The organism is Comamonas sp. GB3 AK4-5 (assembly GCF_041320665.1).
Taxonomy (GTDB): Bacteria; Pseudomonadota; Gammaproteobacteria; order Burkholderiales; family Burkholderiaceae_C; genus Comamonas.
In genome coordinates, this window is the sequence record NZ_CP166730.1 from 4,977,118 (window position 1) to 5,034,524 (window position 57,407).

General features: G+C 64.4%; 44 protein-coding genes and 2 pseudogenes. 26 read left to right on the forward strand and 20 right to left on the reverse strand.

The annotated features are described in order from the left end of the window. Positions 1-306 precede the first annotated feature (306 nt). Together ACA027_RS22005 and ACA027_RS22010 are read left to right on the forward strand one after the other, a co-directional pair. On the forward strand, positions 307-1,230 hold the full coding sequence (locus ACA027_RS22005; RefSeq protein WP_370680306.1) for a phosphoribosylaminoimidazolesuccinocarboxamide synthase: 924 nt from the start codon (positions 307-309) through the stop codon (positions 1,228-1,230). A gap of 382 nt (positions 1,231-1,612) precedes the next feature. Further along, a complete protein-coding gene (locus tag ACA027_RS22010; RefSeq protein WP_370680307.1) occupies positions 1,613-2,200 on the forward strand; it encodes a DJ-1/PfpI family protein in 588 nt (195 codons plus the stop codon). Positions 2,201-2,310: 110 nt separating this feature from the next. On the opposite strand, the gene ACA027_RS22015 is transcribed toward ACA027_RS22010, so the two are convergent. Together ACA027_RS22015 and uvrA are read right to left on the reverse strand one after the other, a co-directional pair. After that, positions 2,311-3,456 (reverse strand): NAD(P)/FAD-dependent oxidoreductase, encoded by a 1,146-nt coding sequence (locus ACA027_RS22015; RefSeq protein WP_370680308.1) that lies wholly within the window; start codon positions 3,454-3,456, stop codon positions 2,311-2,313. Between the two features lie 5 nt (positions 3,457-3,461). Beyond that, on the reverse strand, positions 3,462-6,482 hold the full coding sequence (gene uvrA / locus ACA027_RS22020; protein WP_370682657.1) for an excinuclease ABC subunit UvrA: 3,021 nt from the start codon (positions 6,480-6,482) through the stop codon (positions 3,462-3,464). A gap of 305 nt (positions 6,483-6,787) precedes the next feature. Here uvrA and ACA027_RS22025 point away from each other — a divergent pair, with 305 nt between their 5' ends. The 3 genes from ACA027_RS22025 (at position 6,788) to ACA027_RS22035 (ending at position 10,196) form a co-directional block, all read left to right on the forward strand. After that, a complete protein-coding gene (locus ACA027_RS22025) occupies positions 6,788-7,966 on the forward strand; it encodes an MFS transporter (protein WP_370682658.1) in 1,179 nt (392 codons plus the stop codon). 293 nt (positions 7,967-8,259) lie between these two features. After that, positions 8,260-8,826, forward strand: coding sequence for a single-stranded DNA-binding protein (ssb, locus tag ACA027_RS22030; RefSeq protein WP_370680309.1), 567 nt, complete (start codon positions 8,260-8,262; stop codon positions 8,824-8,826). 566 nt (positions 8,827-9,392) lie between these two features. After that, on the forward strand, positions 9,393-10,196 hold the full coding sequence (locus ACA027_RS22035) for a hypothetical protein (RefSeq protein WP_370680310.1): 804 nt from the start codon (positions 9,393-9,395) through the stop codon (positions 10,194-10,196). Here ACA027_RS22035 and ACA027_RS22040 read toward each other — a convergent pair. Together ACA027_RS22040 and ACA027_RS22045 are read right to left on the reverse strand one after the other, a co-directional pair. Continuing rightward, the gene (locus ACA027_RS22040; RefSeq protein WP_370680311.1) at positions 10,193-11,533 is read right to left on the reverse strand and encodes a type II toxin-antitoxin system HipA family toxin; all 1,341 of its coding nucleotides are present in this window, start codon (positions 11,531-11,533) and stop codon (positions 10,193-10,195) included. The genes ACA027_RS22035 and ACA027_RS22040 overlap by 4 nt on opposite strands. 8 nt (positions 11,534-11,541) lie before the next feature. Further along, positions 11,542-11,835 carry a helix-turn-helix domain-containing protein gene (locus ACA027_RS22045; RefSeq protein ID WP_370680312.1) on the reverse strand — a complete coding sequence of 98 codons (294 nt, stop codon included), beginning with the start codon at positions 11,833-11,835 and terminating at the stop codon, positions 11,542-11,544. A gap of 361 nt (positions 11,836-12,196) precedes the next feature. Between ACA027_RS22045 and ACA027_RS22050 the strand changes: the two genes are divergently transcribed. The 3 genes from ACA027_RS22050 (at position 12,197) to ACA027_RS22060 (ending at position 16,363) form a co-directional block, all read left to right on the forward strand. Further along, complete coding sequence (locus ACA027_RS22050; protein ID WP_370680313.1) at positions 12,197-13,558, forward strand: diguanylate cyclase; 1,362 nt, start codon at positions 12,197-12,199, stop codon at positions 13,556-13,558. A 178-nt stretch (positions 13,559-13,736) separates the two neighbouring features. Continuing rightward, positions 13,737-14,423 carry a LuxR C-terminal-related transcriptional regulator gene (locus ACA027_RS22055; protein ID WP_370680314.1) on the forward strand — a complete coding sequence of 229 codons (687 nt, stop codon included), beginning with the start codon at positions 13,737-13,739 and terminating at the stop codon, positions 14,421-14,423. Positions 14,424-14,425: 2 nt separating this feature from the next. After that, positions 14,426-16,363, forward strand: coding sequence for an ATP-binding protein (locus tag ACA027_RS22060; RefSeq protein ID WP_370680315.1), 1,938 nt, complete (start codon positions 14,426-14,428; stop codon positions 16,361-16,363). Here ACA027_RS22060 and mnmA read toward each other — a convergent pair. The 5 genes from mnmA to ACA027_RS22085 all read right to left on the reverse strand — a co-directional run bounded on the left by mnmA (position 16,338) and on the right by ACA027_RS22085 (position 23,564). After that, positions 16,338-17,456 carry a tRNA 2-thiouridine(34) synthase MnmA gene (gene mnmA / locus ACA027_RS22065; RefSeq protein WP_370680316.1) on the reverse strand — a complete coding sequence of 373 codons (1,119 nt, stop codon included), beginning with the start codon at positions 17,454-17,456 and terminating at the stop codon, positions 16,338-16,340. The genes ACA027_RS22060 and mnmA overlap by 26 nt on opposite strands. A gap of 67 nt (positions 17,457-17,523) precedes the next feature. Beyond that, positions 17,524-18,036, reverse strand: a complete 513-nt coding sequence (locus ACA027_RS22070; RefSeq protein WP_370680317.1) for an NUDIX hydrolase — start codon at positions 18,034-18,036, stop codon at positions 17,524-17,526. A gap of 100 nt (positions 18,037-18,136) precedes the next feature. Then, the gene (locus tag ACA027_RS22075) at positions 18,137-18,670 is read right to left on the reverse strand and encodes a GNAT family N-acetyltransferase (protein ID WP_370680318.1); all 534 of its coding nucleotides are present in this window, start codon (positions 18,668-18,670) and stop codon (positions 18,137-18,139) included. A 176-nt stretch (positions 18,671-18,846) separates the two neighbouring features. Further along, entirely contained in the window at positions 18,847-19,875 is a 1,029-nt protein-coding gene (locus tag ACA027_RS22080; RefSeq protein ID WP_370680319.1) for a two-component system response regulator, read from the reverse strand. Beyond that, the gene (locus ACA027_RS22085; RefSeq protein ID WP_370680320.1) at positions 19,860-23,564 is read right to left on the reverse strand and encodes a PAS domain S-box protein; all 3,705 of its coding nucleotides are present in this window, start codon (positions 23,562-23,564) and stop codon (positions 19,860-19,862) included. Before ACA027_RS22085 ends, ACA027_RS22080 begins: the two co-directional genes overlap by 16 nt. Before the next feature lie 331 nt (positions 23,565-23,895). On the opposite strand from ACA027_RS22085, the pseudogene ACA027_RS22090 reads away from it, so the two are divergent. Both ACA027_RS22090 and ACA027_RS22095 read left to right on the forward strand, forming a co-directional pair. After that, positions 23,896-24,111 (forward strand): annotated as a pseudogene (locus tag ACA027_RS22090) (DUF2061 domain-containing protein); the annotation flags it as partial. A 69-nt stretch (positions 24,112-24,180) separates the two neighbouring features. Beyond that, positions 24,181-24,309 (forward strand): annotated as a pseudogene (locus ACA027_RS22095) (DUF2061 domain-containing protein); the annotation flags it as partial. Between the two features lie 357 nt (positions 24,310-24,666). Here the strand turns inward: ACA027_RS22095 and ACA027_RS22100 are convergent. Together ACA027_RS22100 and ACA027_RS22105 are read right to left on the reverse strand one after the other, a co-directional pair. Then, complete coding sequence (locus ACA027_RS22100; protein ID WP_370680321.1) at positions 24,667-24,966, reverse strand: flagellar basal body rod protein; 300 nt, start codon at positions 24,964-24,966, stop codon at positions 24,667-24,669. A gap of 537 nt (positions 24,967-25,503) precedes the next feature. Then, positions 25,504-26,436 carry a LysR family transcriptional regulator gene (locus tag ACA027_RS22105; protein WP_370682659.1) on the reverse strand — a complete coding sequence of 311 codons (933 nt, stop codon included), beginning with the start codon at positions 26,434-26,436 and terminating at the stop codon, positions 25,504-25,506. 149 nt (positions 26,437-26,585) lie between these two features. Between ACA027_RS22105 and ACA027_RS22110 the strand changes: the two genes are divergently transcribed. From ACA027_RS22110 to ACA027_RS22120, 3 genes are all read left to right on the forward strand, one after another. Next, positions 26,586-27,221: a LysE family translocator gene (locus ACA027_RS22110; protein ID WP_370680322.1), complete on the forward strand. Its 636-nt coding sequence runs from the start codon at positions 26,586-26,588 to the stop codon at positions 27,219-27,221. A 115-nt stretch (positions 27,222-27,336) separates the two neighbouring features. Beyond that, positions 27,337-28,695 (forward strand): aspartate aminotransferase family protein, encoded by a 1,359-nt coding sequence (locus ACA027_RS22115; RefSeq protein ID WP_370680323.1) that lies wholly within the window; start codon positions 27,337-27,339, stop codon positions 28,693-28,695. Positions 28,696-28,830: 135 nt separating this feature from the next. Next, entirely contained in the window at positions 28,831-30,348 is a 1,518-nt protein-coding gene (locus ACA027_RS22120) for a CoA-acylating methylmalonate-semialdehyde dehydrogenase (RefSeq protein WP_370680325.1), read from the forward strand. 219 nt (positions 30,349-30,567) lie between these two features. Here the strand turns inward: ACA027_RS22120 and ACA027_RS22125 are convergent, their stop codons facing one another. Beyond that, a complete protein-coding gene (locus ACA027_RS22125; RefSeq protein WP_370680326.1) occupies positions 30,568-31,533 on the reverse strand; it encodes an FCD domain-containing protein in 966 nt (321 codons plus the stop codon). Between the two features lie 230 nt (positions 31,534-31,763). Between ACA027_RS22125 and ACA027_RS22130 the strand changes: the two genes are divergently transcribed. The 7 genes from ACA027_RS22130 to ACA027_RS22160 all read left to right on the forward strand — a co-directional run bounded on the left by ACA027_RS22130 (position 31,764) and on the right by ACA027_RS22160 (position 39,226). Next, positions 31,764-32,963 (forward strand): ABC transporter substrate-binding protein, encoded by a 1,200-nt coding sequence (locus ACA027_RS22130; RefSeq protein ID WP_370680327.1) that lies wholly within the window; start codon positions 31,764-31,766, stop codon positions 32,961-32,963. A gap of 164 nt (positions 32,964-33,127) precedes the next feature. Next, positions 33,128-33,988 (forward strand): branched-chain amino acid ABC transporter permease, encoded by an 861-nt coding sequence (locus tag ACA027_RS22135; protein WP_370680328.1) that lies wholly within the window; start codon positions 33,128-33,130, stop codon positions 33,986-33,988. 5 nt (positions 33,989-33,993) lie between these two features. Beyond that, positions 33,994-34,974, forward strand: coding sequence for a branched-chain amino acid ABC transporter permease (locus ACA027_RS22140; protein WP_370680329.1), 981 nt, complete (start codon positions 33,994-33,996; stop codon positions 34,972-34,974). Further along, complete coding sequence (locus tag ACA027_RS22145; RefSeq protein ID WP_370680330.1) at positions 34,974-35,756, forward strand: ABC transporter ATP-binding protein; 783 nt, start codon at positions 34,974-34,976, stop codon at positions 35,754-35,756. Before ACA027_RS22140 ends, ACA027_RS22145 begins: the two co-directional genes overlap by 1 nt. Further along, on the forward strand, positions 35,753-36,460 hold the full coding sequence (locus ACA027_RS22150; protein ID WP_370680331.1) for an ABC transporter ATP-binding protein: 708 nt from the start codon (positions 35,753-35,755) through the stop codon (positions 36,458-36,460). Before ACA027_RS22145 ends, ACA027_RS22150 begins: the two co-directional genes overlap by 4 nt. 37 nt (positions 36,461-36,497) lie before the next feature. Continuing rightward, positions 36,498-37,757: a Zn-dependent hydrolase gene (locus ACA027_RS22155; RefSeq protein WP_370682660.1), complete on the forward strand. Its 1,260-nt coding sequence runs from the start codon at positions 36,498-36,500 to the stop codon at positions 37,755-37,757. Continuing rightward, positions 37,754-39,226 (forward strand): M81 family metallopeptidase, encoded by a 1,473-nt coding sequence (locus ACA027_RS22160; protein ID WP_370680332.1) that lies wholly within the window; start codon positions 37,754-37,756, stop codon positions 39,224-39,226. Before ACA027_RS22155 ends, ACA027_RS22160 begins: the two co-directional genes overlap by 4 nt. Positions 39,227-39,566: 340 nt before the next feature. Here ACA027_RS22160 and ACA027_RS22165 read toward each other — a convergent pair whose 3' ends face one another. Continuing rightward, positions 39,567-40,568, reverse strand: a complete 1,002-nt coding sequence (locus tag ACA027_RS22165) for a Bug family tripartite tricarboxylate transporter substrate binding protein (RefSeq protein ID WP_370680333.1) — start codon at positions 40,566-40,568, stop codon at positions 39,567-39,569. A 290-nt stretch (positions 40,569-40,858) separates the two neighbouring features. Here ACA027_RS22165 and ACA027_RS22170 point away from each other — a divergent pair, with 290 nt between their 5' ends. The 3 genes from ACA027_RS22170 (at position 40,859) to ACA027_RS22180 (ending at position 44,352) form a co-directional block, all read left to right on the forward strand. Further along, entirely contained in the window at positions 40,859-43,168 is a 2,310-nt protein-coding gene (locus tag ACA027_RS22170) for an NADP-dependent malic enzyme (RefSeq protein WP_370680334.1), read from the forward strand. Positions 43,169-43,360: 192 nt separating this feature from the next. Beyond that, entirely contained in the window at positions 43,361-43,792 is a 432-nt protein-coding gene (locus ACA027_RS22175) for a ribonuclease domain-containing protein (protein ID WP_370682661.1), read from the forward strand. Between the two features lie 131 nt (positions 43,793-43,923). After that, the gene (locus ACA027_RS22180) at positions 43,924-44,352 is read left to right on the forward strand and encodes a barstar family protein (protein ID WP_370682662.1); all 429 of its coding nucleotides are present in this window, start codon (positions 43,924-43,926) and stop codon (positions 44,350-44,352) included. 163 nt (positions 44,353-44,515) lie between these two features. On the opposite strand, the gene rsmA is transcribed toward ACA027_RS22180, so the two are convergent. The 3 genes from rsmA to ACA027_RS22195 form a co-directional block, all read right to left on the reverse strand. Beyond that, a complete protein-coding gene (rsmA, locus tag ACA027_RS22185) occupies positions 44,516-45,289 on the reverse strand; it encodes a 16S rRNA (adenine(1518)-N(6)/adenine(1519)-N(6))-dimethyltransferase RsmA (protein WP_370680335.1) in 774 nt (257 codons plus the stop codon). A gap of 116 nt (positions 45,290-45,405) precedes the next feature. Continuing rightward, the gene (locus ACA027_RS22190) at positions 45,406-46,812 is read right to left on the reverse strand and encodes a peptidylprolyl isomerase (RefSeq protein WP_370680336.1); all 1,407 of its coding nucleotides are present in this window, start codon (positions 46,810-46,812) and stop codon (positions 45,406-45,408) included. A gap of 18 nt (positions 46,813-46,830) precedes the next feature. Then, positions 46,831-49,173 carry an LPS-assembly protein LptD gene (locus ACA027_RS22195; protein ID WP_370680337.1) on the reverse strand — a complete coding sequence of 781 codons (2,343 nt, stop codon included), beginning with the start codon at positions 49,171-49,173 and terminating at the stop codon, positions 46,831-46,833. A gap of 138 nt (positions 49,174-49,311) precedes the next feature. Between ACA027_RS22195 and ACA027_RS22200 the strand changes: the two genes are divergently transcribed. From ACA027_RS22200 to ACA027_RS22210, 3 genes are all read left to right on the forward strand, one after another. After that, a complete protein-coding gene (locus ACA027_RS22200; RefSeq protein ID WP_370680338.1) occupies positions 49,312-50,418 on the forward strand; it encodes an aminoglycoside phosphotransferase family protein in 1,107 nt (368 codons plus the stop codon). Between the two features lie 111 nt (positions 50,419-50,529). Further along, positions 50,530-51,255 carry a 16S rRNA (uracil(1498)-N(3))-methyltransferase gene (locus ACA027_RS22205; protein ID WP_370680339.1) on the forward strand — a complete coding sequence of 242 codons (726 nt, stop codon included), beginning with the start codon at positions 50,530-50,532 and terminating at the stop codon, positions 51,253-51,255. A gap of 49 nt (positions 51,256-51,304) precedes the next feature. Continuing rightward, on the forward strand, positions 51,305-51,682 hold the full coding sequence (locus ACA027_RS22210) for a RidA family protein (protein WP_370680340.1): 378 nt from the start codon (positions 51,305-51,307) through the stop codon (positions 51,680-51,682). Here the strand turns inward: ACA027_RS22210 and ACA027_RS22215 are convergent. The 4 genes from ACA027_RS22215 to ACA027_RS22230 all read right to left on the reverse strand — a co-directional run bounded on the left by ACA027_RS22215 (position 51,679) and on the right by ACA027_RS22230 (position 57,292). Beyond that, complete coding sequence (locus tag ACA027_RS22215) at positions 51,679-52,533, reverse strand: lysophospholipase (protein WP_370680341.1); 855 nt, start codon at positions 52,531-52,533, stop codon at positions 51,679-51,681. The two genes, ACA027_RS22210 and ACA027_RS22215, sit on opposite strands and share 4 nt — an antisense overlap. Positions 52,534-52,651: 118 nt before the next feature. Continuing rightward, positions 52,652-54,151: a M20 family metallopeptidase gene (locus ACA027_RS22220; RefSeq protein ID WP_370680342.1), complete on the reverse strand. Its 1,500-nt coding sequence runs from the start codon at positions 54,149-54,151 to the stop codon at positions 52,652-52,654. Between the two features lie 107 nt (positions 54,152-54,258). Beyond that, positions 54,259-55,500 (reverse strand): diguanylate cyclase, encoded by a 1,242-nt coding sequence (locus tag ACA027_RS22225; RefSeq protein ID WP_370680343.1) that lies wholly within the window; start codon positions 55,498-55,500, stop codon positions 54,259-54,261. A gap of 190 nt (positions 55,501-55,690) precedes the next feature. Beyond that, positions 55,691-57,292, reverse strand: a complete 1,602-nt coding sequence (locus tag ACA027_RS22230) for a methyl-accepting chemotaxis protein (protein ID WP_370680344.1) — start codon at positions 57,290-57,292, stop codon at positions 55,691-55,693. Positions 57,293-57,407 lie beyond the last annotated feature (115 nt).

Genomic DNA, 57,407 nt, shown 5'->3' on the forward strand with positions numbered 1-57,407 from the left:
GCGCATTCGTCTCGCTTGGAGCCCACTGTGCGCGAACTGCGCCGCGAAATCAACGGCATTCCGACATGTCCGGCGGGGATATGGGCGGGGGTCCGAATTCAGCGCACAATGCATAAGTTTGCTGACAATGACACCGGACAAAAACACCGCTTTTTGTAGGCGCCCGCCTCGCGGGGCCAGCGCTTACCAGTCCAGACCACCTCCAGCCTGCGTGCCCTTGCGCTGCCACGTAGAATTCCGCCCTGGCGCGGGCCTGCCGCAGGACGGCGACACGCGCACCCGCCGCCCCATTTCCCTGTGAGCCCCATGACCACCCAGCCCAGCACCTCCTCCCTGCACACTTCCACGATCACTTCCCTGCCGCTGCTGGCGCGCGGCAAGGTGCGCGACAACTACGCCGTGGGCGATGACCGCATTCTGATGGTGGCCTCCGACCGCCTCTCCGCCTTCGACGTGATCATGGGCGAGCCCATTCCCGGCAAGGGCGAGCTGCTGACGCAGATGGCGCTGTTCTGGTTCGACAAGCTGGGCCATATCTGCCCCAACCACCTGACCGGCGCCGCGCCCGAATCCGTGGTCACCCCCGCAGAAGTGCCCCAGGTCAGCGGCCGCTCCATGCTGGTCAAGCGCCTCAAGCCCGTGCTGATCGAAGCCGTGGTGCGCGGCTACCTGGCCGGCAGCGGCTGGCAGGAATACCAGGCCTCGCAATCGGTCTGCGGCGTGAAGCTGCCCGCCGGCCTGACCAATGCCGCCAAGCTGCCCGAGCCCATCTACACCCCGGCCGCCAAGGCCGAAATGGGCGACCACGACGAAAACATCACCTACGAGCGCACCGTGGAAATGGTGGGCGAGAAGCTGGCGGCCCAGATCCGCGACACCGCCATCCGCATCTACAAGGAAGCGGCCGAGATCGCGCTGACCAAGGGCATGATCATTGCTGACACCAAGTTCGAATTCGGCCTGACCGAAGACGGCACCCTGGTGCTGATGGACGAGGTGCTGACCCCCGACAGCTCGCGCTACTGGCCCGTGGAAGGCTATGACGCTGCCCTCCAGGCCGGCGCCAACCCTCCCAGCTACGACAAGCAATTTGTGCGCGACTGGCTGGAGCAAGCCCAGGTCAACGGCAAGCCCTGGGACAAGACCGCCCCCGCGCCCCGCCTGCCCCAGGAAGTGATCACCAAGACCGCGGCCAAGTACCGCGAAGCACTGCAGCGCCTGACGGCCTGATAACCCCCTCTTGCATCGCCCTCCCTCGGGGGCGACTGCAAACAAACATAGCGCCCTTCGCCCATCGGCCCTGCATTTCGCGCAGTTTTTGCGCGCAAATCCAGTGCTGGTGGGCGAAGGGCGCTTTGTTTTGGGGAGCACCTGCCCGCCAGTGCGGCCATAGGGCAGGCACTGGCCGGGAAGCAACGCGTCAACTGCGAGCATTTGCAATGATTCGAAAACATGTGCAACAGCGCCCGCCATGCCCCTTTTCAGCAAGCCCCCACACGGCCCGCGTAGTAAGCGGTTAATACCCGCTGCCCACCCCTCTGCCTACCATGGAAGCGCCCGCACCGAACGGGCGCTTTTTTTCACTCCCTTGTTCATCCACCAGGAGACACCCATGGCCGGCAAGAAGATTTTGATGATTTGTGGCGACTACTGCGAAGACTATGAAACCATGGTGCCCTTCCAGGCCCTGCTGGCCGTGGGCCACCAGGTGCATGCGGTCTGCCCCGGCAAAAAGGCGGGTGAGCAGATCAAGACCGCCATCCACGACTTTGAAGGCGCGCAGACCTATAGCGAAAAGCCCGGCCACAACTTCACGCTCAACGCCACGTTCGCCGAGATCAAGGCCGAGAGCTATGACGCCCTGGTCATCCCCGGCGGCCGTGGCCCCGAATACCTGCGCAACGACGCCGCCGTGCTGACCGCCGTGCGCCACTTCTTCAGCGCCAACAAGCCCGTGGCCGCCGTTTGCCATGGCGCCCAGTTGCTGGCCGGCGCCGGCGTGCTCAAGGGCCGTAGCTGCTCGGCCTATCCCGCCTGCAAGGCCGAGGTGGAGTTGGCTGGCGGCCACTACGCCGACATCGCCGTGGACCAGGCCCACACCGAGGGCAATCTGGTCAGCGCCCCGGCCTGGCCCGCACACCCGGCCTGGATTGCGCAGTTCCTGGCCTTGCTGGGCACCAAAATCACGCACGCCTCCTGAGCGGCTTTGCGGCTGGTCGTAAAAAGTGAGCTGCTTGTGCAGTCACTCCAGCGGTTTCAGGTGTTTTTCTGCCTGAAACCTAGGCCACAAGCGCGACGACTGCTCTTGTTTTAGTTTTGCACGCGGGCAGGCGAGAGCAAGGCGGGGTCCACGCCCTGGGCCGTCAATGCGGCATCCAGGGTCTGACCCAGGATCAGATTGCGCGCCAGCAGGCCGTAGCCGGCCGCGCTCTGTATGCCGTAGCCGCCCTGGGCCGCCAGCCAGAAAAAGCCGGGCAGTGGCTGGGGCGAGGCGTCCCAGCCCACCACCAGCTCACCGTCAGCCACAAAGCTGCGCAGCCCGGCCCAGGTGTGGCTGGGGCGGCGAATTTGCAAGGTGGTGGCCTCCTCGATATGCCAGATGCCGGTGGCCACATCCAGCGCCTCGGACTGCACATCGTGGGGCGTGGTGTCGTCGGCATTGGCGGGCGAGCCCAGCAACTGGCCGGCGTCGGGCTTGAAGTAAAAGCTTTCGTCGGCGCTGATCACCGCCGGCCAGTGCGCGGCGTCCATGCCCTCGGGGGCGCTGAAGGTGAAGGCGCTGCGGCGCTTGGGCGTGAGGCCTATGGGCGCGGCACCGGCCAGTTGGCCCAGCACATCGGCCCAGGCGCCGGCGGCGTTGACCACCACGGCGGCACAGGCGCTGCGGCCATCGGCCAGTGTGAGCGTCCATGTGCTGGCGGAGCGGTCCAGGGCCGTCACCTCGGCATCGCACCACAGCGATCCCCCGGCCTGGCGCAGGCCACGCAGATAGCCCTGGTGCAGGCCGTGCACATCGATGTCACGCGCGCCCTGGTCCAGAAAACCGTCGACCATGTGCTCCCCCAGCACCGGCACCAGCGCCTGCAGGCCCTGGGTATCCAGGCGGCGGGCGTCGGGGGAATGCGGCAGGGCCTGGGCGTAGGCCGCATCCAGCAGTTCGCGCTGTTCGGCCGTGGCGATATAGAGCACGCCGCGCGGGCTGAGGATGGGGGCGTCGGCAAAGCCGGCCGGAGGCGCGTCGTAGAAAGCGCGGCTGGCGCGGGTCAAAGCCTGGACCTGGGCCGGGCCGTAATGCTCTTCAAACAGCGCGGCCGAGCGGCCAGTGGTGTGGTAGCCGGGCTGGGCTTCGCGCTCCAGCACCAGCACCTGCTTGCCGGCCTGCGCCAGCTGCCAGCCCACTGCGGCGCCGGCCATGCCTGCGCCCACGACCACCACATCCCATGTGCCTGTCTGCATACCTGTCATTGCTTTGATTTTTTCCCTGATTTCACGGTTTTTTCTGACTCTGCATGCGTTTGCAGATACGGAGCCAGATAGCGGCCGGTATGGCTTTCCGGGTTTTGCGCCACCTGCTCGGGCGTGCCCACGGCCACCACCTGGCCGCCGCCGGCCCCGCCTTCGGGGCCCATGTCGATGATCCAGTCCGCCGTCTTGATCACATCGAGGTTGTGCTCGATGACGACGATGGTGTTGCCCGCGTCACGCAGCTGGTGCAGCACCTTGAGCAGCAGGTCCACATCGGCAAAGTGCAGGCCGGTGGTGGGCTCGTCCAATATGTACAGCGTGCGGCCGGTGTCGCGCTTGGACAGCTCCTGCGCCAGCTTGACGCGCTGGGCCTCGCCGCCCGACAGCGTGGTCGCGCTCTGGCCCAGGCGGATATAACTCAGGCCCACATCCAGCAGCGTCTGCAGCTTGCGGGCAATGCCGGGTACATCCTTGAAGAAGGCATGGGCATCTTCCACCGTCATTTCCAGCACGGAGGCAATGTCGCGCCCCTTCCACTGCACCTCCAGGGTTTCGCGGTTGTAGCGCCGGCCATGGCAGATGTCGCAGGGCACGTAGACATCGGGCAGAAAGTGCATTTCCACCTTGACCACGCCATCGCCCTGGCAGGCTTCGCAGCGGCCGCCGGCCACGTTGAAGGAGAAGCGCCCGGGACCATAGCCGCGCTCGCGGGCGGTATTGGTTTCGGCAAACAGATCGCGTATGGGCGCAAACAGGCCGGTATAGGTGGCCGGGTTGCTGCGCGGCGTGCGGCCAATCGGCGCCTGGTCGACATTGATGACCTTGTCGAAATAGTCCAGGCCTTCCATGGCCGCATGCGGCGCAGGCTCGGTGCCGGCGCGGTGCAGCTGGCGCGCCACCTCGGCATACAAGGTGTCGTTGACCAGGGTGGACTTGCCCGAGCCGGACACCCCGGTCACGCAGGTGAACAGGCCCACGGGGAAATCCGCCGTCACCTGCTGCAGGTTGTGGCCGCTGGCGCCCACCACGCGCAAGGCCTGCACGCCATGGTGCTGGGGTGCTTGCTGGGCGGCGGCGGGCTGGTCGCTGCCAGGCACCAGGGGAAAGCCACTGGCCGGGGGCGCAGCCGCCACAGCGCCCTCGTCTTGCTTGACCGGCAGCCAGGGCGTACGGCGCGCGGGCACGGCAATGCAGCGCTCGCCGCGCAAAAACTGGCCGGTGGGCGAATCCGGCGTAGCCGCCACTTCGTCAAACGTACCCTGGGCCATGATGCGGCCGCCATGCACGCCGGCGCCTGGTCCCATGTCGATCAACTGGTCGGCAGCGCGCATCATGTCTTCGTCATGCTCCACCACGATGACGGTGTTGCCGATGTTGCGCAGGTGTTGCAGCGTGGCGATGAGTCTGTCGTTGTCGCGCTGGTGCAGGCCGATGCTGGGCTCGTCCAGCACATACATCACGCCGGTAAGGCCCGAGCCGATCTGGCTGGCCAGGCGTATGCGCTGGGCCTCGCCACCAGAGAGCGTGTCGGCACTGCGGTTGAGGCTGAGATAACCCAGACCCACATCGTTGAGAAAGCGCAGGCGGGCAGCAATCTCGCCCACCACCTTGGCGGCGATATCGGCCTTGGCACCCAGCAGCTGCAGGGTCTCGAACCAGTTCTGGGCATTGGCCAGGGTGTCACCACCGATTTCGTAAATCGCCTTGCGCTGCGCACCCTCGCCCACACGCACAAAGCGCGCCTCGCGGCGCAGGCGCGTGCCATGGCAGTCCGGGCAGATGGCCGTGCTGCGCAGCTTGGCCAGATCGTCGCGCACCACCTGGGAATCGGTCTCGCGCCAGCGCCGCTGGATGTTGGGGATGATGCCCTCGAAGGGGTGGCTTTTGACCAGGGTCTCGCCCTTGCGCGCGCCACTGTCCAGGGTGTAGGTGAAGGCAATCTCTTCCTTGCCCGAACCCCACAGCACCACCTGCCGCACGGCTTCGGGCAGCTCGTCGAAAGGTGTATCAACGCTGACCTCGTAATGCAGGGCCAGGCTTTGCAGCATGGAAAAATAGTAGCCATTGCGCCGGTCCCAGCCCTTGATGGCACCGCTGGCCAGGCTGAGCGTGGGGAAGGCCACCACGCGCTCGACATCAAAGGCCTCGCTCAGGCCCAGGCCGTCGCAGCTGGGGCAGGCGCCCTGGGGCGAGTTGAAGGAGAACAGCCGTGGTTCCAGCTCGGGCAGCGAGTAGGTGCATTGCGGGCAGGCAAAGCGGCTGCTGAACAAATGCTCTTTGCCCGTGTCCATCTCCACCACCACGATGCGGCCGTTGGCCGCCGCGCCGCCTATGCGCAGCGCGGCTTCAATGCTTTCGGCCAGGCGCTGCTGCATATCGGCACGCACCTTGAGGCGGTCCACCACCACGTCCACATCGTGGCGGGCATTTTTGTCCAGCTGCGGCAGGTTGGCGGCGTCCACCACGGCACCATCGATGCGAAAGCGGATATAGCCCTGGGCCTGCATCTGGGTGAACAGCTCGACGAACTCGCCCTTCTTGCCGCGCGCCACCGGCGCCAACACCATGATGCGGGTTTCTTCGGGCAGGGCCAACACGCTGTCCACCATCTGGCTCACGGTCTGGGACTGCAGCGGCAGGTCATGCTCGGGGCAATACGGCGTGCCGGCGCGGGCGTAGAGCAGGCGCAGGTAGTCGTTGATCTCGGTCACTGTGCCCACGGTGGAGCGCGGGTTGTGGCTGGCGGCCTTTTGCTCGATGGCGATGGCGGGCGACAGGCCTTCGATCAAATCCACATCGGGTTTGTCGAGCCGGCCCAGAAACTGGCGCGCATAGGTCGACAGACTTTCCACATAACGGCGCTGGCCTTCGGCGTACAGCGTGTCAAAAGCCAGGCTGGACTTGCCCGATCCGGACAGGCCGGTGAGCACCACCAGTTGGTTGCGCGGAATGTCCAGATCGATGTTTTGCAGGTTGTGCGTGCGGGCGCCGCGCACGCTGATGCAGGCGCGGCCCATCACGTCGCCCAGGTAGCGGCCTGCGGGGGCTGCGGGCGCGTCCGATGGACTCACGCGGGCAGTGGAATCTGAGGATGACGCGGAGGATGACGGTTTCACAAAAAATGGCCTTCTCGACGCAAGCCCCGCCAAGGGGAAACCCACCATGATAAAGATTCGCCCCCAACCCTGCCTGGCGGCGTGCAGCCGGATGACCGACAATGCGGGCTCTGCGGTGCTTGCCGGCCGCCTTCTTTCTTCACCGCCCTCCTGACTTCGCTCGCGTGTCTGCCACCTCTGCTGCCCCCACCACCCCCACTTCCAAGATGACGCCCCAGGAGCGCAGTGCAAGCGCCAGCCTGGCGCTGATTTTTGCGCTGCGCATGCTGGGCCTGTTCCTGGTGCTGCCGGTGTTTGCACTGGAAGCGGCCCGTTACCCCGGTGGCGATGACCCGGCCCTGGTGGGCCTGGCCATTGGCATGTATGGGCTGACGCAGGCCCTGTTCCAGCTGCCGCTGGGCCTGGCCTCGGACCGCTGGGGCCGCAAGCGCGTCATCGTGGCCGGCCTGCTGGTGTTTGCTGCTGGCAGCCTGCTGGCCGCCATGGCCGACTCGGTCACCGGCCTGCTGGCAGGCCGGGCGCTGCAGGGCGCGGGCGCGGTGTCCGCCGCCGTCACCGCCTTGCTGGCTGATTTGACGCGCGACAGCGTGCGCACCAAGGCCATGGCCATGGTGGGCGGCAGCATAGGCCTGACCTTTGCGCTGGCCCTGGTGCTGAGCCCGCTGTTGGCCGCCTGGGGCGGTCTGCCCGGCATCTTTGGCCTGACCTGCGCCCTGGCCCTGGCCGGCATCTGCGCCGTGCTGTGGGTGGTGCCGGCCGAGCCCGTGCAGCACGCCGATGCCCCGCGTGCAGGCTTTGCCGAGCTGCTGCGCCATGGCGATCTGCTGCGCCTGAACCTGGGCGTTTTCGTGCTGCACACCGTGCAGATGGCCATGTGGGTGGCCGTGCCGGCCATGCTGGTGCAGGCCGGCCTGCTCAAGGCCGCGCACTGGCAGGTGTATCTGCCGGCCGTGCTGCTGTCCTTTCTGGCCATGGGCCTGCTGTTTTCCATGGAACGCAAGGGCCGGCTGCGCGCCGCGCTGCTGGGCGCCATCGCCCTGGTGCTGGTGGTGCAAATCGGTCTGGGCATGCTGGCCGCCAGCGGCAGCATTCCCACCATCTGGTGCATGGCTCTGCTGATGTTTGTGTTTTTCTGCGGCTTCAACGCCCTGGAGGCCAGTCAGCCCAGCATGGTCTCGCGCATGGCTCCGGCGCCGCTGCGCGGCACGGCCCTGGGGGCCTACAACACCTTGCAGTCGCTGGGTCTTTTTGCCGGTGGCGCCCTGGGCGGCGCCCTGGCCAAATGGGCGGGTGCCCCCGCGCTGTTTGCCACCACCGCCCTGCTGTGCGTGCTGTGGCTGGTGGTGAGCTGGCCGCTGCGCCCGGTGGGCCGCACAGGACATTGAAGACAGGCCCCTGCGGCCGGTGTGGCCGCTGCCCCGCAAGCCCCGAGAAAAGGGGAGCAGTTTGTGCTTACTGCGCAACAGTTTCAGATCATAGAACCGCTGAAACCTTTGTATTAAAAGCGTAGGGCGCTCACTTTTTTCATTTCCTCACGGTCAAGCGCGGGTCGCTAGGCACGATCCGGCCGAGCTGCGTTATGCTGCGTGCCTGCAGCCTACCGGAGGGGGCTGCACCTACCGATTTGGCCGGGGACCCTCCCCCTTTTCTCCGGCTAGCTGCACAGGATTTTTTACCCATGGCATCCGTCAACAAAGTCATCATCGTCGGCAATCTGGGGCGCGACCCCGAAATGCGCACCTTCCCCAGTGGGGACCAAGTGGCCAACGTCACCATCGCCACCACCGACAAATGGCGTGACAAAAACACTGGCGAAAACAAGGAAGCCACCGAGTGGCACCGCGTGGTGTTCAATGGCCGCCTGGCCGAGATCGTGGGCCAGTACCTGCGCAAGGGCTCCCAGGTGTATGTGGAAGGCTCCATCCGCACCCGCAAGTGGACCGACCAGGCTGGCCAGGAGCGCTACAGCACCGAAATCCGCGCCGACACCATGCAGATGCTGGGCGCCCGCCAAGGCATGGGCGGCGGCCAGAGCCAGGGTTATGGCGATGACGCCGGCTACGGCGACAACGGTGGTGGTGGCTATGACGCGGCCCCGCGCCGCCCGGCCGCAGCCCCTGCACAACGCCCCGCTGCCGCACCGCGCATGGCCCCGCCCGCACCGGCAGCCGCCGCACCCATGGCCCCTCCGCCCCAGCGCGCTGCTTCGGGCTTTGACGATATGGATGACGACATCCCGTTCTGACCGGCAAAAGCACCTTCAGAAAAAAGCCCCAAGTGATAAGCACTTGGGGCTTTTTTTATGGGCCGCGCCAGCTGTAAGTTGTGCGATTATTTCTCACATATTTTCGACAGCACCTGGATTTTCAGCAGCTCGATAGCTGGCACTACAGCAATACACCAGACACTAGTCGACGGATTTTTTCCGATTCGGTTTTATCTGCCGAAAAATATGCTAACTTGGCTGCACGCCGTGCTCTGAAGCACTGTTATTTTCATTAATTATTTTGGTATTTTTTAAAATATTTATCGCATCAGATAAATCCCTAAGCATTCCCGTAAAACCCAAAACAATAAATACATTACGGACATGTGCGGGGTCCATTGCCGCTCAAATCAACAATTCTTTCATTTATAAACAATACCGGCGTCTTGCCCCACGCGACCGTCTGGCATATTCAAATCACTGAGTCCGCATTCGCAAACTTCCCCGCCCGCTCCACAGTGCAGCCGATTATGGGAAAGGTGTGAAGGCGGTGATTCCCAGCAACAAAACCCAGACGCCACCTTGCGTGGCCAGAGGAATGCGCCATGCAAAACCACGTTATTGAAAGCCTGGTCAAGGGGAAGCACTCTGCGGACCTCTGCGAGGATAGGCTGCATATCTCTGATGACTACATCGCCATCATCGACGGCGCCACCTCCTTGGTGGACCACGGCGAACGCAAGCGACCCGGCAGAATCATTGCCGAACTGGTGGATGCTTTATTGCATGCGATGGAGCCACAGCTGGAGGCGCCCGATTTTTTCAGGGCACTGAGCCACCACGTTGCCCAAGGGCTTGCGCCTCTCTGGCATGACACCGATGAGCGCCCCACTGCTTCCATGCTGGTGTATTCGCGCAGCCGCGCAGAAATATGGGTGCTGGGAGACGGCTGGGCTGGCATCGACGACGAGGTACAACAATTCAGCATCCCTTATGCCGATGCATACACTTTTCTACGCTGTGGCTATCTGCACGCACTGATCGCCTCGGGCACGACGGTGGAGTCCTTGCTGGAGCATGACCAAGCGTTTGCACTGATCTCACCATTCATTCGCAAGCAACCAAAAATACAAAACCGCTTGCCACCGCCCTATGGTTATGGCGTCATGGATGGATCACCGAACTGCAGCCAGTATGTGCGCGTGTTGCCCGTGGGCCAGGGCCGGCAGGTGATTCTGGCGTCCGATGGCTATCCCACGATCAAAAGCAGCCTCGCGGCCTCCGAGGACTATCTGCAGGCGCTGTTAAGCAGAGATCCGCTGATGATTCATGAGCATCCGCAGGTCAAAGGGCTACGGCCTGGGCAGGTCTCTTTCGATGACCGCAGCTATATACGGTTCACAACTTAGAGCGGGCGAGTCTTGAAGCTGTCCAAGCGCTGCACCATCCGCTCTTTCATCTTGTCCGTGATCCCGGCTTGGGCCACCAGCGCAGGCCAAGTCTCAAATGCCCTATGCGCGCAGCGGCGCAACGCAGTCTGCGCGGGCTTTTCCGGAATGCCCAGGCGAGCGCAGAAACTGCGCACCACCGCAGGCGTGAGCCTTTGGTGTTCGTACTTCTTTCCCGCCTCGGGCGCGATCAGCTGCAGGGCCCGGCCGCTTTGCAAGACGCCATATGCGGCGTACGCCACGAGGTCATAGGCGGGTGGCAGATCCGGTGTGCGGCCATCAGCGTAGCGCAGGCCCATGTTTTTGAGGTGCATGTCCGGGTTGCCCATCAAATCATTCACCAGAATGCGCCGCAGCAACTCATGCACCGCTGCCTCGCCCAGCGTGGGTTTGAGCATCATCACCGCAGCAATAGAGAGGTAGTCGCGCGTGTACTTGGCCTCGGGCTGCACACCCAGGATCTGCGCGAAGTCCTCGCAATGCACACGGCCTGTGGCAGTCGGTGCATCGCGGTCGTAGCGATACACCGCGAGAAACTGGGTGTCCCCATCCACATCACCCAGATCGTAGTGGTGCTCGGCGGCCAGGAGGGCCAGAGGCGCTAGCTCTGCCTCGACCACTTGCACGCCGGCAGCTTTGGCCAGGCACAACGACAGCGCCTCCAGCTCCGGCAGAAGCGGTTGGCCGGCCACTGGCAGCTTGGCGATAACGTGGCGCACCTCGCTGGCCTCGGTCAGCTTGGTACGGCCCACAAACCGGCCATCGCTCTTGAGCACGGCCAGCTTGGCCTGCACACCAGAAACCGAGATGGCGTCTTCCAGCGGGTCGGCCACCACCGACATCTCCAGTGCATCATTGTTTTGCGTGACGATGCGGCTCAACTCGGAGCGGCCAAGCTCTATCGGCAAGGCCTGCACATCTCCAGGCAGGTCTTTGCCCGTGGCCGCCAGAATCTCGAAATGGTCCTCGGGCTCACAGCCCCGCATCTCGGCAATGCGCGTGCGCAGCGGCCCTTCCGGCAACAGGTTTTGAAAGAACGCTGGCAGCAGCCATCCGCGCTTGGCATCCACCGACAAGCTGCCGTTGAGCTGCGCGGCCCCCAAGGCACGCCAGAAAGCGGCCTGGGCCTGGGGGTCGCTGGCCCGGTAGGACAGCGAGAGCATGGCCTGTTCAGGATCGCTGGCAAAGTCGTCGTCCGCAACAAAGCGATTGATCGTCTGGTCCTGGGCCAATGGGTACTGGAACAACACGCCTACGCGCCTGGTAGCCAGCCGGATTTCGAGTGCTTTGACCTGCATGGCGCTTCTCAGCTGTTGGCGTCTTGCAGCCGCTTCAAGGCACTGTCCACCAGGCTCTCCACAGGGCTTTGCACCGGCGCTTGCAGGACCTGGGCCATGCCTTTGGGCACCAGCATCAGCTCCAGATCCAATCGGTCCGCAATCGACAGCAGCGTGCTCAGTTTGTAGTCCTCCTGGCCACCGATCACATTGGCAAAGGTCTGGCGCGATACGCCCGCTGCATCACGCACTGCCTGCTGGGTTCGGCCGCTACGCTTAAGCGTCTGGCGCAAGGTTGCAGAGACTTCAGGGATGGTTTTCATATCGCCTCTAAAGTAGGATTATTTTCAATAAATCTACTTTATTAGGCACATGAGTGCAAATAACAGCCACCAAAGTAGAATATTTTTTGATAGTTCTACTATGGCAGGCAAATTCTTTGAGGTCGCTGCAATCCCGGAGAAGCATGCCAACGGCCACCAAGCAGTGGCATGGGATCGCGCCAAAGAAAGGTGCCAATGACCTGAGCTCGCGGCCCAGCCTGCTTTGCAGGCCAGCCCCATCGCCAGGCTGCAGTAGACTCCTGCCAGTGCCCTCTTTGGGGGCGCTCACTCTCAACATCTGCACAAGCGCGCTAGAGCCCCTCCTCGGCAGCCGCTTTTCTGGCTTCCGGCCTCTCCCGCCATGCCCTCCTACCCCGATGACCATTACGCTGCCGAATGGCAGCACTGCCTGCAGGCCACGCCTGCTGCTGCCCTGGCCCAGGTGCAGCACCTGGCGCAGGAACACCAGCAAGCGCTGGCCCGGCATTTCTATGACCAGATGCTGCAGGACAGCGTGGCGGCGCCGCTGCTGGACCATGAGCAGGTGCAGCGCCGCCTGAATGCCTCCATGCAAGTCTGGATTGCCGGGGTGTTCCAGGCCGCGCCGGGCTCCGACCTGTTGCCCCTGGTGGCCCAGCAAAAGCGCATTGGCGATGTGCATGCGCGCATCAACATTCCCATGCATGTGGTGCTGCGCGGCGCCCGCGCGCTCAAGGACCGCATGTATGCGCTGCTGCAACCCGCTGCGGAACCTGGTGCCGAGGGGCTGATCTCTCGCGTGATGGACCTGACCATGGAAATCATGGGCCAGGCCTATGCCCAATCGCATGACCAGCATTCCCAGGCCAAGGAGGCCTACCGGCACTTTGCCCTGGCCCAGAACGTGTCCACCGAGCGTGAGCGCCGCCGCGCCAATTTGCTGGACTGGGAAAACCAGCTGATGTTTGCCCATGCCGTAGGCAGCGACACCGCCCAGTTGCCGCAGCTGGGCCAGTCGGAGTTTGGCCTGTGGTTCCGCCACAAGGGTGCCCATGTGTTCCAGGGCACGCCGGAGTGCACCACCATCCTGGCCACCATAGAGGCCATAGACCAGCAGCATCTGCCCGCCATTCTTCGGGTGGATGCATCTGCCGCCGACAAGCTGGCCCTGCTGCACACGCTGCGCGACAACGCCCGGCGCATTGCGTTCTTGCTGGATTCGCTGTTCGAGCAATCGGGCGCCATCGAGACCGGCCGCGACGTGCTGACCCGCTTGCTCAACCGCAAGTTCCTGCCCGTGGTGCTGGACAAGGAGGTGCACTACGCCCGCCGAGGCGGCCACAGCTTTGCGGTGCTGTCCATAGACCTCGACCACTTCAAGGCGGTCAACGACAGCTATGGCCACGAGGCCGGCGACCTGGTGCTACAGCAGGTGGCTACGGTGCTGAGCCAGCACAGCCGGGGGGGCGACTACCTGTTCCGCCAGGGCGGCGAGGAGTTCATCTTGCTGTTGGTGGACTGCTCGGCCGAGATGGCACAGCGCACCGCCGAGCGCATGCGCGCGCAGCTGGCTGGCGAATTGTTCAATCTGCCGCATGGCCAGACCCTGCACATGACCATCAGCGTGGGCGTGGCCTTGTTCAACGGCCACCCCGACTACCAAACCCTGCTGCGCCGCGCCGATGCGGCCCTCTACCAGGCCAAGCACCTGGGCCGCAACCGCGTGGAAATGGCCCGCGACTAGGCTGTGCGCTGCGCGGGTTGGTGAGAGGGCTGAGGGGCCAGCCATGGCCATGCGATGGCGTGGATGGGCGCACCAGCAGGCTGCCGGCAGCTGCTGGCAAGCCCACAAAATACCCAATTACAGGGATAGGCGCGCGGGCCAGGCTGGGCCATAGTCGCTTATTGCTATTCACACCACCATGTCCCTATTCGCCCACCTCACTCCCGATCTCACCCTGCCTGCGCCTGTGCTGGTGGTCGAAGATGACGCCTTCATTCGCCAGCGCCTGGTGCGCATCATGGAACTGCTGGGCTACCACGACGATGCCCTGCTGCTGGCCGACACCCTGGCTGAAGCCCGCCGCATCACCGCCGAAACGCCTGTGGCCCTGGCCCTGGTGGACCTGGGCCTGCCCGATGGCAATGGCATCGAGCTGATTGCCGAGCTGCGCAACGCCGACCCGGCCCTGGGCATTTTGGTGATTTCCGCCTGGAGCACCGAGGATGTGTTGCTGGGCGCGCTGCGCGCCGGCGCCACCGGCTATGTGCTCAAGGAGCGCGATGACCTCGAGGTCACCCTGTCCATACGCAGTGTGCTGCGTGGCGGGGCCCCCATAGACCCCTTTATTGCCCGCCGTATCATTGCCGAGCTGCGCCCCTCCGAGTCCCCCAAGGAACCCGAGGCTGCAGAAGCCACGCTCAGCACCCGCGAGGCCCAGATCCTGGGCCTGGTGGCCGAGGGCCTGGCCAACCGCGAAATTGCCGAGCAGCTCCACCTCTCCCGCTACACGGTCGAATGCCATATCAAGCACATCTACCGCAAGCTGGCCGTGTCGTCCCGCGTGCGCGCCATCAGCGAGGCCCGCTCACGCGGCCTGCTCGGCTGAACATGCTCTGGCGCTGGTGGCTATGGCTGCTGCTGTGCATGGCCTGGGCCGTACCCGCAGGGGCCCAGACGCCCGCCCAGCCTTCCTGCGCGCCGCGCATTCTGTCCGTCCACGCCCAGCCCACCACGGGTGAAGGTCCGCCCCCGGCCGATGCCAACGCCGGAGACTGGACCGCTGTGCAACTGCCGGACCAGTGGCAGCGCCGCTGGCCCGACCACGACGGCGCCGTCTGGTATCGCATGGATTGGCAACTGGACTGCCTGGACGCCGATGCCCCCATCGCCCTGGCGGTCGACTACATGGTCATGGCCGGTGCGGTCTACCTCAACCAGGACCTGCTGTGGCGCGACCAGCACCTGCAGGAGCCGCTGTCGCGCAGCTGGAACCTGCCGCGCTACGCGCTGCTGCCCACTTCCGCACTGCGCCCCGGGCTCAACCATATCTGGGTGCGGGTCCATGGGCTTGCCGCACAAACCCCCGGCCTGGGAGGCGTACACCTGGGTGACCCCACCACGCTGTACCAGCGCCATACACAGCGTTGGTGGAACCAGCGCACCTTGCCCATTGCCAATCTGATGGTTTCCGGCGTGCTGGGCACCTTGTTTCTGTGCGCCTGGCTGCTGCGCCGCTCCCACACTGTCTACGGCTGGTATGCCTTCAACTGTGCCTGCTGGGTGCTGTTCACCGCCAATATGCTGGCCACCGAGGCCTGGCCGTATCCGGGGACCATGGCCATGGCGCGCGCCAACCTGCTGTTGTTTGTGCTGTTTTGCTTCAGCTACTGCCTGTTCACCTGGCGCTATGGCGCACAGCGCTTTCCCCGGGTGGAGTGCGCGCTGTGGTGGGTCACCAGCCTGTCTTGTGCCTGTGCAGCCCTGGTGCCGGATACGCTGCTGCCCGTCCTCTCCCCCGTGACCCAGCTTTTCCTGCTGATTGCCCTGGTCAACAGCCTGCAATTCCCCTTCCATGCCTGGCGCACGCGCAAGCTGACCGATCTGGTCTACGCCCTGTGCCTGCTGGTCTGCATGGCCGCCGGGCTGCACGACATGGCCTTGCTCATGCACTGGACACAGGGCGCGCCATGGATTCCCTACACCGCCTTGCTCACCATGCTGGCCCTGTCGGTGATGCTGGGGCGTGAGGTCACACGCAATATGCAGCGCGTCGAGGGCTTCAACCAGGAGCTGACCGAGAGCGTGTCTCAGGCCTGCACCGAGCTCAGCCATACGCTGGAGCGCGAACACCAGCTGGCGCTGCGCCATTCGCGGCTGCAAGAGCGCATGCAGCTGACCCACGACTTGCACGACAGCCTGGGCGGCGCACTGGTGCGCTCCATTGCCTATGTGCAGCAGGCCCCACAACCGCTGCCCAATACCCAGATACTGTCCATGCTGAAGCTGATGCGCGACGACCTGCGCCAGATGATCGACCACAGCACCAGCTCCCAGGCCGAAGTGCCTGCCACCCCGGTGGCCTGGGCAGCGCCGCTGCGCCACCGCTTCATGGGCCTTTTCGATGCGCTGGACATTGCCTCCCACTGGCTGATTCCTGCGCACTGGCAGCAGCCCCCCACCGCCTTGCAGTGCCTGAATCTGGCCCGGGTGGCAGAAGAGTCGCTGACCAATGTGCTCAAGCACAGCCAGGCCACCGAGGTATACATCGAGCTGCTACAGCCCTGGCCCCAGACGCTGCTGCTGCGGGTGCGCGACAACGGCGTGGGCTTTGATGTGGCGGCCGTGCACCAGCACAGCCTGGGTGTGGGCATGCGCAGCATGCGTGCGCGCCTGGAACGTTTTCAGGGCGGACTGCAGATACAGTCAGCACCAGGCGCTACGATTATCGAAGCACAGTTGCAGCTACAGGCCTGTGCAGCCAGCGCCCCCTCGCCTGCGGCGCCACAGGCGCAGCAGGCTCTCAGCGCGGATCGACCGCCGCGATAATGCCGCCGCCCAGGCAGACATCCCCGTCGTACAGCACGGCCGACTGACCGGGCGTGACGGCCCATTGCGCTTCGGGAAAGTCCAGGCGAAAGCCCTCGCTGGTGGCCTGCGAGATCAGCGCTGGCGAGTCCGGCTGGCGGTAACGGGTCTTGGACCCATATTCCCGGCCTTCGGCAGGCGCATGGCCGGCCACCCAGCTGATCTGGTCGGCCAGCAGCGACTGTGACAGCAGCCAGGGGTGGTCATGGCCTTGCACCACGCGCAAGGTGTTTTTGTCCAGCTCCTTGCGGGCCACAAACCAGGGCGCATGGTCGCCAGCGCCGCGCGCCGCGCCCTTTTCCTTGACACCGCCTATGCCCAGGCCGGAGCGCTGGCCCAGGGTGTAGAAGGACAGGCCCACATGCTTGCCCAGCTTGCGGTTGCGGTCGTCCAGAATGGGGCCCGGCTCCTTGCTGATGTAGCGGTTCAGAAAGTCACGGAAAGGCCGCTCGCCAATGAAGCAGATGCCGGTGGAGTCTTTCTTCTTGGCATTGGGCAGGCCGATTTCCTCGGCAATGCGGCGCACCTCGGTCTTGCACAGCTCGCCCACAGGGAACATGGCTTTCGACAGCTGGCCCTGGCTCAGGCGGTGCAGAAAATAGCTCTGGTCCTTGGACGCATCCACCCCCTTGAGCAACTCGAACAGACCGGACTCGGGGTTCTGGCGCACGCGCGCATAGTGGCCGGTGGCGATTTTTTCCGCCCCCAGCCGCATGGCGTGGTCCAAAAAGGCCTTGAACTTGATCTCGGCATTGCACAGCACGTCCGGATTGGGCGTGCGGCCCGCCTGGTATTCGCGCAGGAACTCGGCGAACACCCGGTCCTTGTACTCGGCGGCGAAGTTCACATGCTCGATCTCGATACCGATCACGTCAGCCACCGCAGCCGCGTCCAGGAAATCCTGGCGGCTGGAGCAGAACTCGCTGTCGTCGTCATCTTCCCAGTTCTTCATGAAGATGCCGACCACGTCATGGCCTTGCTGTTTCAACAGATGGGCCGTCACCGCGGAGTCCACGCCGCCCGAAAGTCCCACCACAACCCGATGTTTCGTCATAGCGGTGGATTATCCCAGCCCGCCAACAGGCAGGGGGCTGCGGGGATAAACAGGAGGTAGCCGTCGCTCAGGCCGCCGCCACAATCGGCACCGTAGGCTGGGGCGTGGAGAAAATGCTGGGATCGGCGTGGAACATGTCCAGGCCAAAGCGCTGGCCCGCCAGGTAGTCGCGCGCGCTTTGCAGTACCACGGGGCTGCGGTGGCGGGCGGCGCTGGCTTCCAGCTCTTCCAGCGTCATCCACAGGGTGCGAATGACGCCGTGGTCCAGCGCCCGGCCTTCGTGGAAGGCCCCCAGCTCACCGGTATAGGTGAAGCGCAGGTAGGTGATGTCCGAGCCGGTGCGGGTGCGCACAAAGCGGTTCATGTACACGCCCACCAGCGCCGTGGGCGTGAAATCGTGTGCCGTCTCCTCCAGTACCTCGCGCACGCAGGCCTGGGTGGGCGTTTCCGCCGGATCCAGGTGGCCGGCCGGCATGTTCAGGCGCAGGCCGTCCGCCGTGTCTTCTTCCACGAGCAGAAAGCGGCCCTCGCGCTCGATCACGGCCGCTACGGTCACATTGGGTTTCCATCGATTGGGCATGGCGGGCATTATCACCATGCGGCCTGACTTCACCTGTCCAGAACCCCTGACGTTCGTGTCAGACGGTAGACAAGGCGGGCAGAACCTGTTGGGCAGAGCTCTACCAGTGCCGCACCATGTAGACCGCATCCTCGCCATAGCTGCGCAAATGGGCCTGCTGCTGTCCGTCCTGCAGCGGATCCGGCACGAAGCCCTGGCGGGCCCAGTAGCGATCCGCCCCCTGCACCGCTACCAGGGCTGCCTGGCGCACGCCGCGCGCACTGGCCTGGTCGAGGGCGACCTGCAGCAGCTTGCGGGCCACGCCCTGGCCAGCCTGGGCCGGATTCACGGCCATGTCGTGCAGATACAGCACCGAGGCCTGTGGCAAGGCCGCAAAGTCGCCCTCCAATGGCGTGACCTTGCCATGACCGGACCAGTAAGCCGCCAGATAGGCCACCAGTTGCCCGCCCTGCTGCGCCGCCCAGGAGCAGTGGTGGGCCGCTTGCAGGCGGCGAGTGAAGACCGCTTCGCTTTCTGCAAAGTCCGCGCCATAGCACAGGGTCTGGATATGCAGCACGCCACCCACATCGGCCGGCGTGAGCGTGCGCAGCTGCAGGGAATGGCGAAGCGCAGTAGAGGCAACAGAATTCGACATGCAAGGATTATCGGCCGCGGCCCCAGCACAGGTCTTGCGCCGACGCAGTAGCCGCCGGCCGAACTTCGCTATCAATTTAATTGCAGACTATGCCCACCCCTCTGGCGATCCCGCATCGCAACTCCCAGATCGTGAAGCGGGGCAGACGCCGCAGACGCCTCAGGGGTGACTCCACCTCAATCCATCCACTCCGTGCGTATGGCGCCGATCTCCGCACCCAGCCCCAGGAAATGCTCGACCAGAAGCGGGTCGAAATGCAGCCCCGCCTGTGCACGCAGGTGGGCAAAGGCGTCTTCCACGCTCCACGCCTGCTTGTAGGGGCGCACCGTGGTCAGGGCATCGAACACATCGGCAATGGCCACGATGCGGGCCTCCAGCGGGATGTCGGTGCCCTCCAGGCCATGGGGATAGCCTTTGCCATCCCATTTTTCATGGTGGGTCAGCGCAATGGTGCGCGCCATCTGCAGCATGGGAAAAGCGTGCTCACCAATGATGTCCGCGCCCAGCTGCGGGTGGGAGCGCATGACGGTCCATTCCTCCGCATCCAGCGGCCCGGGCTTGAGCAGCACGGCATCGGGAATGCCGATCTTTCCCACATCGTGCATGGGGGCGGCATTGAACAGGTCTTCCACCCACTCGGGGCCACAGCCATAGGCCTGGGCCAGGGCTCTGGCGTACAGGCTCATGCGGATCACATGCTTGCCGGTTTCGTTGTCCTTGTATTCCGCCGCGCGGCCCAGGCATTGCACGATCTGCAGGCGCGACTGGCGCAGCGACTCGGCACGCACCAGCGACAGATGGGTGCGCACACGGGCCCGCACCACAGGCGCGCGCACGGGCTTGACGATGTAGTCCACCCCTCCCAGGGCAAAGCCGCGCTCCTCGTCCTCGCTGTCGGACAGGGCGGTGACAAAGATCACCGGAATGGCGGCCGTGGCGCTGTCGGCCTTGAGGTGCTGGCACACGGCGTAGCCATCCATGCCCGGCATCATCACGTCCAGCAAGATGAGGTCGGGCTTTTGCTGTGCTAGCTGCAGCGCCTTGGGGCCATCGGTGGCAAACAGCAGGCGGTATTCATCCTGCAGCAGCTGGCGCAGCACATGCAGATTGGTGGGTTCGTCGTCCACCACCAGAATGCGCTTGCGCTGATCCACCGGGGGCGCCGTCCTGGCATGGGCAGCAGCGGTTTCTAGGCGGGTATCCATTGTTTCTTCAAAGCATGTGCGCAGGCCAGGGCGCGGTCAAAGTCAAAAGCGTCCACCGCTTCTTGCAGTGGCAGCATGGCATCGGCAGGTAAATGCTGTTGCAGTGCGGCCAGCGCACCGGCCGCCAGTTCACCGCCTTCCAGCGCCTGGATGGTCTCCGCCAGCCATTGCTGCAGCTGGCCTACCGGCACCTGGGACATGGGGGGCTGGGCAACCAACGCTTCGCTGCTGCCCACGGCCCCCGGCTGCTGGGCCAGCAAGGCGTTCAGCTGCGCCAGGGCCTCGAACAGACCGCCCAGTTGCTGGTCGGCCTGCAAGCCGTCGGCCTGGCGGGCGGCGGCCTCCAGCGTGGAGGCCAGGGCGTAGAGCGCCGTCAGCGCCAGATTGCCTGCCGCACCACGCATGCGGTGGGCGCCACCGGCCAGGGCCTCCCAGTCTTCGGCCGCTCGCAGATCCTGCAGGCGGTGCACATGGCCGGGCTGCTCTTTGGCGAAGCGGCGCAGCGCCTTTTGCAGCACCTCCATGCTGCCCCAGCGCTGCAGGCCCACCGTCCAGTCGATGACATGGGCATCGACCATGGCCTGGCGTGAGGCTGCATGGGTGACGGGTACGGCCTCGCGCAGCTGGGCATCGATGCGCAGCACACGGGCCATTTCGGCATACAGCTTGGACAACTCCAGCGGCTTGTTGGCAAAACCATCCATGCCGGCAGCGCTGGCGGCGCGGCGGTCTTCCTCCAGCACGCTGGCCGACAGCGCCACGATGGGCACCGGCATGCGCTTTTCCTGCACCTCCCAGGCGCGGATGGCGCGCGCGGCCTCCAGGCCGTCCATGCCGGGCATCTGCAGGTCCATCAGCACCAGATCGAAGCGCTGCTGCTGGAACAGGGCCAGCGCCTCGGCACCGTCACTGGCCAGGGTGACGCGGTGGTGGGCCTTGCCCAGGTGAATGTCCAGCAGCTCCAGGTTCTCGCGCACATCGTCGGCCGCCAGAATGCGCAGCGACGGCAGCTCGGCAAAGCGACGTGGGCTCGTGGCGTCGGGCCGCTCGCCCGGTAAAAGCGGCAGCACCACGCGAAAGACGCTGCCCGCGCCCTGTGCACTTTCCACTTCGATGCGCCCGCCCATCAACTCGGCCAGCTGGCGCGAGATGGTGGTGCCCAGCCCCGTGCCACCGTACTGGCGGGTGGTGGAGGCGTCGGCCTGGGCAAAGGGGTCGAAGATGCGGCGAATCTGCTCGGCCGCAATGCCGATGCCGGTGTCCTGCACCGCCAGGCACAGCTGCCCATCGCGGTAGTCCACGGCCACGGTCACTCCGCCCTGCTCGGTGAACTTGACGGCATTGCCCACCAGGTTGATCAGAATCTGCTGCACACGCAGCGCATCGCCCACCAGGAATTCAGGGACGGCAGGGGCAAAGTCCTGCCGCAGATACAGGCCTTTTTTGTCGGCATTGATGCGCAGCGAGGCCAGGATCTGCTCACACAACTCGCGCGGACTGAAGGCTTCCTGCTCCAGCATCATGGCGCCCTTGTCCAGCTTGGCTGTGTCCAGGATGTCGTTGAGCAGGCGCAGCATGGAACGCGCCGAGTAGTGCACCGTGCTGAGGTAGCGCGATTGCTGGGTTTGCAGCGGGGTGTCCAGCAGCGCTTCGGTGAAGCCGATGATGGCGTTCATGGGCGTACGGATCTCGTGGCTCATATTGGCCAGGAAGGTGCTGCGCGCAGCGGCCGCGGCCTCGGCATGCTCCTTGGACAGCAGCAGCTCCTGCTCCATCTTGCGCCGCTCCGTCAGGTCGGTGATGAGCTGCACGATCTTGAATGGCTTGCCACCCGCATCCAGAATGGGGTGGTAGCTGCTTTGCACCCACAGCAGCCGTCCGCCCTGGCCCACGCACTGGTATTCGCCGCTCTCGGCCTTGCCGCTGCGCAGCGTCTGCCACAGCTGTTGGTAGCTGGAATCGGCCACACGCCCAGGCGTGCACAGCAGGCTGTGGGGCTGGCCCAGCAGCTCCTGCTCCGCGTAGCCAAACAATTGGCAGAAGTTGCCGTTGACCGATATCAGCCGGCCTTCCAGGTCGTACTCCACCACGGCCAGCGCGCTGTTGATGGCCGTCATCGTGCCCTCGAACTCGGCATTGCGGGCCTTGAGCGCGGTGTTGTCCATCATCACGCCATCGATCCACTGCAGCTGGCCGTCGGCCCCGTAGATGCCGCGCGCGCTTTCGGTCACCCAGCGCACACCGCCATCGCGGTGCAGGATGCGGTACTCCACGGTGTAGGGCTCGTTGTTTGCGATCGCATCGCACACCTGGCGGCTGAAAACGTCGGCATCATCCGGGTGCAGGATGTCGGCGAAGCATGCGCGTGCCTCCATGAAATCCTCTGGCAGCCAGCCCGTCAGCGTTTGCACCGAGCCCCCCAGAAACAGCGGTGCACCATGCCGGTCCTGCTGGCTGCGGAAGGTCACGCCGGGGATGTTGCTGATCAGCGTGCGGTGCTGCTTTTCGCTGTGACGCAGCGACTCCTCCATCTGCTTGCGGCTGCGAATATCGGTCAGAAAACCCACAAACAGCGGCATGCCCGGCAGCGGCACCCGTCCCAGCGCCAGGCGCACATCGACCAGGTAGCCGTCCTTGTGCAGAGCCTTCACCTCACGGCCCACACCGATGATGCTGGAATGCCCGGTCGCAATATGCCGGTGCAGATAGCCATCGTGCTCGCGCTGCATGGGCTGGGGCATGAGCATGCTGACGTTCTTGCCAATGACCTCCTCGGCCTTCCAGCCCAGCAGGCGCTCGGCCGCGCCGTTGTAGGTGCTGACCAGGCCGTTGCCCTCGATCATGATGATGGCGTCCACCGCCGTGTCCACCACGGCGCGCAGCCGGGTTTCGCTGCGCTGGACATCGCGGAAAAACTGGCGATAGCGCAGGCCCAGGTTCAGCACCACCACGACCAGGCTGAGCACCAGCACAAAACCGGTCAGTGCCGCCACCATGCCGATGCGGCCACCGGCCACTGCGCTGCCCATGTCTTCTGGCACCACATCCACATAGCGGATGGCAGCCATGGCGGTGTAATGCATACCAGCAATGGCCGTGCCCATGATGCTGCCGCCCAACAGGGTGGGCCACAGCTTGCGGCCGCTCTCCCCCAGGCGAAAGCGCACGCCCAGCGCAGCAGCGGCCAGCAGCACGCTCATGGCCACAGCCACTACCACCAGCAACGGGTCGTAGCGCATGAAGTCGCGCAGGTTGGAGGCCGCCATGCCGATGAAGTGCATGCTGCCTATGGCCACGCCCATCAACATGGCCGACAGCGCCAGCTGCCGACCAGAAATCTCCTCGCGCATCATCACCCGCAACGCCAGCCAGGAGGCCAGCAGAGCCGGCAAGGTGGACAACAAGGTGATCCACGGACTGAACGCGCTTTGTGCGCAAGGCCCATAGGCCAGCATGCCCACAAAATGCATGCTCCAGATGCCGCCGCCCATGGCCAGCGCCCCGGTGCTCAATGCCGTGGTTCGCGCCCAGGCATGGGTGCTGCGCCGCGCCAGCACCGCCATCTGCAATGCCACCATGGCGGACAGCAGGGCAATGCCCAGAGAAATGGCCACCAGGGATGGGTCCATCCAGCTCCACAGCGGGGGGTTGAAGGCTTCGCCTTGCACAAAGAACAGATCCAGGATCACGGTGGTCGCAGGCCGGTGAAATCACGAAAAGAATGCAGCGCCCCAAGGCGCTGCGCACATGCGGTCCATAACCTTAGCCATGGCGCCGTAGCGGCGGTGATGCTGACATGCCACCCAGTTTCCTGTACAAATTTTTACAAATACCCATGAACAGGCCACGGAAAAGCGGAAGGGCGCTACCGATTGATTGTTCTTATCGAGCGCATTCCCCCTCGCAATTGGCCTTGGGCCAGCATGCCCTCTACCATGGCAACCAGCACATCTTCTTGCGCAGAGCCACCTCCAGCAGAAAGAATGAATCTCATTCCACAAGATTTTCGCGAGCACGCCCATGACCTGCATCCACCGCCTCATTGCCCCGCATCGCACCACCTTGCGCAAGACCGCCAGCTACTATCTGGTGCACATCGCCGTGGCGGCGGTGGTGGCCTATGCCGTCACGGGCAATCTGTATGCCGCGCTCACGCTGAGCCTGCTGGAGCCCACGGTGCAGGCCTTTGCCTTCTTCTTTCATGAGAAAGGCTGGGAGCGCATCCCCCAGCGCCGTGGCCACACCCTGGCAAAGACGGGCAGCTACTACCTGCTGCACATGTCGGTGGCCACGGCCGTGGCCTACACCGTGACCGGCAACTGGGTGCAGGCCCTCACGCTCAGCCTGCTGGAGCCTGCCGTGCAAATGGTGTTCTTCTATGCCCACGAGAAGCTCTGGGAGCGCCGCCTCCAGCAGCAGGCCCTGGCCGCCTGAGCCGAAAGAACAGCCATGCCAGCACTTGCCACCTTCCCCAGTTGGTTGGCCGACCACCTCGCCAACTGGGCCCGCGCCAGCTGACCCCAAACTACCTTCAGGCCTCTGTCAGTGCTGCAGCGCAAGGGCCTACCCGGCCGCGCGGAAAATGGCACGATGCGCCTATGCGTGTGGTTTGTACATCACCAGGCCCTCCATCACCCCCCAGCGCGTAACACCGGCACTGTCCCATGCCAGGACACCGCGCAAGGGCCGCCTTGTATCCCTGCTAGGCGCCGGTGTCGTCCCCCTGCCCGCGAGCACAGCGAGCAAAGAGCGGGGGAAGGCACGCAGTGCCTCAAGGGGGTGTCGTTTTTCTCATGCTTTCACATCCAACAACGCGCCCTGCATGCGGTCGTTGGTGCGCAGCACCTGCAGATTGGCCAGGTAGGCGTAGCTGGCGCTGACCTGCTCCACCGCTTCCTGCACCGGCGCCACACCGGCCTCCACGGCGCGCGTGGTCTGGCCCTGTACACCGCCCTGCGCCAGCGCCTGCTGCTGCACCTGCTGGCGGCGAAAGTCTGCGGTGGACTGGTTGGCCACGTTGTGTGCCGAGGCATCCAGGCGCTGCTGCGCCACTTGCAGGCCCGACTGGGCAATGGAGGACAAAGTGGTCATGACGGTGTTCCGGTGCGGGAGGGAAGCCCCAGCATGCCACGGCCCACATGCAAATACCAGACCTGCAGGAACTTTCCTGCCCGAAGCCCATCCAAGCCATGTCAACAAACTGTGGAAAACTGCCGCACAACTGGCATTTTCACTGTGTACAAGCCATTAATATGCTGTGCATGGCAACAGGCTGCACCGCTTTGCGGTACAGGCTTTGCAGGGCATGCGGCCTGTCATGGCCGCGTCACACATACGCGGGAGACTGCTTGGCAGTGCCCTTGGGCATGCTGCTGGCTGTTTGTCATCTTTTTCCTTGTGGCTCTTTCAGGGCTACTTTTCAAGCCGTCCTCTGGACGGCTTTTTTTTGTTCTGCATCCCGCTCCTTGTTTTAGAGCATCCGCTGCGCATAAGCACTTGATATCAAAGATGTTTCAGCTTGACTTAAGAACCCATGCGCTGCAGCCGCTCTCTTTTTCGCAGAATGTGGATAAACCTGTTGGCAAGCCTGTGTACACCCCGGTATAGGCTGTCAACAGCCGTGGATAACTAGCCCGCATCTCCACCATGGGCCCGCACCAGGCAGTCGATAAAGGCCTGGGCGGCGCGGCTGGGCTGGGGGGACAGCCGCCACATGGCGACAAATTGGCAGTCGTAGTGAAAGCGCGCGGGCGCCACGGCCTGCAGGCGGCCCGCGGCCTCCAGTGCCTGGGCATAGTGGTCGGGCAGAAAACCCAGGTAGCAGCCCGAGAGGATCAGCGTGGCGATCGCCTCCTGGTCAAAGCCCGTGGCCTTGCGCGGCAGGCAGGCACTGTGGCTGAGTTCCATATTCGGCGAATGCTCACCCAGGCCGGCAAAGGGATAGCGGCGCAGGCCCTCCCAGTCCAGCTGGCTGTGGTCGGCCCCATGCAACGGGTGGCCGGCGGCGCAATACAGCTGCATATGCTCGGCAAACAGGTCGCGGTAAACCAGGCTGGCCGAGGCCCGGTGCGCCGGGATGATGCCCACCTGAAAGCGCCCCTCCATCAGCCCGCGCTCTATGGTGTTGATGCTGCAGACATGCAGCTGCAGATTCACCTCGGGCGCCTGCTGGTGGAAGGCGCGTATGGCGGCATCGATCTGCGCCGCCGGGTTGGTGACGGTCTTGTCAAACACCGCCAGTTCCAGATTGCCCCCCATGCGGTCGTGGATGTCGTCGATCTGGCTGCGAAACAGGTCCACCCCACCCAGCAGTTGCAGCGTGGCCTCATACACCTTCAGCCCCTCGGCCGTGGTGGCAAAGCCGGCACGGCCCCGGCGGCACAGCACCAGGCCCAGGCGCTCTTCCAGGTCTTTCATATGGCGGCTGAGGGTGGAGGCGCTGATGTTCAGCTCCAGCTCCGCTGCCGACATGCCGCCGCACTCCACCACGCTCTTGAAGATGCGCAGCAGGCGCAAATCCATATCGCTCAACTGGCCCAGCACCGCACGGGCGCGGGCCATGGGAGCGGCAGGAGCGGTGACAGCGGGAGCAGAGCGGGCAGAACTGGACGTCATGGCAGGCATTAGAGCAAGTTTCGCGGCCGCCACCATCGGGCCCAACGCTGGTGTAATGGTGACCGCGCACTTTGTCGCTCTCTTTTGGATCGCCCATGATTCCCACCCACGATCTGCTGGTGTTTGCCGGTGCCTCCCTGCTGCTGGTGCTCACGCCCGGCCCCAATATGCTGTATTTGATCTCGCGCTCCATCTGCCAGGGGCGCGGCGCGGGCGTGGTCTCGCTGGCGGGCGTGGTGCTGGGCTTTTTTGTGCACATGCTGGCCGCCAGCCTGGGGCTGACCGCCTTGTTCATGGCCGTGCCCCTGGCCTTTGAGCTGCTGAAATGGGCCGGCGCCGCCTACCTGCTGTGGATGGCTTGGCAGGCGCTGCGCCCCGGCGGCGCCTCGCCTTTTGCACAGACCGTGGAGCTGCCGCCCGAGTCGCCGCGCAAGCTGTTTGCCATGGGCTTGTTCACCAGCATCCTCAACCCCAAGGTGGCGATTTTTTACCTCTCCATCTTTCCGCAGTTCGTCAGCACCGAACATGGCTCGGTGTTCTGGCAAAGCGTGACGCTGGGCCTGGTGCAGATCAGCACCAGCTTCAGCGTCAACCTGCTGATCACGCTGTTTGCCGCGCGCATTGCGCTGTGGTTCAAGGACAACCCGCACTGGCTGCGGGCACAGAAATGGGTCATGGGCGCCGTGCTGGGCGGGCTGGCCGTGCGCCTGGCCATGGAGCAGCGCCGCTGATGGCGGTGATACTTGCGCAAAAACGCAAGTAAACATGGGTTTACGGCTATTCAAGAAAACGTAGCCCCCTCCAACAATGGCCCTCACCCGCTTTTCCCCCTGTGAGGAGTTCACCATGGACTTTGCCGACATCACCCAACCCGCCGCCACCGCATCCCGCATGGACGCGGCCTGGCTGGACGCCCACTGGATGCCCTTTACCGGCAACCGCAACTTCAAGGCCAAGCCCCGCATGATCGTGGGCGCCCAGGGCGCCTATCTGCAGGACAGCGCCGGGCGCAAGATTTTTGACGGCCTCTCCGGCCTGTGGTGCTCGGGCCTGGGCCATGGCCGCAAGGAAATCGCCGAGGCCGTGGGCAAGGCCGCGCTGAACCTGGACTACGCCCCCGCCTTCCAGTTCGGCCACCCGGCCGCATTTGCGCTGGCCAACCAGATCAAGGAGCTGACCCCCGCCGGCCTGGACTATGTGTTCTTCACCGGCTCGGGCTCGGAAGCGGCCGACACCTCGCTCAAAATGGCCCGCGCCTACTGGCGCGCCAAGGGCCAGGCCGGCAAAACGCGGCTGATTGGCCGCGAAAAAGGCTACCACGGCGTGAACTACGGCGGCATCTCGGTCGGTGGCATGGTGGGCAACCGCAAGCTGTTTGGCCAGGGCATTGAGGCCGACCACCTGCCCCACACCCAGCCCGCGTTTGGCGGCTTTCACAAGGGCATGCCCGATATCGACGGCCGCGCCCTGGCCGACCGCCTGCTGGACGTGATTGCCCTGCATGACGCCAGCAATATCGCCGCCGTCATCGTCGAGCCCTTCTCCGGCTCGGCCGGCGTGGTGATTCCGCCCGCAGGCTATCTGCAGCGCCTGCGCGAGATCTGCACGCAAAACAACATCCTGCTGATCTTTGACGAAGTCATCACCGGCTTTGGCCGCTGCGGCGGCTGGACCGGCTCCGAGGTGTTTGGCGTCACCCCCGACATCCTGAACTTTGCCAAGCAGGTCACCAATGGCGCCCAGCCCCTGGGCGGCTGCGTGGCCAGCAAAGAGATTTACGACACCTTTATGGCGGCGGGCGGCCCCGAGTACATGCTGGAATTTGCCCACGGCTACACCTACTCGGCCCACCCCGTGGCCTGCGCTGCCGGCCTGGCTTCGCTAGACCTGCTGCAAAAAGAAGATGCCCCCGGCCGCGTCAAGGCACTGGCGCCGTATTTTGAGAAAGCCGTGCACGGCCTCAAGGGCGCCAAGCATGTGCTGGACATCCGCAACTTTGGCCTGGCCGCCGGCTTCAGCATTGACCCGCTGCCAGGCGAGCCCGCCAAGCGCCCCTATGAGGTGGCGATGAAGCTGTGGGAGCAAGGCTTTTACGTGCGCTACGGCGGCGACACCATCCAACTGGCCCCGCCCTTTATCAGTACCGAGACCGAGATTGACCGCCTGGTCAGCGCCCTGGGCGATGCACTGAACGCCACCGCCTAAAGCACTCCTTGCCAGCGCCTGTCTCCCAGGCGCTGGTCTCTTGTTTCGCAGCTGCGGATACTGCCGCACTCTCCTGAAACCATAGCTGCCCAAGCGCTACACGTATGCGCCGCAGCCCATTCGAGCCCCAAAGCCATGCACAAGGATTCCGCCATCACCGCCACCGTGGGCCATTTGATTGATGGCCAGATCGTGGCCGACAACGCCCGCACCCAGCCGGTGTTCAACCCCGCCACCGGCCAGAGCCAGCTGAACGTGGCCCTGGCCTCCAAGGCCACCGTGGAGGCGGCGATTGCCTCCGCTGAAAAAGCCTTTCCCGCCTGGCGCAATACCCCGCCGCTCAAGCGCGCCCGGGTGATGAGCAAGCTGAAAGTGCTGCTGGAAGAAAACGCCGACAAGATTGCCGCCCTCATCACCGCCGAGCACGGCAAGGTGCTGGCCGACGCCCATGGCGAGCTGCAGCGCGGCATAGAGAACGTGGAATACGCCAGCTACGCGCCCGAGCTGCTCAAGGGCGAGCACAGCCGCAACGTGGGCCCGGGCATTGATTCCTGGAGCGAGTTCCAGGCGCTGGGCGTCACCGCCGGCATCACGCCGTTCAACTTCCCCGCCATGGTGCCGCTGTGGATGTGGCCCATGGCCGTGGCCTGCGGCAACACCTTTGTGCTCAAACCTTCGGAGCGCGACCCCAGCAGCACGCTGTTCATTGCCCAGCTGGCGCTGGAAGCCGGCCTGCCCCCGGGCGTGCTGAACGTGGTCAACGGCGACAAGACCGCTGTGGACACGCTGCTGCAAGACCCGCGCGTCAAGGCCGTGAGCTTTGTGGGCTCCACCCCGATTGCCGAATACATCTACGCCGAAGGCTGCAAACACGGCAAGCGCGTGCAGGCCCTCGGCGGCGCCAAAAACCACGCCATCTTGATGCCCGACGCCGATGTGCCCAACGCCGTGAACGCCTTGATGGGTGCGGCCTACGGCAGCTGCGGCGAGCGCTGCATGGCCATCCCGCTGCTGGTGGCCGTGGGTGATGAAGTGGGCGATGCCGTGGTGGCCGGCCTGAAGGCCGAAATCGCCAAGATGAAGGTCGGCCCCGGCACCGACAACAGCAACGACATGGGCCCCCTGGTCACCAAACCCCACTTCGACAAGGTCAAGGCCTATGTAGACAGCGGCGTGGCCGAAGGTGCCACGCTGGTGGTCGACGGCCGCGGCGTGAAGGTGGCCGGCCACGAGCAAGGCTATTTCCTCGGCGCCTGCCTGTTTGACCATGTCAAACCCGGCATGAAGATTTACCAGGAAGAAATCTTCGGCCCGGTGCTGGGCGTGGTGCGCGTCAAAACGCTGCAAGAAGCCATGGACCTGATCGACGCCCATGAATACGGCAACGGCACCTGCATCTTCACCCGCGACGGCGAGGCCGCGCGCTACTTCACTGACCACATCCAGGTCGGCATGGTGGGCGTGAACGTGCCCCTTCCCGTGCCCGTGGCCTACCACTCGTTTGGCGGCTGGAAGCGCTCGCTGTTTGGCGACCTGCACGCCTATGGGCCCGACGCCGTGCGCTTTTACACCAAGCGCAAGACCATCACCCAGCGCTGGCCCAGCGCCGGCGTGCGCGAGGGCGCGGTGTTCAGCTTCCCCAGCAGCCGCTGAAAACGGTTTTTCACCTGCATGAGACAGCCCCGCTTTGGCGGGGCTTTTTCTTGAACCATCCTGGGCGCGTTGTTTGCCATGCTGCAAAGAATTTTTCAGCTGCGTGCAGACATGGGCGGCCTGGCTGCCGCCTTCAAAAACATGAGCGCCTTGTGCAGGCTATCCACCAGGCTTGGCGTTCTTTGTCATTAAGGCCTGCCCTAGCAAAGCATTGGCAGCTCACTTTTTTGCAGTGCTGCGCCGGGGTTTGGCCGGAGTTTCTGCCGGTTCTACAGCGGGTGCGGCCACTGTTTCCGCCGTCTTGGGCGCACGCTTTGTCGCCGGTTTTTTCACGGATTTAGCAGCGGCTTTCACCGGCTTGCCAGCGGCCGGGGCCAGCGCTGCAGAGCGCGGCTTGGGGTCCGTCTCCACGCGAAAGCGCCGCAAGGAATCCGCATCCAGAATCAGCCGCCCCTGCAGCCGCCCCTTCATGCGCTGCACGCTGCGGGCTGCTGATGCCATGTGCTCCTGCATCAGCGCTCTCACCTGCTCCACATCACGGGCCCGCGCCGCCTGCACGATGCGGCCGTGAAACTCCACGTTCTCGGCCCCAAAACGCCGGTGCTCTGCCTGCGCCGTGCGGTTGCCGAACACGATCAGCTGGCGAATCATTTCGTTGATCAGCTCGCAGGTGAAACGCAAAAAAGGATTGGGGTTGGCCGCCGCCAGAATGTCGTGAAAGTTCACGTCTTCGCGGCGCTGCTCCAGCAGATCGCTGTGGCTGTGCGAAGGATCGCAGCAGCTGATGCTGTGCTCCAGCGCATGGAAGTCGGCTTCGGTGAGGTGGGGCACCGCACCTGCGGCCAGCTCGGGCTCCAGCATCAGGCGCACGGCGTAGATGCTGTCTATCGTCACCTCCTGGAAAAAGAGGTAGTTCTGCATGAATTGCAGCGTGCGGTCCAGCGGCACTTTGACGATGGTGCCGCCCCCGGAAGGGCCGGTAGAGATGGACACCAGGCCTTGCACCTCCAGCGACTTGAGCGCCTCGCGGATCGTGCCCTTGCTCACCTGGAACTGCGCCTGCAGCTCGCTCTCACGCGGCAGGCGGTCGCCGGGGCTGAGGTTTTTTTCGGTGATGAGGCGCTTGATTTCCTGGGCCACCAGATCGGGACGTTTGAGCGGTTTGATGGGCTGATGGGACGCCATAAGAAGAGTTCAGTAAAGAAAAGAGTGAGCCGAGAGTGCACCGAGAAGAAGCACGATGCCACATTGCAACGCAGCACCGAATGCAGCGCAACGCTAGGGTTTGCACGCGGCAGATTCTTCCTATTTATCACTATAAATAGAAAACCGACATCTGCACGCCACACCTGATTTCTGGCATGCCACAACGTCTTGTTCTTTTGTGCTCTCCCTTCACCCACAGGAGCTTGTCCATGCAACGTCGCCACTTTCTGCAGCTTTCCGCACTGGGCGCTGTGCCCGCCTCTCTGGGTCTGCTGCCCAGAGCCTGGGCCCAGAACACCATCCAGTTCGGCTGCCCGGTTCCCATGTCCGGCCCTTTTGCAGCCAATGGCAAGTTCGCAGACATCGGCATGAAGCTGGCCATCGAGCAGTACGGCAAGGCCCTGGGCATGCCCCTGGCCTACACCTTGCTGGACACCGAAGGCAAGCCCGCCACGGCCATACGCAAGGTGCAGGAAAGCTCGCAGCAAAAAGGCACACGCTTTTTTGCCGGCGGCATCTTGTCGTCCGAGTCCCTGGCCATGGGCAAGGAGGCAGAAAAAACAGGCGGTGTCTTCATCACCACGGCGGGGGCAGACGAGTTGACGGGCAAGGACTGCAACAGCGCCACATTCCGCTGGTCGGTCCCCACTTTTGGCGCCATTGAGCAAACCGTGCGGCCCTTGCTGGAGGCCTTGCCCAAGGCCAAGCGCGTCTACACCATCACGCCGCAATATGTGTTTGGCGACGGCCTGCTGACGGCCGCCAAAAACATCTTCAAGGAAAAAGGCATAGAGCATGTGGGCAACAGCTACCACTCGCTGACCGAGAAGGAATTCAGCGGCTACCTGACGAATGCCGCAGCGGCCAAGCCCGATGTACTGCTGATCCTGAACTTCGGTGCCCAGTCTTCCGACACGCTGCGCCAGGCCGTCAGCTTTGGCATGAACAAGAACATGACCATCTTGATTGCCTGGGCCTCGGGCCTGGAGCAATTCGAAGCACTGGGCGCCGACCTGTGCGAAGGCGTGTACTTTGGCGCCCAGTACTGGCACACGGTCAACACGCCGCTGAACAACGAGCTGGTCAAGATGACGCAGGCCAAGCACAAGTACAACCCCAACTACAGCCTGGCGGGCTCCTACATCGGCACCAAGCTGTTGATCGACGCCATCATCAAGGCCGGCAAGACCGATCAAAAAGCCGTGATCGCCGCGCTGGAGGGCATGAAATACCAGGGCCTGACGGGCGAGGAAGAGGTGCGCAAGGCCGACCACCAGGTGCTCAAGGACTACTACCTGCTCAAGGGCAAGCCCAAGTCCAAGATGGCCAACAAGGATGACTATGTGGATGTCATCAGCGCCGGGAAGTCCTTCCTCCCGGTAGACCAGACAGGCTGCAAGCTGGCCTAAAAACATGCACAGCCCAGGGCTCCTCGTCCGGGCTGTGCAGGCCCCATAGCGCGGCGCCTATCGCCTGCTGATCTTCCACACCGCAGCGCACGCCTTCACAACGCCCCACCCTCACGGGGTGCGGGGTGGCTTGCGCCTGCAGTCTTCTTTGTTTCGGACCCTGTATGAGCATCTACCTGCTACAGACCATCAACGGGATAGGCATTGGCATGCTGTATTTCCTGTTGGCCGTGGGCCTGTCGATTGTGTTTGGTCTCTTGCGCTTTGTGAATTTTGCGCATGGAGCCTTCTACCTGCTGGGCGCGTATTTCTGCTTTCAGCTCACCCGCTGGGGCATGAGTTTCTGGCTCACGCTGCTCATCGCGCCGCTGGCCGTGGGCGCTTTGGGCTGGCTGACCGAAAAACTGCTGCTGCGTCATGTGTATGCCAAGCCCCATGAGTTCCACATTCTGATCACCGCAGGCCTGGCCCTGGTGGTGCAGGAGCTGGTCATCATCCAGTGGGGGCCGCTGGGCGACAGCGTGGCGGTGCCGGATCTGCTGCAAGGCGTGGTCATGTGGGGCAGCTTTGTCTATCCCAAATACCGCCTGTTTGTCATCGCCTTCACCGCCGTGCTGGCCGTGCTGCTGTGGTGGGTGCTGGAAGGCACACGCCTGGGCAGTGCCGTGCGTGCCGGCAGCGAATCCACGGAGATGGTGTCCCTGCTGGGCTACAACGTGTTCGGCATTTTCAGCCTGGTGTTTGCGCTGGGCGCGGCAACGGCCGCACTGGCCGGTGTGCTGGCCGCCCCCATACGCGGGGCCGAACCCTTTATGGGCATCGAGGCCCTGGGCATTGCCTTTGTGATTGTGGTGGTGGGAGGCCTGGGCAGCTTTGGCGGCGCCCTGGTGGGGGGGCTTTTGATCGGCATTGTGCAAAGCGTGATGAGCACGCTGTGGCCGGAAGGTGCCCGCCTGATGATTTATGTCGCCATGGCCGCCGTGCTGCTGCTGCGCCCCCATGGTCTGCTGGGACGGAAAGGCTGAACACCATGTCCAAACACATACAAATGATTCTGGCGCTGGCCATTGTGCTGGCGATGCCACTGTGCATGCAGTCGGGCTCACTGGCCACCGAGGTGCTGATCTATTCGCTGGCCGCCATGGCCTGCAATCTGCTGCTGGGCTACACCGGGCTGCTGTCATTCGGCCAGGGCGTGTTCTTTGGCCTGGGCAGCTACACCATCGCCCTGTTTCTGACGCGCTGGCAGCTGCCCATGCCCATCGCGCTGCTCACGGCCGTGCTGATGGGGGCGGTGGGCGCTGCCGTGGTGGGCTGGGTCGCCATACGCCAGAAAGGCACTTACTTTGTGATGCTGACCCTGGCGTTCTCGCAGATGTTTTATTTTCTGGCCTACACGGCCACCGGCCTCACGGGCGGTGACAACGGCTTGATGGACATACCGCGCCCATCGCTGCAGATTGCCGGCTACACCCTGTGGTCGCTGCAAACACCCTGGCAGTTCTACACCCTGGTGGCCACGCTGTTCATCCTGGTGTTCTGGCTGCTGCGCCGCGTGTGCAACTCCATGTTCGGCCGCACCCTGCTGGCCGTGCGCGACAACGAAGAGCGCGCTGCCGCCGTGGGCTACAACCTGCGGCTGCTCAAGCTCCAGGCCTTTGTCATCTCCGGTGCCGTCACCGGCCTGGCCGGGGGGCTGCACGCCATGATGTCCGGGATTGCCCCGCTGTCCAGCGCGGAGTTCCACACCAGCGAAATGATTCTGGTGATGACGGTGATTGGTGGCACCGGCAACCTGCTGGCCTCCGTGCTGGGCGCAGCCTTTTATGTGCTGCTGGGCGACTGGCTGTCCACACTGTGGCCGCGCTGGCTGCTGCTGCTGGGGGTGGTGCTGATGGTGGTGAGCCTGGGCATGCAACGTGGCCTGTGGGGCCTGCTGGAGGACATCTGGCAGTTGATTCGCCGCGACAAAAAAGCCGCGGACAACGCCAAGCGAGGGGAGCACGCCTGATGAACAACACCGCATCCCATCCCATCTTGCTGCAGGCCTTTGGCGTAGAAAAACGCTATGACAAATTCATAGCCCTGGGTGGCGTGGACCTGCAGGTACGCGCCAACACCGTGCACTCGGTGATTGGCCCCAATGGCGCTGGCAAGACCACGCTGTTTCACATGCTGACCGGCACCAAATCGGTCAGCGCCGGGCGCATCGAGTTCGATGGCCATGATGTGACCCAGGAACCCGATCACCGCCGCGTGCAGCGCGGCATGGCCCGCTCCTTTCAGGTGACCAGCCTGTTCCTCACCTTGTCGGTGCAGGAAAACCTGCGTCTGGCCGCACAAGGCGTGGCACCGCTGCATGCGCTGAACTGCTGGAGCCCGCCCACGGGAGCCCGCGCCCAGCAGCAGACGGTGGAGCATGTGCTGGACCGCCTGGGTCTGGAGCGCTTTGCCCACACGCCTGCCGGCAGCCTGTCCCATGGCCAGCAGCGCCGCCTGGAAGTCGGCATGGCCCTCGCGGCCAGGCCCAAGGCCATTTTTCTGGACGAGCCCACCTCGGGCATGGGCATAGACGATCTGGAAGACATGAAGCAGCTCATCCAGGGGCTCAAGCAGGAGCACACCGTGGTGCTGATCGAGCACAACATGAACATCGTGATGGACATCTCGGACACCATCACCGTCATGCAGCAAGGCCGTGTGCTGGCGGAAGGCGTGCCCAACGACATCCGCAGCGATGCGCGTGTGCGCACAGCCTACCTGGGCAATATGATCACCGGAGGCAAGGCATGAGCACCATCCTCAACGTGGACCATATCCACGGCTATTACGGCAAAAGCCATGTGCTGCAGGGCGTGAGCCTGCAGGTGCGCGATGGAGAGCTGGTCACCCTGCTGGGCCGCAACGGTGCTGGCAAGACCACCACCCTCAAATCGATTGCAGGGGTGATGCGCCCACCACAGGGCCGCATTGAATTCGCCGGCCAAGCCGTGCACCAGCTGGCCACCCACCAGGTGGCGCAACGCGGCATCTGTCTGGTGCCCGAGCACCGCGGCATCTTCAAGCTGCTGACGGTGGAAGAAAACCTGCTGCTGGCCCAGCGCAAGCAATCGCCTTGGCAACTGGCCGACATCTACCGCATCTTCCCGCGCCTGAAAGAGCGCCGCAGCAACGGCGGCGGCCAGCTCTCGGGCGGCGAGCAGCAGATGCTGGCCATTGGCCGCGCCCTGATGAATGCGCCGCGCCTGCTGATGCTGGACGAGCCGGTGGAAGGCCTGGCCCCTGTCATCGTCGAAGAGATCGTGGCCCAACTCAAGGTCATCAAGGCCGCCGGTGTCTCCATCTTGCTGGTGGAACAGAACCTGGAGGTCTGTACCCAGCTGGCCGACCGCCACTACATCATCGAGCAGGGCGCCATCGTGCATGAAGCCAGCAACGCCGACTTTGTGGCGGACGAGGTCGTCAAGGACCGCTATCTGGGCGTTGGCATCGCCTGAAACCGCTATTTCAGCCATCCGGAGCATGAACATGAATATGACGGCAGCACACGCAAGCGCAGCCACGGTGCGCAGCAATGGCGAACGCCTGTGGCAATCACTGATGGACCTGGCGCGCATAGGCGCTACACCCAAGGGCGGCGTATGCCGCCTGGCCTTGACCGAGCTGGACCGCCAGGCACGCGACCAGTTCGTGCGCTGGGCCGAGGAAGCGGGCTGCAGCGTGCGGGTGGATGCCATAGGCAATATCTTTGCGCGCCGTGCAGGCAGCGACGACAGCCTGCCTCCGGTGATGACGGGCAGCCACATCGACACCCAGCCCACGGGTGGGAAATTTGACGGCAACTACGGCGTGATGGCCGGCCTGGAAGTGGTGCGCACCCTGAATGCCCATGGCATACAGACCCGGGCGCCCATCGAAGTCGCGGTCTGGACCAATGAAGAGGGCTCGCGCTTTGTGCCGGTCATGATGGGCTCCGGGGTGTTTGCCAGCGCCTTCACGCTGGAGCATGCGCTGCAGCAGCGCGACGCCCAAGGGGTGAGCGTGGGCGAGGCGCTACAAGCCATAGGCTATGCCGGGCCTGCAGGGCCCGCAGCCCACCCGGTAGGCGCCTATTTCGAGGCCCATATCGAACAAGGCCCGGTGCTGGAGACGCATGACAAGGTGATTGGCGTGGTGCAGGCCGCCCTGGGCCAGCGCTGGTATGACGTGACCCTGACCGGCATGGAGGCCCATGCCGGCCCCACGCCCATGGAGATGCGCAAGGACGCCTTGCTGGCCGCCAGTGATTTGATTGCCGCCGTGAACCGCATTGCCACCGACCGCAAACCGCATGGCCGCGGTACGGTGGGCCAGCTGGGGGTGTATCCCAATTCGCGCAATGTGATTCCGGGCGGCGTGACCATGACGGTGGACCTGCGCGCGCCCGATGACGCCATGCTCACCAGCATGGACGCGGCACTGAAGGCGGTCTGTGCGGACATCCGCGCCACCCGCAATGTCGGCATTCAGCTGCAGCAGGTGGTGTACTTCCCGCCCCAACCTTTCACCCCGCAGCTGGTGGAGGCCGTGCGCCGCAATGCCACGGCCCTGGGCTATAGCGCCATGGATGTGGTCAGCGGCGCCGGCCACGATGCGGTGTATGTGGCGCGCCTGGCGCCCACGGCCATGATTTTTGTGCCTTGCGCCGACGGCATCAGCCACAACGAGATTGAAGATGCCGAGCCCGCCCACCTGGAGGCCGGCTGCAATGTGCTGCTGCGAGCCATGCTGGACACGGCCGGGGTGGTGGCATGAAGCTCTTGATTGCCCGCCTCAACCACGAGACCAATACCTTCTCGCCCGTCCCCACGCCGCTACAGGCCTTCAATCCCAGCTACGGCCACGATGCTTATCTGGCCAACAAGGGCATGCGCACGCCCATGGCGGCCTTTATCGACGCGGCCGAGGCATTGAACGCCACCCTGGTCACGCCGGTCTCCGCCATGGCCAACCCCAGCGGGCCGGTGCATGCCGCAGCCTACGACGCGCTGACCCAGCGCATCATCGATGCCCTGCCCGGCTGCGATGCCATCTTGCTGGACCTGCATGGCGCCATGGTGGCCGAACACATGGCCGATGGTGAAGGCAGTTTGCTGGCGCGCGTGCGCGCCGCAGCACCAGGCATCCCGATTGGCGTGGCCTTGGACCTGCATGGCAATCTGACCGAGCAAATGGTGGCCAATGCGGACGTGATGGTGGGCTTCAAGACCTACCCCCATATCGATATGTACGAAACCGGCGCCCATGCCGCGCGCCTGCTGCTGGCCATGGCCACGGGTGGGCCGCGCTACCGGGTGATCTGGCGGCAACTGCCCTTGATGAGCCACACGCTGCGCAGCACCACGCTGAGCGGCGCCATGGTGAAGGCCGTGAACCAGGCCAGGGCTGCCGAGGACCAAGGCGTGGCGGCAGTGACGGTGTTTGGTGGTTTCTCGCTGTCCGATATTCCCCAGCCCTTTGTCAGCGTGGTGGCCACGGTGCAGGACAGCGGCGCTGCCCATGCCCGCGCCAAGGACCAGGTCGACCAGATCGCCAGCTGGATCTGGAACCACCGCCGCGACTTCTTCTACCAAAGCGCGGCGCTGGAGGCATCGCTGCAGCAGGCACAGCTGCTGGCAAGCACTGCCACACGCCCCATCTTGCTGCTGGACCATGGCGACAACTGCATGTCCGGCGGCACCTGCGACACCATGGATGTGCTGCAGACCGCACTGAAACAGGGCTTGACGGGCATGGCCATGGGCCCGCTGTGCGACCCCGAGGCCGTGGCCCAGCTGATTGCTGCCGGCGAAGGCGCCAGCGTGGAGCTGGGCGTGGGCAACAAGGTGGCCATGCCACAGATAGGCCGCCCTGCCGCCCCCTTGCGGCTGACCGGCCAGGTGCGCGCCATCAGCGATGGCAGCTACACGGTGACTGGCCCCATCTACACCGGCCAAACCTTCGGCATGGGCCGCACGGTGCTGCTGGATGCGGGCGCGGTGCAAATCGTCATCACCGAGCAGACCCACGAGCCCTGGGACCTGGGCGTGTTCCATTGCGTGGGGCTGGACCCGACGCAATTTCGCTATCTGCTGCTGAAATCGCGCATGTACTGTCGCCCGGTTTTTGTGCCCTTGTCGGATGGGCTGGTGGAATGCGACAGCCCGGGCGTCACCACCTCGGACTACAGCCGCTTTGCCTTCCACCATGTGCAGCGCCCGGCGTTTCCGCTGGATGCCATCTGAGCTGGTGGCGCCAAGCCTTCCCGCAGCGCAGCTGCGGCCCTTCGGGGTGAAAGCGTTTTTTCAATACCGCTGCATGGACCTGCTTCGCCAGCCCCATACCTGGGAGCCGGCATTCCGCAGATTGAAAAGTATTTTTCAAACGCTCTGAAAAAATGAGCTGTTGCTGCCTATGCAGCCCCGAACTCCGAATGCAATCACATGGAAACAATGGATGCATGCGCGCATGGCGCTCATTTTTTCACAGACCTCGAAAACACAGGCCTTGAGGGCAGACCCACCCGGGCCACCGGACATGGCAAAGGCCAGGGTGAGCCGGGCCGCCCAGGGCGGCCCTTTCGCATCAGTCCAGCGTGATCTTGGCGGTCTTGATCACTTCACGCCATTTGGCGACTTCGCTGTGCAGGAAAGCGGCGGATGCCTTGGGATCCATGCCGGTGGGCAGCACGCCCACGGCGTCGAGCTTGGTCTTCATCTCGGGGTCGGGCAAGGCCTTGGCGATTTCCGCGTACAGCTTGTCCACAATCGGCTTGGGCGTGCCGGCAGGCACGGCGGCCATGAACCAGGCGTCGGCCGTGAAGCCCTTCAGGCCGGCTTCGCTCATGGTGGGCACATCGGGCATGGAGGGCAGGCGCTCGTTGTGGGCCACGGCCAGGGCGCGCACATTGCCGGCCTTGAGCTGGGAGTTGATGGTGACGGCGGTCAGAAAGCCGAAATCCGTCTCACCCGCCACCAGGGACACCACCGAAGGCGCGCTGCCCTTGTAGGGCACATGCGTGACCTTGACCTTGGACTGGATGGCATACAGCTCGCCACCCATGTGGTTGGGGCCACCCGTGCCGGAAGACGGGTAGTTCAGCTTGCCTGGCTGGGCCTTGGCAGCGGCCGTCAGCTCGGCCAGCGATTTGAACGGGCTGTTGACGCCCACCGTCAGCACCAGCGGGCTGCGGCCCACCAGGCTCACGGGGATCAGGTCCTTGAGCGGGTTGTAGGGCAGCTTGGGGTACAGGCCCGGTGCCATGGACATGCCACCCACATCACCCAGCACCACGGTGTAGCCGTCGGCAGGCGCCTTGGCCACACGGTCCACGCCAATGGTGCCGTTGGCGCCGGGCTTGTTCTCCACCACCACCGAAACATGCATGTTCTCGCTCATCTTCTGCGCCAGCAGACGGCCCAGGATGTCGGTAGAGCCCCCGGCCGAAAACGGAATCACCAGGGTGATGGGCTTGCTAGGGTAGTCAGCGGCCTGGACCGAGGGGGCCACCAAAGTGGCCACGGCAGCCACCAGACCACACAGCATGGTCAGCGGGCGAAATGGGGAAACAGCGGCGGGGCGTGTCATGAAGAACCTCTAATGCATGTTTAGCAAAATTGAAGACGCGCAGCTTAGCGGCAAAAACCACTGCTGGCAGCAAGCGGAATGCAGGATATGCATCTTCGACATAAAGACAGAATGTTTTTTGCATGCATTTACAGCATGCAGGGTGAAGTTGTTTGACCTCACAGAGGGAGAAGACCCCGATTTTTTGTGAAGCACGCGGCCTACAATGCTTGTCCTATTTCGAGAAATGCATGTGCTGCATCCTGCAGCTCCCGCCGAAAAGCCCCTCTGCAAGAGTCTGGAGACGTCCGATGTCCAACCCCACCACGACCGACAAGCGCGCCCTGCTGCGCCAGGCCGCCCTTGAATACCACGAGTTTCCCAAGCCAGGCAAGCTGGCCATCACGGCCACCAAGCCCATGGCCAACCAGCGCGATCTGGCACTGGCTTACTCGCCCGGCGTGGCCGCTCCTTGCGAAGAAATCGTCAAAGACCCCTCTACGGCCTTCAAATACACCGGCCGTGGCAACCTGGTGGGTGTGATCTCCAACGGCACGGCCGTGCTGGGTCTGGGTGACATCGGCGCCCTGGCCTCCAAGCCGGTGATGGAGGGCAAGGCCGTCCTGTTCAAGAAATTCGCCGGCGTCGACGTGTTCGACATCGAAATCGACGAAAAAGACCCGCAAAAACTGGTCGAAGTGATTGCCGCGCTGGAGCCCACCTTCGGCGCACTGAATCTGGAAGACATCAAGGCGCCCGAGTGCTTTTATGTGGAGCGTGAGCTGCGCAAGCGCATGAACATTCCCGTCTTCCACGACGACCAGCATGGCACGGCCATCACCGTGGCGGCCGCCATGGTCAATGCGCTGAAGGTGGCAGGCAAAAAGATCGAAGAGATCAAGCTGGTGACCTCGGGCGCCGGCGCCGCCGCCCTGGCCTGCCTGAACCTGCTGCTGAAAGTGGGCCTGAAGCGCGAGAACGTGTTTGTCACCGACATTGCCGGTCTGGTCTACGAAGGCCGCACCGAGCTGATGGACGAGGACAAGGCGCAGTTCGCCCAGAAGACCGATCTGCGCTCGCTGGGCCAGGTGATCGAGGGTGCCGACGCCTTCCTGGGCCTGTCCGCTGGCGGCGTGCTCAAGCAGGACATGGTCAAGAAGATGGCGGCCAAGCCCGTCATCTTCGCCCTGGCCAATCCCAACCCCGAAATCATTCCCGAAGATGTGAAGGAAGTGCGCGATGACGCCATCATCGCCACCGGACGCACGGACTACCCCAACCAGGTGAACAACGTCCTGTGCTTCCCCTACATCTTCCGTGGTGCGCTGGACTGTGGCGCCACCACCATCACCACCGAGATGGAGATTGCCGCTGTCTACGCCATTGCCGAGCTGGCCGAGGCCGAGCAGTCGGAAGAGGTGGCCGCAGCCTATGTGGGCCATGAGCTGTCCTTCGGCCCCGAATACCTGATCCCCAAGCCCTTTGACCCGCGCCTGATGCTGATCGTGGCACCCGCCGTGGCCAAGGCCGCCGCCGAATGCGGCGTGGCCCAGCGCCCCATTCAGGACATGGACGCCTACCGCGAGCACCTGAAGACCTTTGTCTACGCCTCGGGCACGGTGATGAAGCCCATCTTCATGGTGGCCAAAAAGGCAGCCAAAAAGCGCGTGGCCTATGCCGAAGGTGAGGACGAGCGCATTTTGCGTGCCTGCCAGATCGTGGTGGACGAACGCATCGCCCGCCCCACGCTGATCGGCCGCCCGGCCATCATTGCCCAGCGCGTCGAAAAATTTGGCCTGCGCCTGAAGGAAGGCGTGGACTACGACGTGGTCAACGTGGAGCAGGACGAGCGCTACCGCGACTTCTGGCAAAGCTACCACCGCATGAACGAGCGCAAGGGCGTGACCGAGGCCATTGCCAAGATCGAAATGCGCCGCCGCCTGACGCTGATTGGCTCCATGCTGCTGCACAAGGGCGAGGTCGATGGCCTGATCTGCGGCACCTGGAACACCACCAATCTGCACCTGCACTACATAGACCAGGTGATTGGCAAGCGCGCTGGCGTGGGCACCTATGCCTGCATGAACGGCCTGCTGCTGCCCGACCGCCAGGTGTTCCTGGTCGACACCCATGTCAACTACGACCCCACGGCCGAGCAGTTGACGGAAATCACCATCATGGCGGCCGAGGAGATGAAGCGCTTTGGCATCCACCCCAAGGTGGCCCTGCTCAGCCATTCCAACTTTGGCTCCAGCAACCAGCCCAGCGCGCTGAAAATGCGCCAGACCCTGGAGCTGCTGCGCGTGCAAGCGCCCTGGCTGGAAGTGGATGGCGAAATGCACGGCGATGTCGCCATCGACAGCGAAGCGCGCAAAAAGCTCATGCCCCACAGCACGCTGACGGGCGATGCCAATTTGCTGGTGCTGCCCAATATCGATGCGGCCAACATCTCCTACAACCTGCTCAAGCAGGTGGCAGGCGGCGGCATTGCCATCGGCCCCGTGCTGCTGGGCGCCTCCCAGCCGGTGCATGTGCTCACCCCCAGCACCACCGTGCGCCGCATCGTCAACATGACGGCCTTGACCGTGGCGGAAGCCAACACCGCGCGCGCATCCGCCTAAGCGAGCACAAAAACCAAGGTGCACAAGGCCCCCATGAGGCGGCCTGCGTACACCGCTGCATTTGACACGGCACAAAGCGCTGGCTTCCTGCAAGGGACCAGCGCTTGCTTTTTAGGGGGGGCTGCGTCACACTTGCGGGTCGAAATTTCGGGCTTTCCCGGGTTTCTGAAAGGTGTGTTTGACGTGCATGTGATGCTGAGAGCGGCTACCGCGGTTACCGGCCAGGCTTTGCGAACGGGTTGCGCAGTGCTGCTGAGTGCAGTGTACGTGCTGTCAGCAGCACCGGCCGGAGCGCGTGGCGTGCCGCCAGTCGCAGAAGGTGTAGAGGGCTACGCCACCACGATCGCGCTACAGGAATTGCCGCCCCAGGGCCGCACCACGTATGCACTGATCTTGCAAGGGGGGCCGTTTCCGTACGACAAGGACGGCACGGTGTTTGGCAACCGCGAGCGGCTGCTGCCCACTTCCAAGCGTGGCTACTACCGCGAATACACCGTCAAGACACCCCGCTCTCGCGACCGTGGAGCCCGCCGCATCATCTGCGGCGGCCTGCAGCCGCAGCAACCCGATGCCTGCTACTACACCAGTGACCACTACAGCAGTTTCCGGAAGATCACGCCATGAGCCTCCTCGATCTGGATTGGGACCGTCAAAGCAGCAGCAGCGCCTGGGGGAACTTCCTGAGCCACCCAGCCTCCACCACTGCATTGCAGCGCCCCCACGGGCCCCAACACACCACAGAAAGCACCACGGAGATGGAAAAGCGCCCACTTCGTCCTGACAACGAATCCCCCTTGCGCGGGGTGCGCAGCAATATTGTGCAGTCCATCCGTGCCTTCCATATTCCGGACCTGCAGCAGGCCGCCAGCACCCTGGGCCAGCATTTTCTGTACGCCAACCTGGCGCATGCGCAGAACAAGCAGGACATCCTGGAGCTGATCTCCACGCAGTTTCACTTCCCGGCGCATTTCGGCAAGAACTTCGACGCCCTGTACGACTGCCTGACCGACCCGCTGCACAAGGCTGGCCCGCAGCCGGGCTTTGTGCTGGTGCTCGACCAGATTCCCACCACCGGCAAGTTCGACAAGGAAGTGCGCGAGCAGTTTCTGGACTGCTTCCGCGACGCGGCCGAATACTGGGCCGAGCGCAAGATCGCCTTCCGCTGCTTCTACTCCTTCCTGTAGAAACACCAAAAAGCGCTGGCCGCATGCAAAAAGCCCGGGATTCCCGGGCTTTTTGCATGGACAGCTCGCTCCTTAAAAGGGAGCTTATATCGCATATAACAGCTTCATCTCCGGTATAAAAACACCGGAAATCCTTGCTGTGATTGCGTAAGCAGCTCTCAATTTAGCTAGTTGTTTGTGAGAGCTGGGCCGCCAGCGCCTCGTATTCGGCCACCGGCACCTCCTCGGCACGGCGCTGCAGATCGATCTCGCCGGCAAAGCCTTTCTCCTCCAGCCATTTGCCCAGGGTGTTGCGCAGCATTTTGCGGCGTTGGCTGAAGGCCACGCGCACCAGCTCTTCCAGCAGCTGCGGGTTCAGCGCCGCAGGGGCCGCCTTGGGAACCATGCGCACCACGGCGCTGTTGACCTTGGGCGGCGGGTCAAAGCTCTCGGGCGGCACGAACAGCACGTTCTCCATCTGGTAGCGCCATTGCAGCATCACCGAAAGACGCCCGTAGTCGGACGAGCCAGCATCGGCCACCATGCGGTCAATCACCTCTTTTTGCAGCATGAAATGCTGGTCCTGCACCACGTCCACGCAGTCCATCAGGTGAAACAGAATGGGTGAGGAGATGTTGTAGGGCAGATTGCCCACCACACGCAGCTTGGGTACCTCCAGACGCTGGGCCAGCGCGCGGAAGTCCACCTTCAGCACATCGGACTCCACCACGTCCAGATCGGCACGCAGACGCAGGCGCACGGCCAGGTCGCGGTCCAGCTCGATCACCGTCATCTTGCCCAGGCGCTCCACCAGCGGCTGGGTCAGCGCCATCAGGCCCGGGCCGATTTCCACCACCGGTTCGCCGGCCTGGGGGTGGATGGCATCCACGATGGCGTCAATGATGGCCTGGTCGGTCAGAAAATTCTGGCCAAAGCGCTTGCGGGGAATATGTTTCATGCCAAGCAAAAACGGTGCCTCGGCACCGTTCGATAAAAAAGAGAAAGGGTGCAGCGGCAATGATCGCACTGCCGCTCCCGCCCACGGGGATACAGGGGCATAGGCCCCTATGCCGTTTATTGCGGAGGTTCGCGGTATTCCACGTAGGTGCGACCACGCAGCTCCTGCAGCCAGGTCTCGTAGTCTTTCTCGGTCTTTTGCGCACGGACCACATCGCGCAGCATTTCGCGCTGCTCGCGGGGGCTGAGGGCGGCCTCGCGGCGCTCCACCAGCTGGATCAGGTGCACGCCAAAGCGCGAGACCACAGGCGGGCTGATTTCACCGGGCTGAAGGCGCTCGAGCACCTGTTCGAACTCGGGCACATAGCGGCCCGGGCCGGCCCAGCCCAGATCACCGCCTTGCGGGGCGCTGCCGTCTTGCGAGTACTGGCGTGCCAGCGCTTCAAAGTTGGCGGAGCCTTGCAGCACGCGGTTGCGCAGCTCGGCCAGTTGGGCCGCAGCTTCACGCTCACCCAACTGGGCCGAGGGGCGCAGCAGAATGTGGCGGGCATGGTTCTGGGTGACCACCATGGGCACACCGGACATGCTCTTGTCGATCACCTTCAGCACGTGAAAGCCTGCCGACGAGCGCACCGGCCCCACCACCGCGCCCACCTGTGCCGAGCGCACGGCCTGCACAAACAGCTCGGGGTAGCGCTCTGCAGGGCGCAGCCCCATCACGGCGTTGTCCTTGATATCGGAGTACTGCTTGGCTGCTGCTTCAAAGCTGCCGCTGCGTGCGGCCTGCGCCGCCTCTTCTGCGCGGGCCTTGTATTGGGCCAGCTGGGCCTCGGTCGCGCCTTCGGGCACTACGACCAGGATATGCCCCAGGTTGAGCGCCGCAGCGGCGGCATCGCCGGCCTTGCTGCGCTGCTCCAGCTGGTAGCGGTCGATGTCGTGGTCACTGACCTTGACGCGGTTGTCCACCTCGCGCTCGCGCAGGCGCTGCAAGGTGATCTGGCGGCGCAGCTCTTCGCGGAACAGGCTTTCGGAAATGCCTTCCTTCTTCAGCTCACGCGCCAGCTGTTCCCGGCTGATGCTGTTGTTGCGCGCCACGGCTTCCAGGCCCTGGTCCACCGCGTAGTCGTCCACCTTGATGCCGACTTCCTTGGCGTACTGCACCTGGGCTTTTTCCAGGATCAGGCGCTCCAACACCTCGCGGGCCAGCGCGGCCTGCGCCGGACGCTGGGCGCCTTCGCGCGACAGGCTTTCCTGCACCCGGGCCATGCGCTCGCGCACCTCGTTGTTGGTGATGGGCTCGGAATTGACCACGGCGACGATGTAATCGGCCGAACGCAGGCCGCCGCGCCCTGCTTGCAGGCCCACGTCAGGGGCCTGGGTTTGCTCCAGCGCTCGGGACAGCGCAGGCGCGCTGACACCCGGTGCGCCACCAGCGCGCAGGCCTTGGGCCTGGGCACCGGCCCAGGCAGACAGACACAGCACGCCCAGGGCGGCTGCACGGTATGAGATAGCAGGCAAACGCATGATTCGGTTCATGAAAAATTAGTCGTAATTGCTGAAGCGGCTGGGCGCTGGTGCATTGCCATCGCGCAGATTGCGATAGCGCGGAATCTGTTCCTTGAGCGTGCCCAAGGGGTCATTGCCCACGCCGAGGCGGGAGAAGCCCACGAATTCCATCTGGAACGAGAGCTTGGTGGCCGATGAGCTGATGCTGTTGGTGTGCCGCTCCAGCAGCACGCGGCCAATCCAGCAGCAGCTGTCGTACTCGATGCCCAGCACCGTGTCGATCATCTTGCTGTCCTGCATGCTGTAGTTCAGCCGGCCCACGGTGTACCAGCGGCTTCCGCCAGGTTGGCTGCCGCCCTTGGGCGGGGTGAAATCACCGCCGAACAGCGCGGCCAGCGGCCATTGCCAGCCCAGGTCCACCTGCTCGCTGAAGTCACGCTGCAGCCGATAGGCCATGCTGACCGTGCGATAGGCCCCAGGGCTGTAGCGGGCGCTGATGGTGGAGCGCTTGACGCGGCGCTCATCCTGGTTGAATTGCACGGCGCTGTCGAAAGCCCAGCGCTGGCTCCAGTTGAAGCCCGCGCCCAGCAGCAGATCGGACAGGCTTTCCGTGCCCGGGGCTTCGCCCGGCAGGGTGACAAGCTGGTCCTTGAAACGCAGGCGCTGGGCCACGGCCAGGCGCACGGCCTCGGCGCCGGTCTGGCGGTCCAGCCAGCGTGTGGTCAGGCCCGCCGTCAGCATATTGTTGTCAGCAATGCGGTCCTGGCCCACATAGCTGTTCTCGGCAAAAATGGAGGCGAAGTTGAAGTCTGTACGCGCCGTGTCATACGCCGGCAGCATGGACTGGTCGCGGTAAGGGGTGTTTGTATAGAACAGGCGCGGCTCCAGCGTCTGCACATAGTCCTTGCCGAAGAAGGTGGTGTCGCGCTCAAACACCAGGCCGCTGTCCACACTGAAGGTCGGCAGGGTGCGCTGGAAGCTGGTCTGGCCGTTGATGGCCGTATCCATCTGGTAGCTGCTGGTGTGCAGCTGCAGCTTGGGCTTGATGAACCAACCGGGTGCCAGAATGGGCCGTGTCAGCTGGGCCAGCCCATAGCTGCGCTGGCCATTCCAGACATTGTCGCGGCCATCGAGATTGCGGGCCTGAAAGCGCGTGGTGTCGGCCTCCCAGGCGAAATCAAAGCCCCCGGGCAGGTCATAGGGCGTGTAGCGCCACTGCAGCTGCGGCATCCGGTCAAAGGGCGGCGTGATGGGCGAATCCAGCTGCTGCTGCACCTGCCACTTTTGCGCACGCAGCACCACGCTGTGGTCGTTACGCCCCCAGCTCAGCGTGCCTTCGCTATTGACCAGCCTCTCCCGCAAGTGCTTATCGGTACGCATGAAATCGCGCCAGTAATCACCATCGCTGACCCGGTTCAGATTCAGGTTCAGACCCAGGCCACCAATGGGAGTGTTCCAGTTCTGCAGGTGTTGCCAGGAATAGGCCCAGCGATCCCGATCACGCAGCTTGTCGCGGGTCATGCCCTCCAGCCGCAGCGTGCCGCTGTAAGCGGGTTCCAGATAGCGGAACTCGCCGGCCAGGCCCAGGCCACGCTTGCTCATCAGCGTGGGCGTGATCATGGCGTCCCGGTTGGGGGCAATGTTCCAGTAATAGGGCTGGGCGTATTCGATGCCGTTGATGCTGTCTATGCCAATGCTGGGCGGAAGCAGGCCAGACTTGCGCTTGGTGGACAGCGGAAAACTTACCGCTGGCACGGGCAGCACCGGAATGCCCTTGAACTCCAGCACCGCGCTCTTGGCATAGCCCACTTCTTCGGCGCGGTCCAGCTCAATGCGCTTGGCCCGCAACACCCAGTCGGGCTCCCAGGTGGTGGAGTCATCGCGCAAGCAGGTGGTGTAGGTGGCGTCATGCACCACCGAACGGTCGCGGTCGATGAAGTCCACGCGCACGGCATCACCGTGGGCCTGAGTCTGCAAAAACTGGTAGCTGGCGTCGTTGAACTGCCCCTTGAAGGCGTCCACATGCAGCTTCAGCGCTGTGCCCTGGTAGACATCGCCATTCTTGTTGATGTGCACATTGCCTTCGGCGTCGACCAGGTCGTCGGCCAAGGTGTAGTCCACCTGGTCGGCGCGCACCACGGTATCGCCCTTGCGCAGCTCGGCGTGGCCTTGGACCTGGGCACGCACATCGGCCTGGCCGGTGACATGGTCACCACGAATAAAGGAAGGCAGCTGGTCTGCCACCTCTGCAGGAATATGTTCCTGCAGCAATGGGGAAGACTTCAGCGGCGCGGGAATGAGCGCCTCGGGGGTGTCGGATGTCTGGGCCCAGACACCGGAGCAGGCGAGCACGGCCGCCGCTGCCAGTGGACGCACCACGGCACCGCGCGGCGAGGAACACCGGGAGGTCGCAAAGCAAGCGGAGGGCAACAAACGGACAGACACTTTCAGAAAGAAGCGGGGAAGAGACCGGGAGTTTCCGGCGGCAGCCGGACGATTTGTAGAATCGGATTATCCATGAGCGATTCCATCTCCCCCATTTCCAGCGTGGTATGGCCTGATCCGGCCCGCGAACGCACCTTCCAGTCCTGGCTGACACCGCTGGCGGCCCAGCATGGTCTGGACCCGTCCACCCTGCGCATCGCCTCGGCCGATGCCAGCTTTCGCCGCTATCTGCGCCTGGACCGTGCCCAGGGCCATCCCGGGGGCAGCCTGATTGTCATGGACGCGCCGCCAGACAGGGAGAACTGTACGCCGTTCGTCCAGGTTCAGCAGCTGATGCAGCAGGCCGGCCTCAACGTGCCTGCGGTTTTGGACTGGGACCAGGCCCACGGTTTCATGCTGATCTCCGACCTGGGCAGCCGCACCCTGATCGAGGTGCTGAACCCGGATCAGCCGCGCGAGGCCGAGGTCTGGTATCGCCAGGCCGTAGACCAGTTGCTGCAGTGGCAGCTGGCCTCCAAGCCCGGCGTGTTGCCAGCCTATGACGAAGCCTTGCTGCGCCGCGAGCTGCAGCTGTTTCCCGACTGGTACATCGCCCAGCACCGCAAGCTGCAGCTGGACGACAAGCAGCAAGCCACGCTGAGCAAGGCCTTCGACCAGATCGTGGCCCACAATCTGCAAGCGCCCAGCGTCTATGTGCACCGCGACTTCATGGCCCGCAACCTGATGCTGCCCACCGACCCGGCCCAGGCACTGGGGGTGCTGGACTTCCAGGATGCGGTCTACGGCCCCATCACCTATGACATCGCCAGCCTGCTGCGCGACGCCTTCCTGACCTGGGAAGAGGACTTTGTCATCGACATTACCGTGCGTTACTGGGAAAAAGCCCGCAAGGCCGGTCTGGTCGGCGCCAACAGCGCCAGCGGCTGGGGTGATGACTTCGGCGAGTTCTACCGCGCCGTGGAATGGATGGGCCTGCAGCGCCACCTGAAGGTGGCCGGTATCTTCGCCCGCCTCACACTGCGCGACGGCAAGCCCAAATACCTGGCGGACACGCCGCGTTTCATCCACTACATACGCACCACCTGCAGCCGCTACCGCGAGCTGGGCCCGCTGCTGCGCCTGGTCGATCAGATTGAGGGCATACAGGTGCAAACCGGCTATGCCTACGGCCGGATGTAACCCTCAAATTTCATAGCTACCGCAGCGCGCACCGCATGCATTACATGGAGAAAACCATTTGAGAGCATTGCGGTAAGCGTTATCCACGCTCTCTTTTTTTGATTGAACGCCATGCCGCGCTTTCACTGCCCCTTGCCGCTTGCTGCCGACGCCGAGCTGGAGCTTCCCGCCGGCGCCGCCCGCCATGTGCAGGTGCTGCGCATGCAGCCCGGCCAACACATCACCTTGTTTGACGGCTCGGGCGATGGCGAGTGGAACGCCACCATCACCCGCATGGGCCGCAGCGATGTGGCCGTGCGCGTGGATGCGTTCCAGGCCACGGCCCGCGAAGCCAGCCGCGCCGTGCACCTGCTGGCCGGCATCACCGCCAACGAGCGCATGGACTGGCTGGTGGAAAAAGCCACCGAAATCGGTGTGGCCAGCATCACCCCGCTGCTGGCAGAACGCAGCGTGCTCAAGCTCAAGGGCGAGCGCGGCGACAAAAAACGCGCCCATTGGCAGGCCGTGGCCGTAGCCGCCTGCGAGCAATGCGGTGGCAACCGCGTGCCCACCATCCACCCCGCGGTGACGCTGGCCGAATGGGCTGCCGCCAACGTCGATACCGCAGACACCCAGCGCGTGCTGCTGTCGCTGGCCGAGGGCACGCGCCCGCTGCTGCAGGCCGTGGAGCCTGGTGCGCAACCGGTGCTGTTTCTCTCCGGCCCCGAAGGCGGCCTCAGCCCGGCCGAAGAGGCACTGGCCCGCGCCCAGGGCTTTGCCCCGGTCACCCTGGGCCCGCGCGTGCTGCGTGCCGAAACCGCACCGCTGATGGCCTTGTCGGCCCTGGTTCTGCGCTGATCCAGCTTCGCAAGCGAAGTTTGCTTTTCCCCCACCTTGGAGTTTTTGCATGACCGTGTCCACCTCCGGCCCCATCACCCGCCACCATGTGGGCGCTCGCCTGTCTGAGACCGCCGTCCACCACGGCACGGTGTATCTGGCCGGACAGATCCCCGAAAACAATCCCGACGGCGATATGCGCGTGCAGACCCAAGAGGTGCTGGGCCATGTGGAACGCCTGCTCAACGAAGCCGGCAGCAGCAAGGCCCATATCCTGTCGTGCAACATCTTCATCCGCGACGCGGCCGACATCACGGTGATGAACGAGGTCTGGGACGCCTGGATCGTCCCCGGCCACACCCCGCCGCGCTGCACCGTGATCGCCCCCGCCATCAACCCCAAGTACCGTATTGAGGTGGTGGTGATCGGCGCGCAGATCGAGGGCTAAACCGCTGGAAACTGCTGCACCAGCCACTGCTGCAGCCGGGCAAACACCGGCGCCGCCAGGTCCTCGCTTTCGTTGAAGATCTCGTGAAACGCCTGCGCAAAGCACTGGGCCTGCAGCACCGCCTGCGGCGCCTGCCGCGCCAGGGCTGCACTGCCCGCAGGGTCGACCAGGCTGTCCAGCCCGGCCCACAGCAGCAGCGTGGGCACATGCCAGGCCGCTGCCTGGGCCAACACGCGGGCACCGCCTTGGGCCATATAGCGCGCCATCCGCGCGCTGATGTGCCGGTGCTGTAGAGGATCGCTGTCATAGGCCTCTCCCACGGCCGGGTCGTGGGAGAGCTTGCCGGAATCCACGCCATTGTTGACGCGCAGATTCGGCAGCAGACTGGGCAGGCTGGCCAGCAAGGCTTTTTGCAGCCCCGACAAATGCAGCGCCAGCGCGGGCGAGGACAGCACCAGCCCCTCCACCTGGCGCACACCGGACGCCACAAAGTCCGCAGCCACCAGCCCGCCCATGCTGTGCCCCAAAAGCACCAGCGGCTGCGCGCCCGGCATGCTGGCGCGGGTGGCATCCAGCACCAGGGCCAGATCCTCCTGCAGTCGCCCATCATGGCTCAGCCCACCCCGGGGGCCACCCGAGCGGCCATGGCCGTATTGGTCATAGGCCCGCACGGCAAATCCCCAGCCATTCAGGCGCCGGGCCAGTGGGGCATAGCGGCCCGCGTGCTCGCCCATGCCATGCACGATCAACACCGTGGCGCGCCGCTGCAGCGCGGGTGCCAGCGGCCAGTCGTAAATCGCCAGGGGCGTGCCGTCGGGCGCATGCAGCAAGCTGGGTTCTGTCGTGCACATCCCGTGGTGGCTTTCCATGTAGTGCCCGGCTCGGGCCTGGTTGAAGTATCAAAAAAATAGCTGCCTGCGCAATCTGTATGCGCTGCGGCAGCTATTTTTTATCGCTTGCTGGTGGTGCTCAAGCTGTGGTTTCCTCGGCTTGCGCCACCGGCATGGCGGCCATCACCTGGGCCACGGCGGCGGTGAGTTTCTTGGCATAGGGCACATGCAGAAACTCATTGGGGCCATGGGCATTGCTCTTGGGGCCCAGCACGCCGCAGACCATCATCTGCGCCTTGGGGAAGCCCTGGCTGAGCAGATTCATCAGCGGAATCGTGCCGCCCTGGCCGATATAGCCGCAGTCAGCGCCGAAATGGGCCTGACTGGCGGCGTTCAAGGCGTTTTCAAACCAGGGCGTCATGCCCGGTGCATTCCAGCCGCTGGAGCTGGACAGGCCCTCCCAGGTCACCTTGGCCTGGTAGGGGGCGTTGTCTTCCAGCAAGGCCTTCATCTCCTGCACGCAGGCGGCGGCGTCCACCAGCGGCGGCAGGCGCAGGCTGAGCTTGAAGGCCGTGTAGGGCCGCAGCACATTGCCCGCGTTTTGCAGCGTGGGAAAGCCTTCGGCGCCGGTGACGGACAGCGTGGGCTCCCAGGTGCGCTTGAGCAGGGCCTGGACCGGGTCGGTGGTGGTGGGCAGAGCAAACAGCGTGCTGCCGCCGCAATCATGGTGGGCCCAGGGGAAGCGGCTGTACGTGGCATCGCCCAGGATGGCGGCCGTGGCACGGGTCTGTGCCAGGCGCTCGGTGGGTACATCGCAGTGGAAGCTGGCGGGCAGCAGCCGGCCGCTGGCACTGTCTTCCAGGCGGTCCAGCACCTGGCGCATGATGCGAAAAGACGAGGGCACCACGCCCGAGGCATCACCGGAGTGGATGCCCTCGGTGAGGATTTCCACCTTCAGCGTGCCGCTGGCCATGCCGCGCAGGCTGGTGGTCAGCCACAGCTGGTCGTAATTGCCGGCGCCGCTGTCCAGGCAGATCACCAACTCCACCGCACCCAGGCGGGGGCGCAGCGCGTCCACATAGGGCAGCAGGTCGCGCGAGCCGCTTTCCTCGGCCGTTTCGATGATGCCCACGATGCGTGGGTGGGGCATGTTCTGGCTCTTGAGCGCCTGCACGGCCGCCACGCTGGCGTAGACGGCATAGCCGTCATCCGCACCGCCGCGGCCATAGAGCTTGCCGTCCTCATACACCGGGGTCCAGGGGCCCAGATCGCTGCGCCAGCCTTCGAATTCGGGCTGCTTGTCCAGGTGGCCATACATCAGCACCGTGGGCGCGCCGGCGGCATTGGCGCCGGGCTGCGTGCCTTCGACCTCGAAGAACAGCACCGGTGTGCGGCCTTCCAGGCGCACGATTTCCAACTTCAGGCCAGGTACTTTCTGCGCCTCCACCCAGGTGGCGGCGTTGCGCAGCACCAGGTCCAGCAGGCCTTGCTGCTGCCAGTCGGGCGCGAACATGGGCGACTTGGCCGGAATGGCAATGTAGTCCTTGAGCTGGCCGACGATGTCCTGGTCCCACTTCTGGCTGACCTGGTCCAGGGCCTGGCTGGCGTTCAGCGCAGCGGGCGGAATGCGTGCGTTCATGGGGCGGCTCTCCTATGCAAATCTAGGCCTGTATTGTCCTGCAGCCGCCCACCTCCTTGTGCCAAGGCAGCCTTGACTGCACGGGTATGCCGTCGCAAGCCGGGCGCTCAATGCCGGGCATCGTCGTGGCGCTCCCCAGCGTCCGGGCCGCGGTGGGGCGGGCCGTGCCCCGGCTCGGGCTGGGCCGGCGCCAGCTGGGCACGGCTGACGGCAGAGAGCACCACCCGGTCACCGCCCTCGTGCTTGGCCTCGTAGAACGCCGCATCGGCCGTGGCCAGCAGCTCTTCCCAGCACAGCCCTGGAGAGGCATGTTGCACATGGCCGCCCAGGCTGACCGTCACCTCCATGCGGGCGCCTTCGGCCACCACGGCCTCGGCCCGCACGGCATCGACAATGCGCTGGGCCGTGGACAACAGCACCGCCGGCGAGGCCTGGGGCAGCAGCACCACAAACTCCTCCCCCGCATAGCGTGCCGCAAAGTCCTGCTGGCGCAACTGGTTGCGCAGCACCCAGGCCACGCGCCGCACCACCGCATCGCCGGCCAACGGGCCATGGCGATCACTGACCTGCTGGAAATGGTCGATGTCCAGCACCAGCACCCCCAGCGTTGTGCCCTCGTGCGCGGCCTGGGTCAGGGCCAGAGCGGCATATTCCGTCAGCGTGCGCCGGCTGGGCAGCTGGGTGAGTGCGTCCAGGGTGGCGGCCCGGCGTTCACGCTCGCCGTGGTAGTCGTGCAGCATGCGCACATACCCACCCGCCAGGGTCTGCCAACCCAGGAACTGGGACAGGCACAGCGCCCACAACATCCAGGCAGGGGCTTGTGCCTCCCCCGCAGCCAGCCAGGCCAGCAAGCCCCCTAGCTGCACCAGCACCGCCCCCACCACCATGACCCAGCCGCTGCCGGGTGTGTAGCGGCGCAGGCGTTGCAGCCGATAGAGCAACCATCCCAGTTGCAGCCCGCAAATGCCAACGCCCAGCGTCCACTGCATGGGCCCGTCGCTGGGCAGCAGCCACAGGCCCAGGAACAGCAGCAGCCAGGGCAGGCCCAGCAGACACAGTGTTTCGTCGCTCCAGGAGGGCGGGCGCAGGCGTTGCACACACACAGACAGCAGGCTGACACCGCCGATGAGGAGAAAAAGCCCGGCCAGCAGGCTGGTCTGGTAGGGCCAGCTGCTTTGCATGGCCAGGCACAGGCTGGCACCTCCGAAACAGGCGGTGGCCCCCATGGCATAGGGAAGGCCCAGGCCCCAGAAACGGCGCCCCAGCAGCCAGAGCAACCCGATCTGGGCCCAGGCCGAGAGCGCCGTCATGGCAAAAGCGGTGTGGAAATCCAATACAGGCAGTGGCATGGCAGCGGCGCGAGCAAAGCGAAGGCCATGATAGGAAGCGGCCCCGGTTTTGCCGCGCACGGCTGTCCAGCCGCCAGTGGGTGTGCAGGCCACCCCATCGCTCTCAAAACAAGAGCATCCAGCGCTGGTCTGCTATACCTGCAACAGCGTTTTCATACAAAAACTCTGCAGCCTTCGCCCGCCCGACGGCTCAGGCCGGCAGACGCGGCGCTGCCATGGAGGGCGGCAGGGAAGGCATGGGCGCCTGCGCGGACATGCCGCGCGCCTGGGCCTCCAGCCGAAAGCGTGAAACCGCTCCCATCAAGCCCTGGGCCTGCTGGCGCAGGGCGCCCGCCGCCGCCGCGCTTTCTTCCACCAGGGCGGCGTTCTGCTGCGTGGCCTGGTCCATCTGGCTGATGGCCTCGCCCACCTGGCCCACGCCCGCGCTTTGCTCGTGGCTGGCGGCGCTGATCTCGCCCATGATGTCGGCCACCCGCTGGATGGAGGCCACGATGTCGCCCATGGTGGCTCCGGCCTGGTCCACCAATTGGGTGCCCTGGGCCACCTGCTGCACGCTGGCGTCGATGAGCTGCTTGATTTGCTTGGCCGCATCGGCACTGCGCCCAGCCAGGGTGCGCACCTCGGTGGCCACCACGGCAAAGCCCCGGCCCTGCTCGCCGGCGCGGGCGGCTTCCACAGCGGCATTCAGCGCCAGGATATTGGTCTGAAAGGCGATGGAGTCGATCACGCCAATGATGTCGGCAATCTGGCGGCTGCTGCTCTGAATGCCCTGCATGGTCTGCACCACCTGGCCCACCACGGCGCCGCCCTGTGTGGCCACGGTGCTGGCCTGCTGGGCCAGCTGGTTGGCCTGCTGGGCGTTGTCAGCGTTCTGGCGCACGGTGGTGCTGAGCTCTTCCATGGAAGCGGCCGTTTCCTCCAGCGCACTGGCCTGGCTTTCGGTACGGGCCGACAGGTCCTGGTTGCCCTGGGCGATTTCCTGGGCCGCATGGGTGATTTCCTGGGTGACGTGCTGCACCTGGTGCACCAGGTCGCGCAGACCTTGCTGCATGCCGCCCAGCTCGGCCATCAGGCCCTGGGCCTTTCCCCCTGCAACGGGCTGGTGGCGCAGATCGCCATCGGCCACGCGGCGCAAGGTGGCGCGGGCCTCGGCAGGCTCGCCGCCCAATTCATGGCGCAGCGTGCGCACCATCACCCACAGCAGCACTGCAGCCACGGCTGCGGCCAACAGCGCCAATGCGGCCGTCAGCCACTGGGCACGCTGGATGGCGGCCTGGGCCTCAGCATGCACCTGGCTGGCAGCGGTGCGGGCGGCCTGCAACTGCTCCAGCAAGGCCGCGCGCAGCTGGCGCCAGGCCGGGGTTTCCTGGGCCTTCAGGGCCGCAGCCGCAGCGGCCTGGTCGTGCGCGGCCAAGGCCACAACGGCGTCCTGTGCCTGGTTCTGCGCTTCACGCAAGGCCTGCAGCGCCTGTACGGCGCTTTGCTGCGGCTGGCCTTGCACCACGCCCAGCATGGCGCGATAGCTGCTGTCGTAGTGCTCGCGTGCGCTGCGCAGATTGTCCACGGCCTGGCGGTCTTCGGGGTTGAGCACGATGTTGCGCAATGCCTGGCCGCTTTGCAGGCCCTGGGCATACAGCTCCTGCAGGTGGTTGACCAAGGTCTGCTCGGTAGCGATATAGCGCTGGAACTGGGCTTCGGTGCGGGACAGCCCCCACAGGCTGGCGGCCAGCGCCATCACAAACAGCAGTGCCGGTGCCACGGTGCACCAGATCAATCGGGCAGAAAAACGCATCACAAGTCCTTGCAGCACCGGTGCGCGCCAAAGACTGGGCGCCCCGTCCATCAAACGGCGCAAGTGTGCCCGATCGCGATGAAGACACCATGTCGGGAGCCGCTAGCCCTTGGCA

What these genes read in the sequence shown, in the direction of transcription:
- ACA027_RS22115 (WP_370680323.1), top strand. Translation starts at nt 27,337, where the DNA reads ATGGACTTTGCCGACATCACCCAACCCGCCGCCACCGCATCCCGCATG.
- ACA027_RS22170 (WP_370680334.1), top strand. Translation starts at nt 40,859, where the DNA reads ATGTCCAACCCCACCACGACCGACAAGCGCGCCCTGCTGCGCCAGGCC.
- ACA027_RS22035 (WP_370680310.1), top strand. Translation starts at nt 9,393, where the DNA reads ATGCAAAACCACGTTATTGAAAGCCTGGTCAAGGGGAAGCACTCTGCG.
- ACA027_RS22215 (WP_370680341.1), bottom strand. Translation starts at nt 52,533, where the DNA reads ATGTGCACGACAGAACCCAGCTTGCTGCATGCGCCCGACGGCACGCCC.
- ACA027_RS22155 (WP_370682660.1), top strand. Translation starts at nt 36,498, where the DNA reads ATGACGGCAGCACACGCAAGCGCAGCCACGGTGCGCAGCAATGGCGAA.
- ACA027_RS22190 (WP_370680336.1), bottom strand. Translation starts at nt 46,812, where the DNA reads ATGCGTTTGCCTGCTATCTCATACCGTGCAGCCGCCCTGGGCGTGCTG.
- ACA027_RS22080 (WP_370680319.1), bottom strand. Translation starts at nt 19,875, where the DNA reads ATGGATACCCGCCTAGAAACCGCTGCTGCCCATGCCAGGACGGCGCCC.
- ACA027_RS22070 (WP_370680317.1), bottom strand. Translation starts at nt 18,036, where the DNA reads ATGCCCAATCGATGGAAACCCAATGTGACCGTAGCGGCCGTGATCGAG.
- ACA027_RS22015 (WP_370680308.1), bottom strand. Translation starts at nt 3,456, where the DNA reads ATGCAGACAGGCACATGGGATGTGGTGGTCGTGGGCGCAGGCATGGCC.
- ACA027_RS22175 (WP_370682661.1), top strand. Translation starts at nt 43,361, where the DNA reads ATGCTGAGAGCGGCTACCGCGGTTACCGGCCAGGCTTTGCGAACGGGT.
- ACA027_RS22060 (WP_370680315.1), top strand. Translation starts at nt 14,426, where the DNA reads ATGCTCTGGCGCTGGTGGCTATGGCTGCTGCTGTGCATGGCCTGGGCC.
- ACA027_RS22040 (WP_370680311.1), bottom strand. Translation starts at nt 11,533, where the DNA reads ATGCAGGTCAAAGCACTCGAAATCCGGCTGGCTACCAGGCGCGTAGGC.
- ACA027_RS22140 (WP_370680329.1), top strand. Translation starts at nt 33,994, where the DNA reads ATGTCCAAACACATACAAATGATTCTGGCGCTGGCCATTGTGCTGGCG.
- ACA027_RS22225 (WP_370680343.1), bottom strand. Translation starts at nt 55,500, where the DNA reads ATGCCACTGCCTGTATTGGATTTCCACACCGCTTTTGCCATGACGGCG.
- ACA027_RS22045 (WP_370680312.1), bottom strand. Translation starts at nt 11,835, where the DNA reads ATGAAAACCATCCCTGAAGTCTCTGCAACCTTGCGCCAGACGCTTAAG.
- ACA027_RS22100 (WP_370680321.1), bottom strand. Translation starts at nt 24,966, where the DNA reads ATGACCACTTTGTCCTCCATTGCCCAGTCGGGCCTGCAAGTGGCGCAG.
- mnmA (WP_370680316.1), bottom strand. Translation starts at nt 17,456, where the DNA reads ATGACGAAACATCGGGTTGTGGTGGGACTTTCGGGCGGCGTGGACTCC.
- ACA027_RS22110 (WP_370680322.1), top strand. Translation starts at nt 26,586, where the DNA reads ATGATTCCCACCCACGATCTGCTGGTGTTTGCCGGTGCCTCCCTGCTG.
- uvrA (WP_370682657.1), bottom strand. Translation starts at nt 6,482, where the DNA reads ATGGGCCGCGCCTGCATCAGCGTGCGCGGCGCCCGCACGCACAACCTG.
- ACA027_RS22180 (WP_370682662.1), top strand. Translation starts at nt 43,924, where the DNA reads ATGGAAAAGCGCCCACTTCGTCCTGACAACGAATCCCCCTTGCGCGGG.
- ACA027_RS22050 (WP_370680313.1), top strand. Translation starts at nt 12,197, where the DNA reads ATGCCCTCCTACCCCGATGACCATTACGCTGCCGAATGGCAGCACTGC.
- ACA027_RS22210 (WP_370680340.1), top strand. Translation starts at nt 51,305, where the DNA reads ATGACCGTGTCCACCTCCGGCCCCATCACCCGCCACCATGTGGGCGCT.
- ACA027_RS22010 (WP_370680307.1), top strand. Translation starts at nt 1,613, where the DNA reads ATGGCCGGCAAGAAGATTTTGATGATTTGTGGCGACTACTGCGAAGAC.
- ACA027_RS22220 (WP_370680342.1), bottom strand. Translation starts at nt 54,151, where the DNA reads ATGAACGCACGCATTCCGCCCGCTGCGCTGAACGCCAGCCAGGCCCTG.
- ACA027_RS22165 (WP_370680333.1), bottom strand. Translation starts at nt 40,568, where the DNA reads ATGACACGCCCCGCCGCTGTTTCCCCATTTCGCCCGCTGACCATGCTG.
- ACA027_RS22125 (WP_370680326.1), bottom strand. Translation starts at nt 31,533, where the DNA reads ATGGCGTCCCATCAGCCCATCAAACCGCTCAAACGTCCCGATCTGGTG.
- ACA027_RS22230 (WP_370680344.1), bottom strand. Translation starts at nt 57,292, where the DNA reads ATGCGTTTTTCTGCCCGATTGATCTGGTGCACCGTGGCACCGGCACTG.
- ACA027_RS22200 (WP_370680338.1), top strand. Translation starts at nt 49,312, where the DNA reads ATGAGCGATTCCATCTCCCCCATTTCCAGCGTGGTATGGCCTGATCCG.
- ACA027_RS22055 (WP_370680314.1), top strand. Translation starts at nt 13,737, where the DNA reads ATGTCCCTATTCGCCCACCTCACTCCCGATCTCACCCTGCCTGCGCCT.
- ssb (WP_370680309.1), top strand. Translation starts at nt 8,260, where the DNA reads ATGGCATCCGTCAACAAAGTCATCATCGTCGGCAATCTGGGGCGCGAC.
- ACA027_RS22145 (WP_370680330.1), top strand. Translation starts at nt 34,974, where the DNA reads ATGAACAACACCGCATCCCATCCCATCTTGCTGCAGGCCTTTGGCGTA.
- ACA027_RS22025 (WP_370682658.1), top strand. Translation starts at nt 6,788, where the DNA reads ATGACGCCCCAGGAGCGCAGTGCAAGCGCCAGCCTGGCGCTGATTTTT.
- ACA027_RS22120 (WP_370680325.1), top strand. Translation starts at nt 28,831, where the DNA reads ATGCACAAGGATTCCGCCATCACCGCCACCGTGGGCCATTTGATTGAT.
- ACA027_RS22160 (WP_370680332.1), top strand. Translation starts at nt 37,754, where the DNA reads ATGAAGCTCTTGATTGCCCGCCTCAACCACGAGACCAATACCTTCTCG.
- ACA027_RS22005 (WP_370680306.1), top strand. Translation starts at nt 307, where the DNA reads ATGACCACCCAGCCCAGCACCTCCTCCCTGCACACTTCCACGATCACT.
- ACA027_RS22150 (WP_370680331.1), top strand. Translation starts at nt 35,753, where the DNA reads ATGAGCACCATCCTCAACGTGGACCATATCCACGGCTATTACGGCAAA.
- ACA027_RS22130 (WP_370680327.1), top strand. Translation starts at nt 31,764, where the DNA reads ATGCAACGTCGCCACTTTCTGCAGCTTTCCGCACTGGGCGCTGTGCCC.
- ACA027_RS22075 (WP_370680318.1), bottom strand. Translation starts at nt 18,670, where the DNA reads ATGTCGAATTCTGTTGCCTCTACTGCGCTTCGCCATTCCCTGCAGCTG.
- ACA027_RS22135 (WP_370680328.1), top strand. Translation starts at nt 33,128, where the DNA reads ATGAGCATCTACCTGCTACAGACCATCAACGGGATAGGCATTGGCATG.
- ACA027_RS22105 (WP_370682659.1), bottom strand. Translation starts at nt 26,436, where the DNA reads ATGGCCCGCGCCCGTGCGGTGCTGGGCCAGTTGAGCGATATGGATTTG.
- ACA027_RS22205 (WP_370680339.1), top strand. Translation starts at nt 50,530, where the DNA reads ATGCCGCGCTTTCACTGCCCCTTGCCGCTTGCTGCCGACGCCGAGCTG.
- rsmA (WP_370680335.1), bottom strand. Translation starts at nt 45,289, where the DNA reads ATGAAACATATTCCCCGCAAGCGCTTTGGCCAGAATTTTCTGACCGAC.